Below are 54,383 nucleotides of genomic sequence, written 5' to 3' on the forward strand. Positions count from 1 at the left end.
TGGGGGACCATGACGGTGAGGGCCGGGCGCTGAACAATCTGGGGACGGCGTTGCAGCAGGTGCGGCGGTTCGACGAGGCCATCGACGCCCATCAGCAGGCGGCCGCCCGCTTCACGGAACTCGGCGACAACGAGGGTGAGGGCCGGGCGCTGAACAACCTGGGCATGGCGTTGCAGCAGGTGCGGCGGTTCGACGAGGCCATCGACGCCCATCAGCAGGCGGCCGCCCGCTTCACGGAACTCGGCGACAACGAGGGCCGGGTCCTGAACAACCTCGGCACCGCCCTGCAGTCACGGGGCCTGTGGCGGGTGCGCAAGGGCAGGGGCCAGGGCGACGCCAGGACCGATGCCAGGAGCGACGCCAGGGTGCACGGCGATCGGCTGGTGCCTCTTCTCATGGACGCTGCCGCTGCCGCTCCCCCGGCCTCCTCCGGCTCCTCGGCCCCCGCTGCCTTCTCGTCCGCGGAGCAGGCTCCGAAGGCGGAGGTGTACGCGCTCGCGCCCTCGGACGAGGCGCCGCCGGCGCCGGCCGACATCCAGGCGGAGACCAAGCGCTGGGGGCGCCGCCGGAAGGTCCTGGACCCCGTGCTCTCCGACGACCTGTAGGGAGGCGGGAGCGCGCCGTCAGCGGCCGCGGACGCCGAAGCCGTACACCGTCTCCGAGCGGTACACCTCGCCCGGCCGCAGTTCCGTACGGGGGAACTGCGGCCGGTTGGGGGAGTCCGGGAAGTGCTGGGTCTCCAGGGCGATGCCGTCGCCGGGCGCGAACGGGGCCGAGAGGTGGTCGGCCGTGTAGAGCTGGAGGCCCGGCTCGGTCGTCGCCACCGTCAGGGTCCGCCCGGACGCCGGGTCGTACAGCTCCGCCACCTCCTCCGGGTGGTCGGTGACCCCCTTGTCCAGGACGAAGTTGTGGTCGTAGCCCGAGCCGACCTTGCGGGCCTCGCGGAAGTCGAAGCGGGAACCGGACACGTGCTCCAGCACCCCGGTCGGGATCAGGTCCGCGTCGACCGGCGTGAACCGGGACGCGGCGAGCCGCAGCTCGTGCCCGCCGGCGTTGCCCGTGTCGTGGCCGGCCAGGTTGAAGTAGCTGTGGTTGGTGAGATTGATCACCGTCGGTGCGTCCGTCACCGCCTCGTACGCGATCCGCAGCGCGCCGGACGAGTCCAGCGTGTACGTCGCCGACACCTTCAGCCGGCCCGGGAAGCCCTCCTCGCCGTGCGCACTCACCCGGCTCAGCCGCACCCCGTGCTCGACCGGCTCGGCGTCCCAGACCCGCTTGTCGAAGCCGCGGTGGCCGCCGTGCAGGGAGTTGGGCCCGTTGTTCGGCTCCAGCGCGTACACCCGGTCGTCCAGCCGGAAGCGGGCGCCCGCGATCCGGTTGGCGTACCGGCCGACCAGGGCGCCGAGGTACGGCTCGGGATGCGCGAGATAACCGTCCAGTCCCGTGAACCCCAGCACCACGTCGGCCCGGCGCCCCTCGCGGTCCGGGACCTCGACCGACCGCACGATCCCGCCGTACGTCAGGATCTCCACCCGTGTCCCGGCACGCTCCAGCGTCCAGCGATGGACCCCGGTGCCGTCGGGAAGTGTGCTGAAAAGTTCGCTCATGTGGAAAACCCTAGGCGACCGGCGCTCTAGGCGACCGGACGGGGCGCGGTGATCGTCCGGTAGGCGATCGACGCGAGGCGGGCCTGGCCGTCCTTGCTCGGGTGGAACCAGTCCCAGTGGCTGAGCTGGTCGGTGCCGAAGTGGTAGTCGTAGACCGCGTTGCCGTCGAAGCGGCAGCGGCGGTCCTTGGCGCAGACCTCCTTCAGCACCGTGTTGTACTCCACCACCCGCTGCTGCACCTGGTCCCGGCGCAGGCTCGCCGCGCTGGTCAGGTCGTCCGCGTCGGCCAGCATCGACGGGCAGATCCCGAGTTTCCACACCTGCTTGCCCAGCGCGTTGGTCCGGCCCTGCGACCACAGCCGCTTGAGGTTCGGCACGCTCGCCACGTACACCTGCGTCTTGGGCAGCGACGTACGCAGCGTGCTCAGCGCCTCCTCGAAGTCCGCGCGGAAGTCGGCGACCGACGTCATCGCCGACGCCGACGCCCGGCAGGCGTCGTTCGCCCCGACCATCACCGTCACCAACTCCGGGTCGCGGGCGGCGGCCTGGGCCATCTGCTCCGGCAGGTCCGCCATCCGGGCCCCGGTCACCGCGTAGTTCCAGCTGCGCTCCGCCGCCCCGGTCACCCCGAGCAGCCGCATCGCCAGACTGTCCACCCCGGCGTCGCTGCCCGTCGCCCACGACACCTCGGGGCAGTCCGACAGCACCGTGCACGCGTCGAAGCCGCGCGTGATGGAGTCGCCGACCGCGGCGATCGAGTCCGGGCTGCGGTCCCACACCGGGGCGGGCTTCGCGGCCCGTGCCTTGGTGACCTCCGGCGCCGGGGAACCCCGGCCGACGGCGTCGCATCCGGCGAGGCCCAGCACGGCGGCCGCCATGACGGCAAGAGCCGCCCGCGTACGGCTGCTTCCCTTCCGCATCCCCTGGTGATCCCCTCGTCGTGGCTCCGGTGCTTCCTCGGGCTTCCTCGGTGCTTCCTCCCATGACAACGTGTGAGGGTTCCCGGCCGGGCCCGCCGGAACGGAGCACCCCCGTACAAGCGTCCCCCTGGGTGAATGGCGGCGGTTTCCTGGCACCGGGACCGACGGTACGTCACACTCCTTGCCCCGCCGCAGGGTAGCCTCGCCATCAACGCGGCCGTCGTGCCACTGCCGCCCAGCCAGTCCGCAAGATGTCCCGCTCTGCCCGGAGGTTCCGGTGACGACACGTGGAGTTCTGTACGTGCACTCCGCGCCGCGCGCGCTGTGCCCGCACGTCGAGTGGGCCGTCGCCGGGGTGCTCGGCACGCGCGTCAACCTCGACTGGATCCGGCAGCCCGCGGCCCCCGGCACCTGGCGCTCGGAGTTCTCCTGGCAGGGCGAGCCCGGCACGGCCTCCCAACTCGCCTCGGCGCTGCGCGGCTGGCACCTGCTGCGCTTCGAGGTCACCGCCGAACCCTGCCCGACCGCCGAGGGCGAGCGCTACAGCTGCACCCCCGAGCTCGGCATCTTCCACGCCGTCACCGGCATCCACGGCGACATCCTGATCCCCGAGGACCGCCTCCGCGCGGCGCTCCAGCGCAGCCAGCGAGGCGAGACCGACCTGGAGGCCGAGCTCTCCAAGCTCCTCGGCAAGCCGTGGGACGACGAGCTGGAACCGTTCAGATACGCGGGAGAAGGAGCACCGGTGCGCTGGCTGCACCAGGTGGTCTGAGCACAGGACATGCGGAAGGGCCCCCACCGGCTGGTGGGGGCCCTTCACTTGCGTTCTCAGACGGACCGGAACGCCAGGACCACGTTGTGACCGCCGAAGCCGAACGAGTCGTTCAGGGCGGCGATACGACCCTCGGGAAGGGTACGCGCCTCGCCCACGACCACGTCCGCGTTCACCTCCGGGTCGAGGTTGTCCACGTTGATGGTCGGCGGAGCCGTACGGTTCACCAGCGCCAGGATCGACGCCACGGTCTCGATACCGCCCGCACCACCGAGCAGGTGACCGGTCATCGACTTCGTCGCGGAGATCGCCATGTGGTCGACATCGTCGCCGAACACCTTGCGCAGCGCCTTGATCTCGGCGACGTCACCCTGCGGCGTCGACGTGGCGTGAGCGTTCACGTGCACGATCTCGGCCGGCTTGAGATCCGTGTTGTCCAGCAGGTTCTGCAGCGCGTGCGCGATGCCGTTGCCGGACGGCTCCGGCTGCGTGATGTGGTGGGCGTCCGCCGAGATGCCCTGGCCGACCGCCTCCGCGTAGATCCGCGCGCCGCGGGCCTTCGCGTGCTCCTCGGACTCCAGCACGATGACACCGGCGCCCTCACCGAGCACGAAGCCGTCACGGCCGGCGTCGTAGGGACGCGAGGCGCCCTGCGGGTCGTCGTTGTTCTTGGACATCGCCATCATGTTGCCGAACGCGGCGATGGGCAGCGGGTGGATGGCGGCCTCGGTGCCACCGGCCACGACCACGTCCGCACGCCCGGTGCGGATCATCTCGATCGCGTACCCGATGGCCTCCGCGCCCGAGGCGCAGGCCGAGACCGGGGTGTGCACACCGGCGCGGGCACCCAGCTCGATCCCGACGTTGGCCGCCGGGGAGTTGGGCATCAGCATCGGCACGGTGTGCGGGGAGACACGGCGTACGCCCTTCTCCCTGAGCACGTCGTACTGGTCCAGGAGCGTCGTCACACCGCCGATGCCGGAGGCGATCACCGCACCGAGACGGTCGGGGTTGACCGACGAGTCCTCACCGGCCTTCGCGGTGAAACCGGCGTCCTTCCAGGCCTCCTGAGCGGCGATCAGCGCGAACTGCGCGGACCGGTCCAGCTTGCGGGCCTGCGGCCGGGGGATGATCTCGCCCGGCTCGACGGCGATCTGCGCGGCGATACGGACCGGCAGCTCGGCCGCCCACTCCTGCTGCAGGAGGCTGACGCCGGACTTGCCGGCGACCAGGCCCTCCCAGGTAGAAACTGCGTCGCCACCCAGCGGTGTGGTTGCGCCGATACCGGTGACGACCACGGTGCGATTGGTCGGGCTCACGGGAATTCTTTCTCCAACGGATGCGGGATTCTACGGCGCCACCGCCGGGTGGCGGGGCCTTTCAGCCTTCAGGACCGAGGGTGGCTCAGGCCTGGTGCTTCAGGATGTAGTTGGTGGCGTCACCAACGGTCTTCAGGTTCTTGACGTCCTCGTCCGGGATCTTCACGTCGAAGCGCTCCTCGGCGGCGACGACGACCTCGACCATGGACAGCGAGTCGACGTCCAGGTCGTCGGTGAAGGACTTGTCCAGCTGGACGTCCTCGGTGGGGATCCCGGCGATCTCGTTCACGATCTCGGCGAGACCCGCGACGATCTCTTCCTGAGTGGCGGCCATGTCAGGCGCTCCTTCTTCGATATTCCAGACGGTATTACGGCGCCCGCCGCGCAAGCGGCAGGTGGTGCTGCTCCCGCACCGGATCGCATGATCCGGCACGGAGTGCCTAGGGGAGGGTAACGACCGTGGCGGCGTAGACGAGACCCGCCCCGAATCCGATGACGAGCGCGGTGTCGCCACTCTTCGCCTCCCCGGTCGCCAGAAGCCGCTCCATCGCGAGCGGGATCGAGGCGGCCGAGGTGTTGCCGGTGGTGCGGATGTCACGGGCGACCGTGACGTGCTCCGGCAGCTTCAGCGTCTTCACCATCGAGTCGATGATCCGCACGTTGGCCTGGTGCGGGATGAAGACGTCCAGGTCGTCCGGGGTGATCCCGGCCGCGTCCAGCGCCTGCTGGGCGACCTTCGCCATCTCGAACACGGCCCAGCGGAACACCGCCTGGCCCTCCTGCGTGATCGCAGGGAACTTGACGTTGCCCTGGCTGTCCAGGGGCAGCTGGGAGACGTCGCCGATGGCGAACCGGTCCCACGGGACGGTCTGCTTGATGGTCTCCGACTTGTCGCCCTCGGAGCCCCACACGGTCGGGCCGATCGCCGGCTCCTGCGCGGGGCCCACGACGACCGCGCCGGCGCCGTCGCCGAACAGGAAGGCCGTCGCCCGGTCCTCCAGGTCGGTCAGGTCGCTGAGCCGCTCCACGCCGATGACGAGCACGTACTCGGCGGAACCTTCCACCACCATGCCCTTGGCCAGGGTCAGGCCGTAGCCGAAGCCCGCGCAGCCGGCCGAGATGTCGAACGCGGCGGCCTTGTTCGTGCCCAGCTTGTCCGCGATCTCGGTGGCGACGGCCGGGGTCTGGCTGAAGTGCGAGACGGTCGAGACGACCACCGCGCCGATCTGCTCGGCGTCGATACCGGCGTCCGCGATCGCCTTGCCGGAGGCCTCGACGGCCATGGCGGCCACGGTCTCCTCGGGGCCCGCCCAGTGCCGGGTCTCGATGCCGGAGCGAGAGCGGATCCACTCGTCGGACGAGTCGATCTTCTCGAGGATCACCTCGTTGGGCACCACCCGGGTCGGCCGGTAGCCGCCGACACCGAGGATGCGCGCGTACGGGGCGCCCTTGCTGGGCCTGATCTTCGCCATGTACGGCTCCTTAGGCACCTGCGTGCTCGGAGATGAGCGCGCGGGCCGCGTCGAGATCGTCGGGGGTCTTGAGGGCCAGCGTCCGCACGCCGGGCAGCGCCCGCTTGGCCAGGCCGGTCAGGGTGCCGCCCGGGCACACCTCGACGAGCGCGGTGACACCCAGCTCCTGGAAGGTCTCCATGCACCGGTCCCAGCGCACGGGGTTGGCGACCTGGCCGACCAGCCGCTCCAGCACCTCGGCGCCGGTGGCGACGGCCTGGCCGTCCCGGTTGGAGACGTAGGGGACCTTCGGGTCGGCGGGCGTCAGCTCGACGGCGACCTTGGCCAGCGTCTCGACGGCGGGCGCCATGTGGTGGGTGTGGAAGGCGCCGGCGACCTTCAGCGGGACGACCTTGCGCACGCCCTCGGGCTTGTCCTCGTTCAGCGCGGCCAGCTGCTCCAGCGTGCCGGCGGCGACGATCTGGCCCGCGCCGTTGATGTTCGCCGGGGTCAGGCCCAGCCTCTCCAGGTGCGCGATCGACGTCTCGGGGTCGCCGCCGAGCAGTGCCGACATGCCGGTCTCGGTGATCGCGGCGGCGTCGGCCATGGCCAGACCCCGCTTGCGGACCAGGCGCAGCGCGGCGGTGTCGTCCAGCACCCCGGCGAAGGTGGCGGCGGTGATCTCACCGACGCTGTGGCCGGCGACCGCGCCCGGGGCGATCTCGGACATGTCACCCAGTGCCGCGGCGGAGAGGATTCCGGCGGCGACCAGCAGCGGCTGGGCCACCGCGGTGTCCCGGATGGCGTCGGCGTCGGCCTGGGTGCCGTAGTGGACGAGGTCCAGGCCGATGGCCTCCGACCACGCGGCGACGCGGTCCGCGGCACCGGGAAGGTCGAGCCAAGGGGTCAGGAAGCCGGGCGTCTGGGCGCCCTGGCCGGGAGCGACGAGTACGAGCACTCTCACACTCTCTCTTGGGGACGGGCACGGCCGCCCGTGGGGACAGGGACGAAGAACACGAAGGGGTTTTGTGGGCCCCCGACAAAACCCTATGCCTGGGCTTCACCATCGGCCAGACGCCCCAGGATGAGCGCGATCCGCAGTGTGAACGCGGATCGTACATCGGAGGGCGACCATCCGGTGACATCAGTCACACGTCGGAGCCGGTAGCGCACGGTGTTCGGGTGAACGAAGAGCATCCGCGCCGCGCCTTCCAGGCTGCTCGCCTGCTCCAGGTAGACACTCAGTGTTTCCAGCAGCGCCGAGCCCGCTTCCTCCAGCGGTCTGTAGATCTCCTCCACCAGCTGTTCGCGGGCGCTCGGATCGCCCGCGATCGCCCGCTCCGGCAGCAGATCGTCCGCCAGCACCGGCCGCGGCGCGTCCTGCCAGGCGGAACACGCCTTCAGCCCCGCGGCGGCGGCCTGCGCGGACCGCGTGGCGGCCAGCAGATCGGGTACGACGGGCCCCGCGACGACCGGCCCGGCGGCGTACGGCCCGATCAGCGACTTGGCCACGGCGAGCGGATTGGCGCTGCCTCCGGCGATGACCACGAGCCGGGCGCCGAGGACCCCGGTGAGCACCTGGAGCTTGGCGTGCCGGGCGGCCCGCCGGATGGCCTCGACGGTCAGCTCGCTGTCCCCGTCGGGCGCGGTCCCGAGCACCACGCACACATGCTCGGGCGAGTTCCAGCCGAGCGCGGCGGCCCGGCTGACGGCCCCCTCGTCGGCCTCCCCGCTGAGCACCGCGTTCACCACCAGCGACTCCAGCCGCGCGTCCCAGGCACCCCGTGCCTCGGCGGCCTGGGCGTAGACCTGGGCGGTGGCGAAGGCGATCTCGCGGGCGTACACGAGCAGTGCCTCGCGCAGCACGCTCTCGTCGCCGGGCGCGGCCACCTCGTCGATGGCGCTCTCCATGACCTCGATGGTGGTGCGCACCATCTCCACGGTCTGCCGCAGCGTGATGGCCCGGGTCAGCTCGCGCGGCGCGGTCCCGAAGACGTCCGTGGAGATCGCCTGCGGGGCGTCCGGGTGCCGGAACCACTCGGTGAAGGCCGCGATGCCCGCCTGGGCCACGAGCCCGATCCAGGAACGGTTCTCCGGGGGCATGGCCCGGTACCACGGCAGGGTCTCGTCCATGCGCGCGATGGCCTGCGCGGCCAGCCTCCCGGAGGACTTCTCCAGTCGCCTCAGGGTCGGGGCGTGCGGGTGGACGACGTGTGCTGCGGGATCGATGCGGTGGGATTCGGGTTCGGGCACGGGGACAAGACTGCCTTATCGGGACGCCGGGGTGCGCCGCCGGGTCGTGCTTGCCGGTACCGCGACCTCGCCGGTGCGTCGGCCGCGCGCTCGCAGTGGGCGGGCCCGTGCCGAGGTGCGGCTCCGCCGCCTGCCCACGACCGGCCGCCGTGGACCCGGTCCCACCCGGCCCGGCGGGTGGGCGCCCCCCGGCGGCTACCGTGGTGCCCGTGATGGACGTACGGCGCGCCGACGAGCGCTATCGCGGAGGGGACCCGGAGAGCGGCATCGCCTCCCGCCACGCCTTCTCCTTCGGCCCGCACTACGACCCGGACAACCTGCGCTTCGGTGCGCTGATCGCCTGCAACGAGGAGCGGCTCGCCCCCGGCGCAGGCTTCGACGAACACCCGCACAGCCACACCGAGATCGTGACCTGGGTGGTCGAGGGCGAGCTGACCCACCGGGACTCCACCGGTCACGAGACGACCGTCCGCCCCGGCGACCTCCAGCACCTCAGCGCGGCGGCCGGCGTCCGGCACGTCGAACGCAACGACGCCGGCGCCCCGCTGACCTTCGTACAGATCTGGCTGGCCCCGCTGACGCCCGGCGGCACCCCGTCCTACGCACTGGTCCCCGGCATCGCCGACTCCACGCCGTACGCCGTCCCCGCGGCCGGCGCCCTGCTGCACGTACGCCGCCTGGCACCGGGGGAGCGCGCCGCCGTGCCGGACGCCGCGTACGTCTACGCGCACGTGGTGCGCGGGGACGTACGGCTGGCCGGCGAGGACCTGCGCCCCGGTGACTCCGCGCGGATCACCGGGGCGACGGACCTTCAGGTGGAGGGGGTCACAGCGGCCGAGCTGCTGCTGTGGGAGCTGACCCGCTGACCGGTGCTGCGGCCGCTCACTCCACGGTCTCGGGCTCCTCGGCGTTCCGCCACACCGTGATGTCCACCGTCATGTAGTCGCCGAGGTCGGACTTGGGGGCGGTGCCCTGGAAGGTGACCAGGGCGATGTGGCCGGACGTGGTGTGCACGCACAGCTGGGAACCCCGGGACAGCTGGGAGAGCTTGGCCTCCTGCGCGTACCGGGTCTCGGCCCGGCACGTGTCGAGCGAGCCCTGCTGCGCGTTGTTCAGCAGGACGATCTTCTCGCCGCTGCTGCCGAGGACCTTCTCGTCGCCGAAGCCGTTGGTCTCGTAGAAGAGGTCGGCGTCGTCGACGTACCGGGCGCCGGTGTCGTCGTACAGCGGCTTGGGCGGCGAGTCCGCGAACCGCACGTAGTAGTTCATCGGGATGTCGATGCCCTTGAAGGTGATCGGCTCGGGGTCGGGCCGGGCCGAAGGGCTGCCGGAGCCGGTGTCCGAGCCGGAGCCGGAGGCCGAGCTCGAGTCGGAGCTCGCGCCGTGCGCGGCCGAGCCCTTCGCGGAGTTGCCGGTGGCCTTGTCCTTCGTGTCGTCGCCGAGCGTGCTCAGGTAGAAGGCGCCGCCCCCGCCGGCCAGGACCGCCGCCACGACGACCGCGGCGATCACCCCGACCCGGTTCTTGCGCCGCGGCCGGGGCTGGGACGGCGGCTGCGGCTGGGTCTGCGGCTGTGCCCCGGGCCAGGGAGCGGCCGGGGAAGCGGCGGCCGGCGGGTCGTACGACCGCGGCGGCGCCGGTGTGTGCGGTGCGGCCGCGGTCGGCGCGGTGTGCGGCGCGGCCGCCGTCGGCATCGCGTGCGGCGCCGGCTGGTCGACCCGGGTCACCGGCGCGGTCGGCGGCGGTGCCGGTACCGCCGCGGTGGGGTGGCCCGCGGGCGGCGTGGCCGGCGGTGCCGGTATCGCGGTGGCCGGCTGGGTCACGGGCGCGGTCGCCGGTGGCGGCGGTACCGCCCCGGCGGCGTGGGTGACGGGCGCGGTCGCCGGCGGCGCCTGGGTGGGTGGGGCGGGCTGGGCCGCCAGCGCGGCGGATGCCGAGACACGCCGGGTGATCTGCGTGCCGATCGCCTCCGGCAGCCACTCGCCGGACTGGCGCAGCCCGCCGGGCGACGCCTCCTGGCACAGCGCGATGACCTCGGCCGGGGACGGGCGGTCCGCCGGGTTCTTCGCCAGGCAGCGGGCGACGAAGCCGAGCGCGTCCGGCAGGCCGGTGAGGTCGGGTTCCTCGTGGACGATGCGGTACAGCACGGCGTGCGAGGGCCCGTCGCCGTACGCGCCGGCGCCGCGGGCCGCGAACGCGGCGACCTGGCCGAGCGCGAACACGTCCGAGGCGGGCGTGATCTCCTTGCCGGCGGCCTGTTCCGGCGACATGAAGGCGGGGGTGCCGATGGAGACGCCGGTACCGGTGAGGGCCGTGGCGTCGGTGGCCCGCGCGATGCCGAAGTCGATGACGCGGGGGCCGTCGCCGGCCAGCAGCACGTTGGACGGCTTCAGGTCGCGGTGCACGATGCCCGCGCCGTGGATGACCGACAGCGCCTCCGCCACGCCCGCGACGAGCAGCAGGAGCGTGGGCACCGGGAGCGGGCCGTGCTCGGCGACGGCCGCGGCCAGCGAGGGGCCGGGCACGTAGGCGGTGGCCAGCCAGGGCCGTTCGCCCTCGGTGTCGTAGTCGATGACCGGCGCGGTGTAGAAGCCCTGCACGCGCTGCGCGGCCTGCACCTCCTGCCGGAACCTGCGGCGGAACTCCGGGTCCTCGCTCAGCTCCGGCCGGATCGTCTTGAGGGCGATCGGATGCCCTCCGGGGGTGTACGACAGGTACACCGTGCCCATGCCGCCCGAACCGAGGCGCGCCGCGAGCCGGTAGCCCGCCACCGCCTGTGGGTCACCGCTCTCCAACGGCCGGAACTGGCCGTCGCCCTGAAGCCCGCCCATCACTCTCCCCCGATGCCTGTGCCCGAATCTCGTTGTGCACGGGGGAGGTTATCGGACAGGGCTCACCGTACGCCGCGTGACTCCCGAAGCAGCGCGTCCGTGAGGACCGGCCACGCCTCGACCGCCCAGGGCCCGAACGACCGGTCCGTGAGCGCGACCGCGGCCAGCCCGGCGTCCGGGTCGATCCACACGAACGTACCGGACTGCCCGAAGTGCCCGAAGGTGCGAGGCGACGACGAACCGCCCGTCCAGTGCGGCGACTTGGCGGCGCGGATCTCGAAACCGAGCCCCCAGTCGTTCGGGTTCTGGTGGCCGTACCCCGGCAGCACCCCCTTGGTGCCCGGGTACTGCACGGTCATCGCCTCCGCCACCGTGCGCGGGTCCAGCAGCCGCGGCGCCTGCACCTCGGCCGCGAACCGCAGCAGATCCGCCACCGTCGAGACACCGTCCTTGGCCGGCGAGCCGTCCAGCGACGTCGCGGTCATCCCCAGCGGCTCCAGCACGGCCTGCCGCAGGTACTCGGCGAAGGGGATCTCCGTCGCCTTGGCGATGTGGTCCCCGAGCTGCTCGAACCCGGCGTTGGAGTAGAGCCGGCGCTCCCCGGGCGGGGCCGTCACCCGGTGCTCGTCGAAGGCCAGCCCGGAGGTGTGCGCGAGCAGATGGCGCACCGTCGACCCGGGCGGACCGGCGGGCTCGTCCAGCTCGATCGCGCCCTCCTCGTACGCGACGAGCGCCGCGTAGGCCGCCAACGGCTTGGTGACCGAGGCGAGCGGGAAGCGGTGGTCGACGGGTCCGTGCGTCCCCAGGACGGTCCCGTCGGCTCGTACGACGCCCGCCGCGGCGGTGGGGACGGGCCAGTTCTCGATCAGCGCCAGGCTCTGCAACGACATGCCGGCGAGCCTATGCGGCTCACAGCTCCAATCGCATCGAGGGGTCGGGCTTGCGCACGAAACCCAGCGAGGCGTACAGCGGCTCGGCCGCCGCGGACGCGTTGAGGTCGACCTGCCGGGCGCCGCGCGCGCGGAACCACTCCAGCAGTCCCTCCATGCACGCGCGCGCGTAGCCGCGCCGCCGGGCGTCCGGGTCGGTCGCCACACTGAAGACGTGGCCGACGCGCCCGTGCGGGTTGCCGGTCCTGCCGATGCGGTACTCCAGTGCGCCGGCCGCCAGCGCCGCCAGCGCCCCCGGCCGGTCGGGACGGTCGACGACGAAGGCCACGAAGTCCCCGTCCTCCTCGGCGAGCCGGTCCCGGAGCGTGGGCAGGGACTCGGCGTGCCAGTCGGTCGGGCCACCCCCCGACTCGAACATCGCATCGATCATGACCTGCCGCAGCCGCAGCACTTCGGGGGCATCCGCGGGCAGGGCCCGGCGCACAAGACTCATGGGCCGCACGGTAATCACCGGCCCCGGACGGCGTCCTGCCGATTTCTTGACCGGGTCCTGCTTGCTTGGAGTGCACTCGAAGGCCATAGCGTGGAGGCATGACGGTGATGCAGACCACGCCAGCGGACACCACCACCACGACCCCCGCCGACATCTGCTCCGCCCCGCCCCGGCGCCATCCACGCCCCGACGGCCAGGACCGCTACACGATCAGCGAGGTCGTCGCGTTCACCGGCCTGACCGCACACACCCTGCGCTGGTACGAGCGGATCGGCCTGATGCCGCACGTCGACCGCTCGCACACCGGCCAGCGCCGCTACAGCAACCGCGACCTGGACTGGCTGGACTTCGTGACCAAGCTGCGGCTGACCGGCATGCCGGTGGCGGACATGGTCCGGTACGCGGAGCTGGTGAGGGAGGGCGAGACCACGTACACGGAGCGGCGGGACCTGCTGGAGTCGACCCGCAGGGACGTCCTGGCCAGGATCGCGGAACTCCATGACACCCTCGCCGTCCTCGACCGGAAGATCAGCTTCTACTCGGCGGGGGCGGTGACGTCCTAGACGGCGGACGCTACAGCTCGGCCAGCAGCTCCGCCTTCTTCGACGAGAACTCGTCATCCGTCACCAGCCCGGCCCGGTGCAGCTCGCCGAGGTGCCGGATCCGCTCGGCGATGTCGGCGGGATCACGACGGGCCGGCACCGGCACCGCCTGCGTCGGCCGGGTCCGCACCGCCGCAAGCACCGCCGCGGCGAACGGCAGCGACTCGTGCACCGGCCCGTACCCGAGCCCGAAGACCACCGATGCCGGGTCCTGGTCGGGCTGCGTCGGCCTGCTGGAGCCGGGCTCCCGCGGAAGCAACCGCAGATGGCCCTCGAAGACCTCCGGCGAGCGCCACTCCACACCGCTGAGGTCGGCGACCGGAAAGCTCTGGTCGCCGGCCTTCCACTTCGCCGAGGACGCCCCGGTCCAGGACCAGCGGAACTGCACGGACGTGCCGTCGAAGGACGCCTTGCCGTCGTACGCCTTGAACTGCCGGGGCGCCTCGGGCGCCGCGACCAGGTGCCGTTCGCAGGGGCCGGACTCGGTCAGCAGCCTCTTCACCTCGTCGGCGTAGTACTCGGCGAGGGTCTCCCGCTCGGCGGGCAGGACCAGCCGGTAGGGGTCGGAGCCCTCTTTGAGCTGACCGGCCGCCGCCTCCATCAGCGGGTCGGCGCCGGCGCGGGGCACCAGGTGCAGGGCGACGGTGCCCCGCTTGCCCGGCGTGAGCGTCACGTCCTCGATCGCGGACAGCGGGACACGCCGTTCCCCGAGCGCCTGGAAGAGCCTCGGTGTTCGAATCCCCCGTTCGTAGCGGATGAGCACGGAGTCGGACTCGAACTCCCAGACGGCATGAAAACCCGCCAGTACGTCACCCATGCGGCTCATCGTATGCGGCACGTGCTCCTCCGTCGCCACCCGCGCAGACCGCACTTCCTGCTGTTTCTACGCGCGTCCGGCCGTCGTGGTGCCGGGCAGACCGGCCCGGCACGCATCGTTCTCCCGAGCGCACGTCACCGCGTCGTACGCGCCCACCCCGACCTCGGCGAGGTTGCGCAGGCTGTCCGTACCCGGCTGGAAGTAGCCGGCGTGTCCTTGCGCGTCGCGCGCGGACAGCACCCGCGCGCCGAACGCCGAGGACACCGGATCGGCCCCGTGCCCGAGCCCGCCCAGCTCCAGGTACGGAACGTCCTGGATCCAGTCGGTGGCGTCACGCATGGCCCACACCCGGGCCGTGGTGCCCAGGTGGGACGCCTTGGTGACCCGCATGCCGGGGCTCGCGGCCACCGCTATGTCGGTCACCCGGCGCGGCACGGCGTGCGCGGCGACCCCGCAGACCACGGAGCCGTAGCTGTGGCAGACCAGCGCCACCCGGGCGCGGCCGGGCAGGGCCCGCAGCAGGCCGTTCAGCCGTACGGCGCCCTCCTCGGCGCGCAGTCCGGTGGCCGCGTCCACGCCGAGCCCGTCGGGGGAGGTGTAGTCGGCCCAGGCGATCACGGCCGCACGGGTCGTGGGGCTCGCCGCGCGCTCGGCCGCGTACAGCGCCTTCGCCATGCCGACCGGGGCGCTGTACTTGCGGGACGTCCGCTGGAAGGTGAGCAGATCGGTGTCGACACCGGGGACCACCACCGAGATCCGCTCCGCCCGGTCGAGGCTGCCGAACACCTCGGCGACCCGGCCCGAGCCCTGGGGGTCGAAGGCCAGGATGTGCCGGGCGGGGTCCAGCAGGGACGCGTAGCGGCTCATGCGCCGGCCCGCGTCCTGCTGTCCGGCCACGCTGAGCCGGCTGTCGTGCATGCGTTTCTTCTCGACCTTGCGTGCCTGCTCCAACGCGATGTGGTTGGCCTTGTAGCGCAGGGTGGCGGGGGCGCCGTTCATGTTGCCGACCGCGAGCGGGTAGCGGTGGGCGAGACGGTCGCGGTCCTTGTGGGTGAGCGAGGCGAAGAAACGGGTGAGCCGCGTCGGGTCGGACGCGGGGTCCGGCAGGGGAAGGCCGTGGAGGCGGCCGTGCTCCCACTTGGCGAGCGAGGCCTGCAGAGCTGTCGACTCCCGCTGACTGCGCAGGGCGGTCCAGCCGGTGGTCGCGAGCATCACGAACACCACGGCCAGTGCCAGCAGTGCGCGCCAGACGTTGAGTTGCGGGGAGGTGTCGAAGGAAGTCACTGGGAGGACACACTAGGAGAACGGGAGGGTCTCGAGGTAACCGAGTGACAGGGATCACGTTTTGGTGAGCGCCGAACGCTTTGCCGGCGATCCACCGGACGTCCGGTCGGCCGATCTCGGAGACGCCTTGCCAACGGCCTCAGGTGCTGCGCCAGTTCCCGGTGAGCGCGGAACCCACCTGATCGAGGTGCGACGCGGTGAGTGCGCGCATCGCCTCCAGGCTGACGTCCTCGCCCGTGCTCCACTGCCGTTCGGTGACCCTTATCACCCCGCCGAACACGGCCACGGCCAGCCGCGGCCGCGGGTCGGTGTCCACGTCGACGCCCTCCCGTTCGGCCAGCAGCCGCGCGATCGTCTCCTCGGTGGCGGCCGAGCGGCGCAGATGGGCGGCGAGCAGCGCGGGCGTCGACTCGATGGTCCGGTACATGCGCAGGTACAGCTCGACCGGGACGGCCGACTCGACGGTCTCCCGGATCGCGTCCCAGCCCTGCATCATCGCCTGCCGCAGGGCCTCCATCGGCGCCTCGTGCGGCGGGCGGGCGCGCACCGCCGCCACGAAGCGCGCCTCCGTCGTCGCCTGGACCGCGAAGGCGGCGTCCTCCTTGCCGGCGAAGTAGCGGAAGAAGGTGCGCTGCGAGACGTCGGCGGCCTCGGCTATCTCGTCGACGGTCGTGTGCTCGTACCCCTGGGTGGTGAACAGTTCGAGGGCGGCCCGCAGCAGTGCTTCCCGGGTACGCCGCTTCTTGCGCTCACGCAGCGTCTCCATGGCCTCTCTTCCGTGAACGTTCCACCAGTTCAGCCTATGTGCCGGTGTCCTGTCAGTTACCGACTTGTGAATTGGTTTGTCAATTGTCAGTGGCTGTCACTAGCCTCGACGGTATGACTAGTCAGACCGCCATCGACGCCACCGGGCCGGGGGGCAAGGCACCGGCGGCCCCCTCCGAGCCGACCCCGGCCGCGGGGCTGCGCGGCCATCCGTGGCTCACTCTGCTCACCGTCGCCGTAGGGGTCATGATGGTGGCCCTCGACGGCACCATCGTGGCGATCGCCAACCCGGCGATCGCGAAGGACCTGCACGCGAGCTTCTCCGACGTGCAGTGGATCACCAACGCCTACTTCCTCGCCCTCGCGGTCACCCTGATCACCGCGGGCAAGCTCGGTGACCGCTTCGGCCACCGGCAGACCTTCCTCGTCGGGGTGGTCGGCTTCGCCGTGGCCTCCGGCGCCATCGGCCTGTCGAACAGCATCGCCGTGGTCGTCACGTTCCGGGTCTTCCAAGGCCTGTTCGGCGCGCTGCTGATGCCGGCCGCGCTCGGCCTGCTGCGGGCCACCTTCCCGGCCGAGAAGCTCAACATGGCGATCGGCATCTGGGGCATGGTGATCGGCGCGTCCACCGCCGGCGGCCCGATCCTCGGCGGCGTCCTCGTCGAGCACGTCAACTGGCAGTCGGTGTTCTTCATCAACGTGCCGGTCGGTGTGCTCGCGCTCGTGCTCGGCCTGCTGATCCTGCTGGACCACCGCGCCGAGAACGCCCCGCGCTCCTTCGACGTGCCCGGCATCGCCCTGCTCTCCGGCGCGATGTTCTGCCTGGTGTGGGCGCTCATCAAGGCGCCGGCCTGGGGCTGGGGCGACGGCAGGACATGGCTGTTCATCGTCGGCTCCGTCGTGCTCTTCGGCCTCTTCGCCCTCTGGGAGACGAAGGTCGCGGAACCGCTGATCCCGCTGGGCCTGTTCCGCTCGGTCCCGCTGTCCGCGGGTGTCGTCCTGATGGTCCTGATGGCCATCGCCTTCCTGGGCGGCCTGTTCTTCGTGACGTTCTATCTCCAGAACGTCCACGGCATGAGCCCCATCGACGCGGGTCTGCACCTGCTGCCGCTCACCGGCATGATGATCGTCGGCTCCCCGCTCGCGGGCGCCGGGATCACCAAGCTCGGCCCCCGCGTCCCGCTGGCCGGCGGCATGGCCGTGACCGCGATCGCCATGTACGGCATGTCGACGCTCGACGCAGGCACCGGCAGCGGCGTGATGTCCGTCTGGTTCGCCCTGCTCGGCCTCGGCCTCGCACCGGTCATGGTCGGCGGCACCGAGGTCATCGTCGGCAACGCGCCGATGGAGCTGTCCGGTGTCGCCGGCGGTCTCCAGCAGGCGGCCATGCAGATCGGCGGCAGCCTCGGCACCGCGGTGCTGGGCGCCGTGATGGCCTCCAAGGTCGACAGCGACCTGCCCGGCAACTGGGCCGACGCGGGGCTGCCGAAGCTGCCCCCGGCTCAGCTGGACCAGGCTTCCGAGGCGGTCCAGGTCGGTGTGGCCCCGGTGGCCAAGGGCACGCCGGAGCCGATCGTCGCGAAGATCACCCAGGTGGCCCACGACACCTTCATCTCCGGCATGAGCCTCGCCTCCCTGGTCGCCGCGGGCGTGGCGGCGGTCGCCGTCCTCGTCGCGCTGCTCACCAAGCGGGGGGCGAACGCGGAGGCGGGCGCGGGCATGGGCCACATCTGACCCGCGGTCTCCTGCCTGCTCACGGGCGGAGTTCGCCTATCAGGGTGACTCCGCTAAAGATTCCTCGCGCTCGGCGCGCGCCGCAGGTCACAGTGGGTCAAGTCCTCCGCAGGGCATGGGAGGACGGCGGGCCGTGGCGCGCGCTGCTGGAGGGGGGCAGCGCGCGCAGGTCTGCCCCGGCGGAACCGGGGTACCCGCACACCGAAGCCGAACTGTCCATGAGTCTCGGGGAGTTGATGATGGCAGGCTTCGGGCACGGAACGCGCGGGTACCCCCGGTCACGTGGCCGGACGTGGCAACGGACCGGGCCGGACCGTGCGACGCTCGGGATCATCGGAGCCATCTGCGCGGTGGCCGGCTTCTTCGCGCTGGGCATCGTCCTCGGCCCGGTCGCTATGTTCTGCGGCTGGCAGTCCATGGGCCGCAGGTGGTCCAACGACCGCAACGTGCCGGCTCTGGTGGCCCTGATCCTGGGGGCCATCGACACGTTGCTGGCCGTCGTCGCCCTGGCGGGCGCGGCCACCTGGAGTCACGGCCTGCTGTAGCCGACGGCGCTCGCCGTCGCGCAGGGGCCCGCCCAGCGGCCGCGGACGCGCGGGGGCTGGTCGCGCAGTTCCCCGCGCCCCTTCGGGGGCCGCCCGGCCACGGCGCCGGATGTCGAGGTCAACGCCGCTGTTCCTGTCGCTGGGCCAACCGGGCCACCTCCGCCCGCAGCAGGCGAACCTCCTCGGCCAGGGAAGCGATCGCCTCCGTCTGCCGGCGCTCCTCCACGTCGTCCTTCTCGAACCGCGCGATGAACCACGCGGCGATGTTCGCGGTCACCACACCCAGCAGCGCGATCCCCGACAGCATCAGGCCGACCGCGATCATCCGCCCGAGACCGGTCGTCGGCGCGTGGTCCCCGTACCCCACGGTCGTCATCGTCGTGAACGACCACCACACCGCGTCACCCAGCGTCCGGATGTTCCCGTGGGGTGAGTCCCGCTCCACGGACAGCACCGCCAGCGACCCGAACATCAGCAGCCCCACCACGGAACCGACGACGTACGTGGTCAGCCGGATCTGCGGAGCCATCCGCGCCCGCCGCCCCACCAGCAGCAGCGTCGACACCAGCCGCAGCAGCCGCAGCGGCTGCAGGAGCGGCAGCACCACGGCGCACAGGTCGAGCCAGTGCCGCCGTACGAACTCCTTGCGCCGGGGCGCGAGGGCCAGTCGTACCACGTAGTCCACCGCGAACGCCCCCCACACCACCCACTCGACGCCCGTGCAGGCGGCCGTCAGCGAGTAGCCCGCGGATCCGTCCACGATCGGCACCGCGTACGCGACCGCGAACGCCACCGCCAGCGCGAGCAGGGGCCGTTGGGTGTGCCGCTCCCACCTCGCCTGGGCCGACAGTTGTTCCATGACCGCAATCGTAAAGAAAGCGTAAGGGCGGTGGAGGATCAACCTCCACCGCCCTGATGAGCCCCAAGGGGCGCGGGCTACGCGTCGCCGCCCGCGGCCCCCGGGTCCGCCGCCGAGACGTCCAGCAGCTGGTACCGGTCGATGGCCTGCTTCAGCACGGACCGGTCGACCTTGCCCTCGCGCGCCAGCTCGGTCAGCACCGCGACCACGATCGACTGGGCGTCGATGTGGAAGAAGCGGCGCGCCGCGCCCCGGGTGTCGGCGAAGCCGAAGCCGTCGGCGCCGAGGGACTGGTAGGTGCCGGGCACCCACCGCGCGATCTGGTCCGGGACCGATCGCATCCAGTCGGACACGGCCACGAACGGACCCTCGGACCCGCTGAGCTTCCGCGTCACGTAGGGCACCCGCTGCTCCTCCTCCGGATGCAGCAGGTTGTGCTCCTCGCACTCCACGGCCTCGCGGCGCAGCTCGTTCCAGGAGGTCGCGGACCACACGTCCGCCTTGACGTTCCACTCCTCGGCGAGGGCCTTCTGCGCCTCCAGCGCCCACGGAACCGCGACCCCGGACGCCATGATCTGCGCCGGGATCGATCCGCCGGTGCCCGCGCTGATCCTGTGGACGCCCCGGACGATGCCCTCGACGTCCACGTCCGCCGGCTCGGCCGGGTGCTGGATGGGCTCGTTGTAGACGGTCAGGTAGAAGAAGACGTCCTCGCCGTGCGGGTGCTCGGGCGAGCTGCCGTACATACGGCGCAGACCGTCCTGCACGATGTGCGCGATCTCGTAGGCGTACGCCGGGTCGTACGCCACGCACGCCGGGTTGGTCGAGGCGAGCAGCTGCGAGTGGCCGTCCGCGTGCTGCAGACCTTCACCCGTCAGGGTCGTACGACCGGCGGTCGCGCCCAGGACGAAACCGCGCGCCAGCTGGTCGGCCATCTGCCAGAACTGGTCTCCGGTGCGCTGGAAACCGAACATCGAGTAGAAGACGTACACCGGGATCAGCGGCTCGCCGTGCGTGGCGTACGCCGAGCCGGCCGCGATCAGCGAGGCCGTGCAACCCGCCTCGGAGATGCCGTCGTGCAGCATCTGGCCGGTCGGCGACTCCTTGTAGGCCAGGAGCAGATCGCGGTCCACCGCCTCGTACTGCTGGCCGAGCGGGTTGTAGATCTTCGCGCTCGGGAAGAAGGAGTCCATGCCGAACGTGCGGTACTCGTCGGGTGCGATCAGCACGAACCGCTTGCCGATCTCCTTGTCCCGCATGAGGTCCTTGAGAAGGCGCACGAACGCCATCGTCGTGGCGATGGACTGCTGGCCCGTTCCCTTCTTCACGGTCGCGTACGCCTTGTCGTCCGGCAGGGCGAGCGGCTCGGAGCGCACGACGCGGGTCGGGACGTAACCGCCGAGCCCCTTGCGCCGGTCGTGCATGTACTGGATCTCCTCCGAGTCCCGGCCCGGGTGGTAGTACGGCGGCAGGCCGGACTCCAGCTCCTTGTCGGAGATCGGCAGGTGCAGGCGGTCCCGGAAGCGCTTGAGGTCGTCGACCGTCAGCTTCTTCATCTGGTGCGTGGCGTTGCGGCCCTCGAAGTTCGGGCCCAGCGTCCAGCCCTTGACCGTCTTGGCCAGGATGACCGTCGGCTGGCCCTTGTGCTCCTTGGCCGCCTTGTACGCCGCGTAGATCTTGCGGTGGTCGTGTCCGCCACGGCCCAGCATCAGGATCTGGTGGTCGCTCATGTTCTCGACCATCGCGCGCAGCCGGTGGTCCTCGCCGAAGAAGTGCTCGCGGATGTAGGCGCCGGACTCGGTGGCGTAGGTCTGGAACTGCCCGTCCGGGGTCGTGTTCATCTTGTTGACGAGGACGCCGTCGCGGTCCTGGGCGAGCAGCGGGTCCCACGAGCGGTCCCAGATCAGCTTGATCACGTTCCAGCCGGCGCCCCGGAAGACCGACTCCAGCTCCTGGATGATCTTGCCGTTGCCTCGCACCGGTCCGTCGAGCCGCTGCAGGTTGCAGTTGACCACGAAGGTCAGGTTGTCCAGGCCCTCCCGGGCGGCCAGGGTGAGCTGGCCGAGTGATTCGGGCTCGTCCATCTCGCCGTCGCCGAGGAACGCCCACACGTGGGACTTGGAGGTGTCCGCGATGCCGCGCGCCTCCATGTAGCGGTTCATCCGCGCCTGGTAGATCGCGCCGAGCGGGCCGAGGCCCATGGAGACCGTCGGGAACTCCCAGAAGTCCGGCATCGAGCGCGGGTGCGGGTAGCTGGACAGGCCCTCGGGGTACTTCGACTTCTCCTGGCGGAAGCCGTCGAGCTGGTTCTCGGTGAGCCGGTCGAGCAGGTACGCGCGCGCGTAGATGCCGGGGGAGGCGTGGCCCTGGAAGAAGACCTGGTCGCCGCCGTCGCCCTCGTCCTTGCCGCGGAAGAAGTGGTTGAAGCCGACGTCGTACAGCGAGGCGGAGGAGGCGAACGTGGCGATGTGGCCGCCGACGCCGATGCCGGGGCGCTGGGCGCGCGAGACCATCACGGCCGCGTTCCAGCGGGTCGCGTTCAGGATCCGGCGCTCGACGTCCTCGTTGCCCGGGAAGAACGGCTCGCTCTTGGTGGGGATCGTGTTGACGTAGTCCGTGCTGCGCATCTCGGGCACGGCCACGCGCCTCTCGCGGGCCCGCTCGATCAGGCGGAGCATGAGATAGCGGGCCCGCTCCCGGCCGCGCTCGTCGACGGCGGCGTCGAGGGAGTCGAGCCACTCCTGGGTCTCTTCGGGATCGAAGTCAGGAACCTGACTCGGAAGGCCGCCAATGATGATCGGGTTGCGATCGGATCCGGAAGCCACGCTGTTCCTTACCTGTCGGAGGGCCGCTTCTTCTGGAGCTTCGTACTCGTGCCTGCACCGTTCCCCATCGTGTACCTCGGGAAGACGTACGTCATCTCTACCCCGGGGTAACCGGGGCGCAGGTCTGGTCAAAACGCAACGATACGCCCGGCGTGTGACGCGCTTGGCAAAGTTGTTCGAGATGCGCGACAGTGGATGATTCCGAACCTCGCAAACCGGGCACATCGGTGTGATGTGAGTCCCGCGGAATCGGGATACGGTGCCAGGAGTTGCGGCGACACGGCCGGGATCGTCACCGTTTCGGCGGTCCCGAGGGCCGGGTACTTGCGCGATCCGTCCCGCACGTGTGGACTACGGCCAATGCTTCGCGCACGCGCGTGGCTGAGATATTCATCAAGACATGATCAGGAGGCACCCCGTGAGCGCGACCGCGGACCACGCGGAGGAGCGGACGAACCCTGCCGCCAGGCTGGGGTTCCAGCCCGGGCAGGTGGTCCAGGAGATCGGCTACGACGACGACGTCGATCAGGAGCTCCGCGAGGCCATCGAGGAAGCTGTCCAAGGCGACCTCATGGACGAGGACTACGACGACGTGGCCGACGCCGTTGTGCTGTGGTTCCGTGACGACGACGGCGACCTGACGGATGCGCTGGTGGATGCCACCACGTACATCGAGGAGGGCGGCGCGATCCTGCTCCTGACGCCGAAGACCGGCCGTTCGGGGTACGTGGAGCCCAGCGACATCCAGGACGCCGCCACGACGGCCGGCCTCACGGCGTCGAAGAGCGTCAGTGTGGGCAAGGACTGGAGCGGCTCGCGTCTGGCGACGCCCAAGGCCGCGAAGTCCGGCAAGAGGTAAGCCGTCTCGTCCCTCAGCACCGGACGGGCCGAGATCGCTCGGCCCGTCCGGAAGGCTGCGGTGACCGCTGCGTAGGGTGGAGCCGAGCGCTTTGCTGTGCTCTGACCCGAACAGCCCACCGAAGGGATGCACGACGATGGCGATCCAGGTCGGCGAGAAGGCTCCCGACTTCGAGCTCAAGGACAACCACGGCCGCACCGTGAAGCTCTCCGACTTCCGCGGCGAGAAGAACGTGGTGCTCCTCTTCTACCCCTTCGCCTTCACCGGCGTGTGCACCGGCGAGCTGTGCGAGCTGCGGGACAACCTGCCGAAATTCGCGGACCGCGACACCCAGCTGCTCGCCGTCTCCAACGACTCCATCCACACCCTGCGCGTCTTCGCCGAGCAGGAGGGCCTGGAGTACCCGCTGCTGAGCGACTTCTGGCCGCACGGCGAGGTCTCGCGCGCGTACGGCGTCTTCGACGAGGACAAGGGCTGCGCCGTCCGCGGCACCTTCATCATCGACAAGGAGGGCGTCGTGCGGTGGACCGTGGTCAACGGCCTTCCGGACGCCCGTGACCTGAACGAGTATGTGAAGGCGCTCGACACCCTCTGAGCCGACCGTGGTCGACACCTGTTTCTCCCGCTCCAGGGTCTGCGGGACGCGGGAACCCGTCACTAGGATCGGCACGTTGATCCCATATCCGAAGCACGACGGGGCTCCCCGCCCCTGGACACCACATGGAGGACCCGTGGGAGTCAGCCTCAGCAAGGGCGGCAACGTATCGCTGACGAAGGAGGCCCCGGGCCTGACCGCCGTCATCGTCGGTCTGGGCTGGGACGTGCGCACCACCACCGGCACGGACTTCGACCTCGACGCCAGCGCGCTGCTGCTGAACAACTCCGGCAAGGTCGGGAGCGACCAGCACTTCATCTTCTTCAACAACCTCAAGAGCCCCGACGGCTCGGTCGAGCACACCGGTGACAACATCACCGGTGAGGGCGAGGGCGACGACGAGCAGATCAAGGTCGACCTGGCAGGCGTCCCGGCCGACGTCGAGAAGATCGTCTTCCCGGTGTCGATCTACGACGCCGAGAACCGCCAGCAGTCCTTCGGCCAGGTCCGCAACGCGTTCATCCGCGTCGTGAACCAGGCCGGCGGACAGGAGATCGCCCGGTACGACCTGAGTGAGGACGCCTCCACCGAGACCGCCATGGTCTTCGGCGAGCTGTACCGGCACGGCGCGGAGTGGAAGTTCCGCGCCATCGGCCAGGGCTATGCCTCCGGCCTGCGCGGCATCGCGCAGGACTTCGGCGTCAACGTCTGATCCCGGCAGGGTTCCGACGCCCCTACCGTCCGGCGCCGCACCGTTTACGGGCGGCGCCGGACGCGCAGGACAACCAGGGAAGCACCACTAGGGGAGGACCAGCATCATGGGCGTCACGCTCGCCAAGGGAGGCAACGTCTCCCTCTCCAAGGCCGCACCGAACCTCACCAACGTCCTGATCGGCCTCGGCTGGGACGCCCGGTCCACCACCGGCGCTCCCTTCGACCTGGACGCCAGCGCGCTGCTGTGCGGCAGCGGCAACCGGGTGATGGGCGACGAGTGGTTCGTGTTCTACAACCAGCTCAAGAGCCCCGACGGTTCCGTGGAGCACACCGGTGACAACCTCACCGGTGAGGGCGAGGGCGACGACGAGTCCATCCTGGTGGACCTCGCCAAGGTGCCGCCGCAGTGCGAGAAGATCATCTTCCCGGTCTCGATCCACATGGCGGACGAGCGAGGCCAGACTTTCGGCCAGGTCTCCAACGCCTTCATCCGCGTGGTCAACCAGGCCGACGGCCAGGAGCTGGCCCGCTACGACCTCAGCGAGGACGCCTCCACCGAGACCGCCATGATCTTCGGCGAGCTGTACCGCTACCAGGGCGAGTGGAAGTTCCGTGCCGTCGGGCAGGGGTACGCGTCGGGTCTGCGGGGCATCGCCCTCGACTTCGGGGTGAGCGTCTCGTAGCCGAGCCCCCCGCATGGGCCTGTGCCGTGGCTTTTCCATGAGGGTTGCCCTGGCCGGTACCGCCGGTAGGGTGCCCCTCTAGACTCGTGGTCAACATTTAGCAAAGCCGAGTACGGCGCGGGGGAGACCCTCCCTCAGACTTCGTCTGGGGGCACCCCCAACACACGATTGGGTAGCCAGTGCTTCTGAAAACCTTCGGCTGGTCGTTCGCGGTCACCGCGCTCGGTCTGGTCGCGGCGGCGTTCTACGGGGGGTGGACCGCCTTCGGCATCGTGGCGATCCTCGCCATCCTCGAGATCTCGCTGTCGTTCGACAACGCGGTGGTCAACGCCGGAATCCTGAAGAAGATGAGTGCCTTCTGGCAGAAGATCTTCCTCACGGTCGGCGTCCTCATCGCGGTCTTCGGCATGCGGCTGGTCTTCCCTGTCGTCATCGTCGCGATCAGCGCCAAGATGGGCCCCATCGAGGCCGTCGACCTCGCCCTGAACAACAAGGACCGCTACCAGGAGCTGGTCACCGACGCCCACCCGGCGATCGCCGCCTTCGGTGGCATGTTCCTGCTGATGATCTTCCTCGACTTCATCTTCGAGGACCGCGACATCAAGTGGCTCTCCTGGCTGGAGCGGCCCCTGGCCAAGCTCGGCAAGGTCGACATGCTGTCGGTCTGCATCTCCCTGATCGTCCTGCTGATCACCTCCTTCACCTTCGCCGCCCACGCCCACCAGCACGGCGGCGCCCACGCCGACAAGGCGCAGACGGTCCTGATCGCCGGCATCGCCGGCCTGATCACCTACATGATCGTCGGCGGCCTGTCCGGCTACTTCGAGGACAAGCTGGAGGAAGAGGAGGAGCGCGAGCACGAGGAGGAGGAAGAGGCCGCCCGCAGCGGCAAGCAGCGATCGGCGGTCGTCCTGGCCGGTCAGGCCGCGTTCTTCATGTTCCTCTATCTGGAGGTCCTGGACGCGTCCTTCTCCTTCGACGGCGTGATCGGCGCCTTCGCCATCACCAACGACATCGTCCTGATGGCGCTGGGCCTCGGCATCGGCGCGATGTACGTCCGTTCGCTGACGGTCTACCTGGTCCGCCAGGGCACCCTGGACGACTACGTCTACCTGGAGCACGGCGCCCACTACGCCATCGGCGCCCTGGCCGTGATCCTCATGATCACGATCCAGTACGAGATCAACGAGGTCATCACCGGTCTCGTCGGCGTCGTCCTGATCGCCTGGTCCTTCTGGTCCTCCGTCCGCCGCAACCGCGCCCTCGCGGCAGCGGGTGAGGGCACCGACGAGAAGGCCGAGGTCTCCTCGGGAGTCTGACCCGGACCCTCCCGGATCCCCTACGGGGCAGATCCGGGGCGTGACGGGGTGTGGTACCCCTTCGGGTGAGGAACGCTTCGTTCGGGGCGGCCGACGTGGTCGGCCGCCCGACGGCGTGATGAACGAGTACCTGGGGGCGGGAATGGGTTTCTTCGACGGGCTGCTGGGCGGGCGCGCTGCCGACTTCGACTCGGGCAGCGCCTCGAGCAACGCCATCGAACTCACCAGGCGGCACCAGGCGGTGTCGCTCACCAAGCAGGACGCGGCCACCGGCCATCTGCGCGTCAACCTCACCTGGCGGATGCGGACCTCCGACTTCGACGGTGCCCAGCGCACGAGCCTGCTGCGCCATCCCTTCAAGGCCCTGAAGCCGCCGGAGGTGCTCGGACACGGGCAGAGCATGGTCAACGTCGACCTCGACCTGGGCTGCCTGTACGAGCTGGCCGACGGCACCAAGGGCGTCGTCCAGCCGCTCGGCGGCTACCTCGGCGACGTCAACGCACCGCCGTACATCAAGCTCAGCGGCGACGACCGGTTCGGCTCCGCGTCCGGCGAGACCATGTACGTCAACCTCGACCACCGGGACGCCCTCAAACGGCTGCTGGTCTTCGTCTACATCTACGACCAGACGCCGGCCTTCGACCGTACCCACGCGATCGTCACGCTCTACCCGAGCAACGGACCGCGCATCGAGATAGGCCTGGACGAACGCCATCCCCAGGCCCGCTCCTGCGCGGTCGTCATGATCGAGAACATCAAGGGCGAACTGATCGTCCGCCGCGAGGTCAAGTTCGTGTACGGCTTCCAGGGCGAACTGGACCGCCTGTACGGATGGGGCCTGCAGTGGGGCCGTGGCTACAAGGCCAAGGCGGACCGCTAGACGCCCCGAGGAAAGCGCGCCGAAGGGATGCGGGGAACCGCTCGATCGACCAGGAACGACCCGCGGCCGCCGTGCCGGCCCGAGCCCCGAGCCGGTGGGCGCGCCCTACCGCCCGATGAACTGCGGTCCCTGCGGCGGCAACCGGAAATTCGGGTCCAGTGCCACCGGCACCGGTATCGGCGCGGACGGGGGATACCCGTAGGCGGGCCCCGGCTGGGGGTACCCGTACCCCGCGTGAGGAGAGGTCGCCTGCGGATAGCCGTAGGCGGGTTGCTGCGGCACCGCCGACGTCGGCTGCTCCGGAGGCAGCGGCTGGGACGCCGTCTCGGGCGCGCGCCGCTCCTCCTCCACCTCCGACTCGTCCACCGAGATGCCGAAGTCGGTGGCGAGGCCCTTCAGCCCGTTCGAGTAGCCCTCGCCCAGCGCCCGGAACTTCCAGCCCTCCCCGCGCCGGTACAGCTCGCCGCAGATCAGCGCCGTCTCCGCGCCGGTCTCCGGCTTGATGTCGAACCGGGCCAGCGGCTCCCCGTCGGCCACCGCCGCGTCGTACAGCAGGATCGTCAGGGCCGGCACCCGGTCGAAGGAGACGCCGTCCGCCGAGGCGACCAGCAGGATGCGCCCGACGCCCGGCTCGACACCGGCGAGGTCTGTCTGGATCGTGTCGGTCAGACCTTCGGCGACGCGCTTCTTGCCGAGCCGCCACACCTTTCCGGCAGGGTGCCGGGGCTGGTTGTAGAAGACGAAGTCCTCGTCGGAGCGCACACGGCCGTCGGAGCCCAGCAGCAACGCCGAGGCGTCCACGTCCGGAACCCCCTGCCCGGGCGTCCAGCGCAGAACGGCGCGTACCGTGGTGGCTTCCAGCGGGACGTTCGACCCCTTCAGCATCGCGTGCGTCATGCGGTCATCCTGCCCTCTCGGTCCTGCTCACGACAATGCGGGGTGCCGGGGCCGACATGGGCGAGTTACCGGGAATTCATGCCCGCGGGGAACCCTCGACATGGATCTCCACGTACTATTACCGGCCACCCTTTACCGAATCCACAGGCTCGGCTCGCACCCCTGAGGGAGTCCTATGCGTCATTTCGGGCACATCGTCCCCGAGGTGCGGCAGCGCCTCTTCCACCAGGAGCCGTGCGCGTTCACCGCCGACTCCCCGGCCCGGCTGCTGTCCGCGGCCCTGGGTGCCACGCTGTACAGCCCGGCCACCCGGCCCCGGCTCGCCGACGACATCGTCAAGCAGGCCGCACACGGCGTGGTCTCGATGGTGCTGTGCCTGGAGGACTCGATCGACGACGCGGACGTCGTGGCGGGTGAGGAGAACCTCGTCCGGCAGTTCGCCGACCTCGACGCCCGGCCCGACGCGGAACCGCCCCTGCTGTTCATCCGGGTCCGCACCCCCGAGCAGATCCCCGACCTCGTACGACGCCTCGGCCCGACCGTGCGGCTGCTGTCCGGATTCGTGCTGCCCAAGTTCACCGAGGAACGCGGCATCCCCTTCCTCGAGGCCCTGACCACCGCCGAGACCGCGAGCGGCCGGCGGCTCTTCGCCATGCCGGTCCTCGAATCCCCGGAGCTGCTGTACCGCGAGAGCCGCGTGGACACCCTGGAGGGCATCTCCCGCGCGGTCGGCAAGTACCGCGACCGGGTCCTCGCGCTCCGCCTCGGCGTCACCGACTTCTGCTCCTCCTACGGCCTGCGCCGCGCCCCCGACATGACCGCCTACGACGTCCAGGTCGTCGCCTCCGTGATCGCCGACGTCGTGAACATGCTCGGCCGGGCCGACGGCACCGGGTTCACCGTCACCGGGCCCGTGTGGGAGTACTTCCGCGTCCCCGAACGCATGTTCAAGCCACAGCTGAGGCAGAGCCCCTTCCTTGAGGTGCAGGCCGTCGAGCTGCGCGAGAAGCTCATCGAGCACGCCATGGACGGACTGCTGAGGGAGATCTCCCTCGACCAGGCCAACGGCCTGCTCGGCAAGACCTGCATCCATCCCTCCCACGTCCTGCCCGTGCACGCGCTGTCCGTGGTCAGCCACGAGGAGTTCAGCGACGCCCAGGACATCCTGCGGCCGGAACGCGGCGGCGGGGGTGTACTCCGGTCGGCCTATACGAACAAGATGAACGAGGTGAAACCGCACCGCGCCTGGGCCGAGCGGACCCTGCTGCGCGCCGAGGCCTTCGGCGTCGCCAACGAGGACGTCGGCTTCGTGGAGCTGCTCGCCGCCGGAATACCCGGCTGACCCTTCCCAATCCAAGGAACGCATGAAGAACGCAGTGAACGACGGGGTCTGGTCCGGCAGCTGGGTCGCCGAGCGACTCGGGGTCGAACTCGTGGGCGACGACGGGCTGCCTGCCCTGCTCGGGCTCGCGCTGCGGCGCAACCCCAAGCGGGCCCACCTGCTGGTCTCGAACGTGCTCGGCAAGCACGTCCCCCAGTCACCCTCCGTGGTCTACGGCCACGGCTTCCGCCTGGGCCGCCGGGTCGCCGCGCTGCTCGGCGAGGCGGAGACGGCCACTGCCGTCGTCCTCGGCTATGCGGAGACCGCGACAGGGCTCGGCCACGCCGTCGCCGACGGCCTCGGCACGGCACCGTATCTGCACTCCACGCGCCGGCCGGTCCCCGGCGTCGCCCGTGCGGGCGGCTTCGAGGAGTCCCACTCCCACGCCACGTCGCATCTGCTGCTGCCGGAAGACCCCGGCCTGCTGGCCGGGGACGGGCCGCTGGTCCTGGTCGACGACGAGTTCTCCACCGGTAACACGGTGCTCAACACCATCCGTGACCTGCACGAACGGTATCCGCGCCGACGGTATGTGGTGGTCGCCCTGATCGACATGCGCTCGCCCGAGGACACGGAGCGCCTCCGGCGGTTCGCCGAGGACATCGGCGCGCGGGTGGACGTGGTCGCCACGGCGTCGGGCACGGTGCGGTTGCCGGAAGGCGTCCTGGAGAAGGGGCAGGAGCTGGTGGCGCGGTACGCGTCCGCCGACGGGGCGCCGTCGTCCGGCTGCGGGTGCGATGTGGCCGTTCGCGCGGTTCCCCACGCCCCTGAAGCGGCGCACCCTCACCACAGCGGGGACATCGCCCGCGTCGACCTCCACTGGCCCCCCGGCCTCCCCGACGGCGGCCGGCACGGGTTCACGCCCGCCCACCGGGCCCGCCTGGAAGCCGAGCTGCCCGGCCTGGCCGCCCGAACGGCCCAGGCCCTGCCCGCCGGCACCGGCCGCGTCCTCGTCCTCGGCTTCGAGGAGCTGATGTACGTCCCGCTGCGCCTGGCCCACGAGCTGGAGCGGGTCACGGACGCCGAGGTGCGCTTCTCCACCACCACCCGGTCACCCGTCCTCTCCCTCGACGACCCCGGCTACGCGATACGCACCCGCCTGGTCTTCCCCGCCCACGACGACCCGGCCGACGGCCCCGGAGAGCGCTACGCCTACAACGTCGCGGGCGCCGGCTTCGACACGGTGGTCGCCGTCGTGGACTCCCTCGCCGACACGCCCGCGCTGCACGCGCCCGACGGCCTGCTGGCCCGTCTCGCGGCGCACGTCCCGCACGTCCTGCTCGCGGTCGTCCCGTCCTACGTCCCCGCGCCCCCGCACGCTCCCGAAAGGCCGGCCATGCTGCCCGAGCCCCTCCGCGGCCCCGCATTCTCCTCGTACGCGCCCGAGGAGGTCGGCTGGCTGCTGCAGGACCTCTCCGACGTCACCCTGGAGGCGCCGACCGAGGAGCGCGAGGAGGCCATCCAGAGCGGCGGCGCCCACTACGCCGAGTCGCTGCCGGTGGAGTACCAGCCCAGCGAGCGGTACCAGGAGCTGTTCCACGCGGCCCTCGACACCTCGGCCGCGCGGATCGCCCGGGCGGCCGGCGTGGTCACCGAGACCGTGATCACCGAGCGGTCGCCGCGCCCGGTGCTGGTCTCCCTCGCCCGCGCCGGTACCCCGGTCGGCATCCTCATGCGCCGCTGGGCCCAGTTCCGGCACGGTCTCGACCTCCCGCACTACGCCGTCTCGATCGTCCGCGGCCGGGGCATCGACGCCAACGCGCTGCGCTGGCTCGCCGCCCACCACGATCCCCGGGACGTCGTCTTCGTCGACGGCTGGACCGGCAAGGGCGCCATCACCCGCGAACTCGCCCAGGCCATCGAGGAGTTCGAGGCTCAGGAGGGCGTCACCGGCTTCGACCCGGAGATCGCCGTCCTCGCCGACCCGGGCTCCTGCGTACGCACCTACGGCACCCGCGAGGACTTCCTCATCCCCTCCGCCTGCCTCAACTCGACCGTCTCCGGCCTGATCTCCCGTACGGTGCTGCGCGCCGACCTCGTCGGCCCGGACGACTTCCACGGCGCCAAGTTCTACCGCGAACTCGCCGGCGCCGACGTCTCCGTGGCCTTCCTCGACGCCGTCTCCGCCCGCTTCCCGGAGGTCGCCGACACCGTCGACTCGGCGTTCAAGGAGCTGATGGCCGAGGACCGCACCCCGACCTGGGCGGGCTGGCGGGCCGTCGAGCGGATCAGCGAGGAGTACGGCATCCACGACGTGAACCTCGTCAAGCCCGGCGTCGGCGAGACCACCCGGGTACTGCTGCGCCGGGTGCCGTGGAAGATCCTCGCCCGCGAAGGGGCCGGCGCCGACCTGGACCACGTGCGGCTGCTCGCCGAGCAGCGCGGGGTGCCGGTCGAGGAGGTCGGCGAACTGCCGTACACCTGCGTCGGGTTGATCCACCCCAAGTACACGCGGGGCGCCACGGGCGCCGACGGCAAGGCGGTGAACGTCTGATGCCGGTGCTGGTGGCGAGCGACCTCGACCGTACGCTGATCTACTCCTCGGCGGCCCTCGCGCTGACCATGCCCGACGCGCGGGCACCCCGGCTGCTGTGCGTGGAGGTGCACGAGGCCAAGCCGCTCTCCTACATGACGGAGACCGCGGCCCAGCTGCTCACCGACCTCGGCGACACGGCCGTCTTCGTGCCCACGACGACCCGGACGCGCAAGCAGTACCAGCGCATCAACCTGCCCGGCCCGCCCCCGAAGTACGCGATCTGCGCCAACGGCGGCCACCTGCTGGTCGACGGCGTCACCGACACCGACTGGCACGCGGCCGTGCAGGCGAGGCTCGCCGACGAGTGCGCGCCGCTGGACGAGGTCCGCGAGCATCTGCTCCGGTCCGCCGATCCGGTCTGGGTACGCAAGCACCGGGTGGCCGAGGACCTGTTCGCCTACCTCGTCGTCGAGCGCGAGCTGCTGCCCGAGGAATGGGTCAAGGAGCTGGCGGTGTGGGCGGAGAACCGGGGCTGGACGGTCTCCCTGCAGGGGCGCAAGATCTACGCCGTCCCGAAGCCGCTCACCAAGAGCGCCGCCGTGCGCGAGGTCGCCCGCCGTAGCGGTGCGGAGCTGACGCTGGCCGCCGGTGACTCCCTCCTCGACGCCGACCTGCTCCTCGCCGCCGACCGCGGCTGGCGCCCCGGCCACGGCGAACTGGCCGACACCGACTGGACCGCCCCGCAGATCAGCGCGCTGCCGGAGCGGGGGGTACTGGCCGGGGAACGGATCGTCCGCGAGTTCTTGAGAGCGACGCGGGGGGCGCCGGAGACGGGTCGACGGGGGTAGGCCGACGCGTGTCGGCCGACGCCTGTTGGTCAGCGGGCGTACGCAACACCCGTCGGCCAACGCCCGTCGGCCGCTGTCCGAAGGTCAGCCGCAGCAGCCGCCGCCGCAGCAGCCGCCTCCCCCTCCGCTCGTCTGCGGGGCGGGGGCGGCGCTCGACTTGCCGCCCACGGCCACCGTCGACAGCAGCTTCACCGTGTCGTCGTGGCCCGCCGGGCAGTCGGCGGGGGCGGAGGACTCCGCCATGGGACGGCTCAGTTCGAACGTGTCGCCGCAGGTCCGGCAGCGGTACTCGTAGCGAGGCATGGGCACAGACTAACCGGCCGCGGCTCCTGTCCCCAGGGCCCACGGCCGGTTGCGCCGTCACTCCAGGTCCGGCCGGTGCGCGTCCCGCGAGCCGCGCAGTGCCCGGTCGGCCGGCGGCGTGCCCGCTTCGTGCTCACTCTGCTGGTGCTCCACGGCGTCCGGGTGACGAGCCCGCCAGTACGGGTTGTCGTGCGGCAGGGACGAGCCGACCCGGCCGTACATGCCGAAGGTCATCAGCAGCAGACCCACGATGAAGCTGAAGAACACGTTCTGGATCTTGAACGCCAGGAAGTTGCTGTCGGTGTCCAGCAGGCCGAGGAACAGGAAGCCGTTCAGCAGGAACAGCACGCCGAGGACCATGTTCAGGGTCGACGCGAAGTTTCCGCCGATCACCATGCCGACCAGTAGCAGCAGCCCGATGCAGATCGACAGCACACTGAGCGAGCCGTTGGTGTTCAGCCCGACGACCGTGTCACCGCCGGTGTTGAAGTAGCCGATCTGATCGATCAGGCCCAGGATGCCGAAGGCGAGCAGGAACGCGCCGATCAGGCCGGCGCCGATCCGATAGACCTTGTTCAGCCGGTGGTCGGCGGGCAGATGGTCGTCCAGCCGCATCCGCGACCGTTCCTCGGCGTCCCTCGTGTGCGCTGCGTGTGTGGCCATATCCGCCTCCCTGGGGCGCTAGCGGAGGCCATGCGTCCATCTCAATATCCGCCTGTCCGGCCCCACCCGGCAACACGCACGGCTCGCACCCGGCGACCGGCACCCCGTGCTCCCCACTGCGGTAGGGCCTTAATGCCCGGCGCCGCGCTCCTCGCGGATCTGCGCCACCACCTGCGTGACCGTCTGCCGTACCGCGTCCGTCTCGGCCAGGAAGTGCCAGTAGTCGGGGTGCCGGCCCTCCAGCGTGCCGATCGCCCGCTCCAGCCGGGCCACCGCGTCGTCCAGCGGCCGGGCGTGCCGCGGATCCGGGGTCGTACGCCCCGTCATGGCCAGCCGCTGGGCGTCCCGGATCGCGAACCGGGTGCGCTCGATCTCCGCGTGCGGATCCTTCTGCACCGCGTTCAGCCGCCGCAGCCGCTCCCCGGCGGCCGAGACGGCCTCGTCCGTGGTGTTCAGCAGGGCCCGTGCGGTCGACAGCAGCGCGGTCGCGTCCGGCCAGCGCTGGGCGTCCCGCGCCACCTGGGCCTCGCGCAGCTTCCGCTCGGCCTGCCGTACGTTCTCCGCGGCCTGGTCAGGCACGTGCTGCAGATCCTGCCAGCAGGCGGCCACGAACCGGCGGCGCAGCTCGCTCAGCACCGGCTCCACCTGCCCGGCGCGGGTGGTCAGCGCCTGCGCCCTGGTCCGCAGGGACACCAACCGGTGGTCGATCTCGGCCGCCTTCTGCGGCAACCGGTCGGCCTCGGCCCGGATCGCCCCGGCCTCCCGCTGCACCCTCTCGGCCCGCTCCAGCGTCGGTGCGACCCCGTGCTGCCCGGCACCCTGGTTCAGCTTGGTCAGCTCCGGGGAGAGGGCGGCCAGCCGGGCCGCGAGATCGTCGGCCCTGAGGCCCTGCTCCCGCACGGCGTCCAGGGCGTTGCTCGCGGCCAGCAGCGACTGCCGGGCCCGCTCCACGGCGGGCGCCAGCCGGGCGAGCTGGGTCTCGGCCGTGCCGAGCAGCGGCCCGAGCGAGCTGCCGAACCGGTCCAGCTCCTGCTTGACCCGGACCAACTCGTCCTTGGCGGCGGTCAGCTCCGAACGCGCCCGGGCGGCCGTCGCGGCCTCCAGATCGTCCCGGTCGAGATCATGGGCGTCGACGGCCTGGATGTACTGCTGACTGACCTCGTCGATGCGCCGGCCGAGCGCCTCGAAGTCGGAGACGGCGCGCCGGGCGGCGGGGGAGTCGTCCACGGCCGTGATGGTCTCGATGGAGATCCGCATGTCCCGCTGGGCGGTGTCCAGTTCGTAGAACGCGGCCGCCGCGGCGTCCTTCGCGGTCTGCGCCTCCGCCCGCTGGCTCTCCGCCCGTCCTCCGAACCAGCGCCGGGTACCTCCGCCGGCGAACGCGGCCGACAGTCCGAGCGCGGCCAGCGCGGGCAGCGTCATCAGGGTCAGGGCGTCCCGCAGGGCCGTGGACCCGGAGCGGGCCCGTGCGGCGGACGGCGGCGAGTACGGCCGCGTCGATGGCGTGCCCGGTGTCGCCGTCACATCCCTCTCCCGTGCTGTGCTTCGCCCTGGGTGGAGCCATTCTCCCACTTGAAGACGAACACACGGGCCGGTCAGTTCGCGGTACGCACCGTGACTTTGCCGTCCGCGGACCGGGCGGACACCTTGTGCGGGCTCCGTCGTCCCGCGGTACGCCGACCGGGCATCGGCTCGCTGTCCGGCCCGCATCGGCTCGTTGTCCTACCGGGAGCGGGCGGGTGGCGGGCGCCCGCACCTGATGGCCGGCCCCGCGCGGGGCCGGTGGGTGTGGTCGTCGGCGGTTTGCGGTGCACCGGCCACGGCAAGGTAGTCTGTCGATTCGACCTGGGTTCGCGGCCCGGGTGTTCAGGGTGCGTAGCTCAGGGGTAGAGCGCCTGCCTTACAAGCAGGATGTCGGCGGTTCGAAACCGTCCGCGCCCACCGGTCGGCCCCTCGGAGACGTCTCCGGGGGGCCGTTCTCGTGCCCCTGCTCCGGCGCTACTCTTCCGCCGCCCCCTCGTGGGCGTGCTTGAGTCGCGAGCGGGCCTCCATGCGGTCCGCCGCCGCGATCTCGGCCCAGAAGCGGTGCGTGGTGACGAACACCGCGAGTTCGTGCTCGCGGCGCCGCAGTTTCTCCACCTCGGCCTGCTCGTCCGCCGTCCAGCCGGGGGACGCGGGCCGCTCCACCTTGCGCCAGCCGGTGTCGTCGCTGAAACCGTCCATCGGCTCGACCGACCAGGGCAGCCGCTTGAGCAGGGCCGACAACTCGGCCCGGACCTGATGCAGCTCCTCCTGACCGGCGAGGAGGTCACTGGGGAATTCATAGGTCGTAGCCACGCGGCAATGCTACGCCTGTTCGATTTTGAGTGGCGAGTTCGTTCGTGAGGTCCGGGGGACGTTCAGCCGAACGAGTGGTGCGCCGCGCTGTTCGCCGCGAAGCCGCCCGGAGACGACCGCCCTGACCCCCGGGCTCTTGCCCGCGATCACTGATCGGCGAGGTCAGGGCGGTGGTGGTGTCGGCGAGTGGTCAGTGCCCGGCGTCCCGCAGCTCTCGTACGAGCCGTGCCGTCACCGGTACGGGCACGCGGTGCCGCTCGGCCGCGCGGAGCAACGCTCCGCCGATGGCGTCGAGTTCGAGCGGCCGGCCCGCTTCCGCGTCACGCTGCATGGAGGACTTGGCGCCGGGCGGGAAGGCGTCGTAGCGGGTCAGGGCCTGGGCGGGGTCGGCCGGGGCGCCGCAGGCGCGGCTGACGGCGGTGGTCTCGGCGACCAGCGCCCGCAGTTCGTCCCTGTGGTGGGTGCGGGTCTCGTCGAGCGGCAGGCCGTACCGGGTGGTGAGCAGGGCGAACGGGGCGAGGAACGCCATCTTGGCCCACAGGGCGGCCGTCTCGTCGCCGACCACGCGGGCCGTCGTGCCGGCGGTGGTGAGGACGGCGGCGAGCGCGTCGAGCCGGGCGTGGGGGACGCCGTCCCCGGCGAGGTCGATCTCCGTGAACGGGCTGCCGTGTTCGATCACGCCCGGTGCGAGGCGGGTGGACTCCACGCGGATCACGGCCGGGGCGACCCGGTCGGGGCGGTAGCGGGCGCGGAGGGTGGCGGGGTGCTCGACGCCGTTCAGGAGCGGTACGAGGAGGGCGTCGCCCAGGGCGGCGGGCGGGATCCGGGTGAGCGCGGCGCCGAGGGCGGTGTGCTTGACGGTGATCAGGCAGGTGTCCACCGGTTCGCGTAGTTCGGTGTCCGCCTCGACGGGGGCGGTGAAGTCGCCGAACTGCGCGCTGCGGACCGTGATCCCGGTACGGCGCAGGGTGTCCGCCGTGCCCTCCTGGGCCAGGCAGACGACGCGGTGGCCGGAGCGGGACAGGAGGGCGGCGAGGAGGCCGCCCGTGCCGCCGGGGCCGAGGACGGCCACGGTGTGCCGGTTCGCCATGAGGCTGTTCCTTTCGATGGTCGGCCCCGGGACTCGGTGGCCGCCTTCGACGGGATCATCGCAGGGACGGGTGGAGTGCGTGAGACTGGGGGCATGTGCCGGAGTATCAAGACGCTGCGACCGCCCGTGCTGCCCGATGAGGCCACGGACGAGGACATCCACGCCGCCGCGCTGCAGTACGTACGGAAGGTCTCGGGCTTCCGGGCCCCCGCCGCCCACAACCGCGAGGTGTTCGACCGCGCGGTGGACGCCGTGGCCCGGGCCACGGCGGAACTGCTCGGGGGGCTGGAGGTACGGGGCCACTCGGCACGGAGCGCCGGGTAACGGCCATACGCGCGGGGGACCGGGTGAGGACCACGGGCGCGGGGACCGGGTGAGGACCACGCGCGCGGCACCGGGTAAAGACCCCTCCGCGCGGGGCACCGGGCAGGCAGGGACGCGGGCAGCGACAACGGCGTTACCCGCACGGCAAGGGCAACCGCCTCGCCCCTACGGCAACGACAGCGGTCTGACCTGCACGGCAGCCCGCAGCGGTCCGTCCGAGCACCGGGACTCCCGCGAGCCCCCGCGCAACCAACTGTCACACCCCCGGCGTACGCTGTATGGCTGTCAACGGGGGAGCAGTGGGGAGTCGTCGTGTTCGAGAGCGTGGGGTCGCTTGCGGCCGGACCGTGGATCTATGCCGTGGTGGCCCTGTCGGTGCTCCTCGACGTGTTCGTGCCGGTGCTGCCGAGCGGCGTGCTCGTCATCACGGCCGGCACGGCCGCGGCGGCGGGTTCGGGCGCGGCGGCGGGCCAGGTCCCGCACGAGGTGCCGGACATCCTGGCCCTGATCCTCTCCGCGGCGACCGCCTCGGTCCTCGGTGACCTGGTGGCCTACCGGCTGGCCTGGCGGGGCGGGGAGCGCCTGGACCGGGCGATAGCCCGCTCCCGACGGCTGACCACCGCGCAGGAACGTCTCGGCGGCGCGCTCGCCCGGGGCGGCGGCGCGCTGGTCGTGCTGGCCCGGTTCGCCCCGGCCGGCCGCTCGGTCGTCTCCTTCTGCGCGGGCGCCGCCCACCGCCGCGCCCGCGACTTCCTGCCCTGGTCCGCGCTGGCCGGGCTGTCCTGGGCCGCCTACAGCGTCGCCCTCGGCTACTTCGGCGCCCAGTGGCTGGGCGCGACCTGGCTGGCCACGGCCGTCTCGGTGGCCGCGCTGTGCGCGGCGGGGACGGCGGCGGGCTTCCTGATGCGCCGGCGGCCGGCCTCCTGACGAAAGTTTCGGTGCGCCACGGGCGCCGGCCGCCGCGGCCACCCAGGGGCGCGGGGCGGTGTGCGTCGCACGGCTCCGCCGCGTGGGCGGGACCAGCCGCGACGGGCCTGCGGACGAGGTGCGGCCGCAGGCCCCGCGGTGCTCACCGGCGGGGCCGAAACGCTCAGCAGCTCGCCAGGTAGTTCGTCAGGGCGCTCTTCTCGGCGGAGTCGACGGAGAGGTCGTAGTAGTACTTCACCTGCACCCAGGCGCGGACGTACGTGCAGAGGTACGCCGAGCGGGACGGGATCCAGGTGGCCGGGTCCTGGTCGCCCTTGGCCTGGTTGACGTTGTCCGTGACGGCGATGAGCTGGGGCCGGGTGAGGTCGTTGGCGAAGGCCTGGCGCTGGGCCGTGGTCCACTTGCTCGCCCCGGAGTCCCAGGCCTCGGCCAGCGGGACCAGGTGGTCGATGTCGAGGTCGGCGGCGGCCGTCCAGGTGGCGCCGTCGTAGGGGGAGTACCAGCTGCCGCTGGTGGCGGCGCAGGAGGAGTCGGTGACGACGTTCGTGCCGTCCCGCTTCAGGACCGTCTCGCGCGTGTTGCAGGCGCCGCTGATGGTGATCCAGTGCGGGAAGAGGTCGCGGCTGTAGCCGGTGCGGTTCTCGGTGGCCACGGTGAGCTGGGAGAGGTAGCTGCGGGCGGTGGCGGCGCTGACCGGTGTGGGCAGGGCGGCGGAGGCGTTCGGGGAGTTGAACAGGGCGGCGGAGGCTATCAGGCCGGTGAGGGTCGCGAGTATGCTCAGCCGTCGACGCGCGTAGAGTTTCGGCATGGGAACTCCCTTGTGGGGTGGGGGTGTTGGGCGCGAGCGAGGGAATGCTCGCGGGGCCGTGTTGCCGTCGGGTGAGCGCTCGGTAAGAAGCTAGTGACGTGCTCATGACACGACAAGGTTCGCGGCCGAACTTTCACATCCCGTACGATGGGGCGCGCAGAAGGGGAGTAGCTCTTCGCCGGACCGTCGACATACTGCTCAGCCAGCCTGAGCCGGCGCCCGGAGGCGGACCCGGTTTCATCGAGGTCCGCCAGCGAGACCTTCGGCAAGCAGTGCACGCCCGTGCCCCCGGCACGGGCGCCCCGTGCGCTGCCGTGCCGAGGTGTCATCGCGTGACGTACCGCACTCTCGGTGGGGCAGCCCGACCGATTGAGGAACCTTGATCAGCATCACCGTGACGGCGCTCGTCTTCGGCGTCATCTTCCTGGCCGAGCTGCCGGACAAGACCGCGCTCGCCGGTCTCGTACTCGGCACCCGCTACCGCGCCGGTTACGTCTTCGCGGGTGTCGCCGCAGCCTTCCTGCTGCACGTCGTGCTCGCCGTCGCCGCGGGCAGCGTGCTCACCCTGCTGCCGCAGCAGATCGTGCACGCCCTCACCGGCGTCCTCTTCCTCGGCGGGGCCGCGATGCTGCTGCTGAAGAAGGGCGAGGACGAGGAGGAGATCAAGAAGCCCGCCGACCAGTCCTTCTGGAAGGTCGCGGGTACGGGCTTCATGCTCATCCTTGTCGCCGAGTTCGGCGATCTCACCCAGATCATGACCGCCAACCTCGCCGCCCGCTACGACGACCCGATCTCCGTCGGCCTCGGCGCGGTGCTGGGGCTGTGGGCGGTCGCCGGGCTCGGCATCGTGGGCGGAAAGGCCCTGATGAAGCGGGTGCCGCTGCGACTGATCACGCAGATCGCGGCGCTGCTGATGCTGGGCCTCGGTGTGTGGAGCCTGTACGAGGCCGTGGCGGGCTGAGCCCGGCCGGGGCGAACAGTGGGTGAACCCTGCCGGGAGGTGCTGGCGGAATCCGCTCCCGATTTTGTACCGTGGAGGAACAAAGTGGCTCCCGCTCGTTTTCCCTGACCGGCGAGCGGGGCCGCCTTTTCCCTTTTTCTTCCCTCCTGGAGCTGCCGATGCCGGCCACCGTCCTCACCGCCCGCGCCCTCCTGCTCGACATGGACGGCACCCTCGTCAACTCGGACGCCGTGGTCGAGCGCATCTGGCGGGGCTGGGCCGAGCGGCACGGGCTGGACGGCGACGAGGTGATGAAGGTCGTGCACGGCCGGCAGGGGCACGCCTCCATGGCCGTCCTGCTGCCCGGCCGGCCCGTGGAGCAGAACCTCGCCGACAACGCCCGCATGCTCGCCGCGGAGACCGCCGACACCGACGGCGTGGTCGAGATCCCCGGCGCGCGTGCCTTCCTCGCCTCCCTGCGCGATCTCCCGCACGCCCTGGTGACCTCCGCCGACGTCCCTCTGTCCACCGCTCGCATGAACGCCGCCGGGCTGCCCCTGCCCGAGATCCGCGTCACCGCCGAGTCGGTGGGTGCGAGCAAGCCCGATCCCGAGGGCTTCCTCAAGGGCGCGGCCGAGCTGGGTGTCGACCCGGCCGACTGCGTCGTCTTCGAGGACTCCGGTGCGGGTATCGCGGCGGGGCGGGCCGCGGGGATGCGGGTCGTCGGCGTCGGGCCGCGCGCCGGCGCCCACGGCCCCGACGCCGTCGTGGAGGACCTGACGCGGGTGACCGTCGAGGCCTTGGCCGACGGGACGATCCGGCTGCACGTCGGCTGACGGGGCGATCCGGGCGGGTTCACCGGGTGCGGGTCCGACGGGATGGGGTGCGGGTGCGGGTGCGTGGTGGGTTGCCCGCGCAGTTCCCCGCGCCCCTGAGGCCGGCCCGGTGCAGCCACTCGAAGGCCGCCGGGGGGCCGCGCGACGGCCGGGAACGAGCCGTATCCGGCAGGCTCTCCGGCCGCACGTCGTCCGGCGGGGCGGAGCCCCTACGGGTCCGGCGTCTCCGCCTCCAGGCTCTTGCGTGTCGCCGGGCCGTACACCCCCAGGTCGTCGCCCCGGACGCCCCGGGCCAGCTGGTAGTTGCGTACGGCGTCCTCGACCGGGCGGGTGAACACGCCGTTGATCCGGTCGCCGTAGAGGTTCAGCCGGCGCAGCCGCCGCTGGAGGTCGGCGACCTCCGGGCCGAAGTCGCCCCGCCGCAGCACCGGTGCGACGGCGGGCGTGGTTGTCGGGGTCGGGGTCGGCGGGACCGTCACGGGTGACGGGGTGGCGGAGGTGGAAGGGGACGGGCTGGGGGACGCCGAGGGGCTCGGTGAGGACGACGGCGAGGACGACGGGCTCGGGGCGGCCGACGTGGCGGGGGACTGCACGGGCGACCGGGACGGGGCCGGCGCCCCCGGTGCCGACGGCGACGCCGGGCCGGGTGTGGTCACGTCCGGGACGCTCTGCCTGACCTCTTCGGCCGCCCGGTCACGGGACGGCGTGTGGTACGAGAACAGCCCGCCGGCGAAACCGGCCGCCGCCGCGACCGCCACGCCCGCTCCCGCGACGGTCAGCAGCACCGTGCGCCGCGACCGGCGGCGGCGCCCGCCGACCGCGGACTCCACCGTGCCGGGCTCGACCGCCGTCCCGGGTTCGACTGCCGTCCCCGGCTCGGCCGCCGTACCGGGCGTGTCCGTCCCGTGGGCGCCGAACATCCGCAGGTCGGCCGTGTCCGGCCCGGTCGCCGCGCGCAGCGGCAGGGTGACTTCGACGGCCGGCACCGGGCGGGTCTGCGCGTCGGGCGGCGCCTCGGGTGCGGGGGGTGCCGTACCGGGCTCGACGTCCACGTAGGGCCGTATCCGCAGGGGATCGAAGTCATCCGCCGCTGCCGCCTCGGCCGTGCGCGCCGCGCGCAGGGCCTGCGCCGCTCGCTCGGTGCAGTCGCACGTCGGGGTGTGGTCCGGTCCCCGCGGCGCTGCGCACTCCGGGCAGGTGCGGCCCTCGGATTCACTCACGTGTTCGTGCCCTCCCCTCACGAACTTCAGAGACTATGCGGATTTCCTCCACATCCGCAGGACTCGACAGGCCATAACGGGTGACACCGATCACGATGGAAGAGGTGCACTCGAGCCCCGGGAGGACTCCATGGCCCTGGACACGCACGGCACGGCGAAGGGCGTGAGCGGCGGCGAACACGTTCCGGGCAGCGTGTTCGTCCCGATCGGCGCCCTGCTGCTCGGGCTGCTGCTCGCGGCGCTCGACCAGACCATCGTGTCGACCGCGCTGCCCACCATCGTCAGCGACCTCGGCGGCCTCGAGCACCTGTCCTGGGTGGTCACCGCCTATCTGCTGGCCTCGACCGCCGCGACCCCGCTGTGGGGAAAACTCGGCGACCAGTACGGCCGCAAGCGGCTGTTCCAGACGGCCATCGTGATCTTCCTGATCGGCTCGGCGCTGTGCGGCACGGCGCAGGACATGCCCCAGCTCATCGCCTTCCGGGCGCTGCAGGGACTGGGCGGCGGCGGACTGCTGGTGCTGTCCATGGCGATCGTCGGCGACCTCGTGCCGCCGCGCGAACGCGGCCGCTACCAGGGCCTGTTCGGCGCGGTCTTCGGCACTACCAGCGTGCTCGGGCCGCTGCTCGGCGGGCTGTTCACCGAGCATCTGAGCTGGCGCTGGGTGTTCTACATCAACCTGCCGGTGGGTGTCGTGGCCCTCGCCGTGATCGCCGCCGCCCTGCACATCCCGCGCCGCACCTCCCGCCATGTCATCGACTACCTCGGCACCTTCCTGATCGCCGCGGTCGCCACCTGCCTGGTCCTCGTCGCCTCGCTCGGCGGCACGACCTGGGCGTGGGACTCGGCACAGATCATCGGGCTCGCCGTGCTGGGCGTCCTGCTCGCCGTGGCGTTCGCCGCCGTGGAGCGCCGGGCCGCCGAACCGGTCCTGCCGCTCAAGCTGTTCGGCATTCGCACCTTCACGCTCGCCGCCGTCATCAGCTTCATCGTCGGCTTCGCCATGTTCGGCGCGCTGACCTACCTGCCGACCTTCCTCCAGGTGGTGCACGGCATCTCCCCGACCCTGTCCGGCGTGCACATGCTGCCGATGGTGCTCGGCCTGCTGCTGTCCTCCACCGTCTCCGGGCAGATCGTCAGCCGCACCGGCCGCTGGAAGGTCTTCCCGCTGACCGGAACGGCCGTCACCACCATCGGACTGCTCCTGCTGCACCGGCTGGACGAGCACAGCTCCACCGCACAGATGAGCGCCTGCTTCTTCGTCTTCGGCCTCGGACTGGGCCTGGTGATGCAGGTCCTGGTGCTGATCGTGCAGAACGCGGTCTCCTACGAGGACCTGGGCGTCGCCACCTCCGGCGCGACCTTCTTCCGCTCCATCGGCGCCTCCTTCGGCGTCGCCATCTTCGGCACGGTCTTCGCGAGCCGCCTCGGTGAGAAGCTCGCCGACGCCTTCCGCGGGGTCGGCCTGCCGCCCGGCGTGAGCGCCGACACGCTCGAGTCCGACCCGCGGGGCATCGCCGCGCTGCCGCCCGCGCTGCGCCCGGCCGCGCTGCACGCCTACGCGTCCGCCATCACCGACGTCTTCCTGTACGCCGTCCCGGTCGCCCTGCTCGGCTTCCTGCTGGCCTGGTTCCTGAAGGAGGACCGGCTGCGCGGCTCGGTCACCGCGCCCGACGCCTCCGAGACCATCCCGCCCAACCCGGTGGAACGCTCCTCCTACGACGAGGTGTGCCGCGCACTGTCCGTGCTCGGTACCCGGGAGGGCCGCCGCGAGATCTATCGGACGATCACCGAACGGGCCGGCTACGACCTGCTGCCCGCGGCCAGCTGGCTGCTGCTGCGCATCCGCAGGTACGGCTCCGTCGAGCCGGCCGTGCTCTCCGAGCGCACCCCTGTCCCGCTCCAGGCGGTCATGGCCGCCGCCCGCCAGGTCGAGGAACGGCGCCTCGCCCAGCGAGAGGGCCTGGACCTGGTGCTGACCGACTCCGGCCGCCAGGTCGCCGAACGGCTCGCCAACGCCCGGGAGGAGTCCCTGGCCGAGCTGCTCGGCGACTGGTGGCAGCCGGGCCGCGCCACCGACCTGACGCAACTGGTCAGGGAACTCACCGGCGAACTGTGCGGCGCCGAACGCGAACGGCCGCACAACGGTACGGTCACGAAGGCGGGTTGAGGGACTTGGTCGCCGGCAGCTCCTTGCGGAACCAGTGTTCGGCGTAGACGTCGTCGTTGTGCGGGCCCGTCTCGGTGTAGCCGAGGCGGGCGTACAGGGCGCGGGCCTCGACCAGGTCGGAGCGGGTGTCCAGGATGATCCGCCGGGCGCCGAGGGCGCGGGCGGCCTCCTCCTCGGCGGCGGCCACGAGGAGCGCGGCGCCGCCCTTGCCGCGCATACCCTCCACCACGAACACCCGGGTGAGTTCGGCCGTGTCCGGGTCCAGCAGCCGTACGCCCGCCGAGCCGGCCGGCTCCCCGTCGTACCGCCCGACGAGCAACTGCCCGGTGGGCGGTGCGAGTTCGTCCCCCGGCCGGGCCGCGATCTCCCGCTCCAGCTCGTCGGGCTCGGTGCGGCGCCCCTCGTGCAGCAGGTACCAGCGGTCGCTGACCTCCGTGTAGTACGCCCGCCACAGCGCGGCGGCGACCGGGGAGCCGTACGGTTCCGGGGCGATGGTCCACGTCATGCCGGCCATTCTCGAGCGCCGTCGCCCACCGTTCGCAACCGGATATCCGTGATCCCGCCCCCGGCCGAACGGGGCCGGGAGGAATACCGGAGGCCGACGTCCGACCTCGGCGAGGACGTGACCGGACCGCGCGGGTTCGCGCACTGACCGTACGCCTTCGGATCCGGCCGCCGTTTGTCGCCTGTGTTCCGGGTCACCCGGAGGAGGAACCGGCCAGCGGGGCCGGTCCGATCGGAAGGCAACAATGTCCACAGGCCTGATCATTCTGTTGATCGTGATCGCGGCGGTCGTGGTCGTCGGCGCCGCCGCCTTGACGTTCGGCCGCGCACGGCGCGGCGGGCCCAGCCTCAAGCGACGCTTCGGACCCGAGTACGAGCGGACCGTCGCCCTGCACGACGGGGACACCAAGGCCGCCGAGCGGGAGCTGGCCGAGCGCGTCGAACACCACGGTGACCTACGGGAACGGCCGCTGGACCGCGACGAGCGGGAGCGGTACGAGGCCCGCTGGACGGCCGTCCAGGAACGCTTCGTCGACTCACCCCGGGAGGCGGTGGCCGAGGCCGACCGGCTGCTCGCGGAGCTGGCCGCCGTCCGCGGCTACCCCGACGGCAGGGAGTACGAGGAGCAGCTCGCCGCGCTGTCCGTGCACCACGCCGACCACGTCGACGGCTACCGGCAGGTGCACCGGATGGCCCGCGCCGGGGCGGGCGGTGGCGTGAGCGAGAACGGCGCCGGGACCGAGGAGATGCGGACCGCCCTGGTCGGGGCCCGCGCCCTCTTCGACGACCTGACCAGCCCCGGCACGGACACCGGCCGGCACCGCGCGGCCTCCGGCACGGCCGGGCCCCCGGCCGCCTCCGGTACCCGTTCCCGCGAGCGCTCCCATGCGCCGTGGGCCACGCACAGGAGCCGACCGAAGGAGAGTTGAGCGTCATGACGGACCAGACGACCGGCTCCGGCGACGAGCGGTACCCCACCGGGCGCTTCCCGCGCACGCCGGACGACGAGTGGGTACCGGGAGACCCGGCACCGGGCCACCGGGCACCGAGGGAGGCCCGCCCCGAGGAGCGGCTGCCCGGCGAACCGACACGGGGCGGGAACAGGCTGGACGAGAACACGGGACGGACTCCGGGCGAGGGCTCGGGCGGCCGGATTCCGGGGGCGACCGGGGCCGCCGCGGGATCGCGTTCCGGAGGACACCACCTGCCGCACGGCTCCGAGGGCCTGGCGCCCGGCACGGAGGACCTGGGCGCGGAGACGCCCGGCACACGCGGTACGGGCGATGAGGCGCAGGTGTCCGAGAGGCGCCGGATGCCGGACGACGGGCTGGGCGCCGCCTCCACGGGTGACGTCGCCGGACGTGAGGCCGGTACGACCGAGTCCCGGGCGGCGGACACCTGGCCGACGGCACCGGGCAGCCCCGCCGCATCCGGCGGCACGACGGCCCCCGGCGGCGCACCCGGAGCCGGCGGCGAGACGGCTGCCCCCGCCTACTCCGGCACTGGCGGCGCGACGGCTGCCCCCGCCCCCTCCGGTACCGGCGGCGAGGCAGCGCCCGGATCCTCCTCCGGGGCCGCCGCCCCCCTCCTCGCGCACGACGAGACGGATCGTTGGGAGGAGCGGATGCGGCAGGTGGTGGCCGGGTTCGTGGACGAGCCCCTGGGTGCGGTCGAGGAGGCCGATCGGACGCTGGAGGAGATCGCCGCGCGGTTCAGCGAGGCCGTGACCCGGCGGCGCCGCACCCTGCGCAGGTCGTGGGAGGGCACCGAGGAACGCGGGCCCGGCTCGGACACCGACACCGAGCAACTTCGGCTCGCCCTGCGCGACTACCGGGAACTGGCCGGTCGCCTGCTACACAGCTGACCCCGGCCCGTCCCCCGTGGCGGCAGCCCTGCGCTGCCGCCACGCCCGCACGACCTCCTCGACGTCGTACGGCTTCTTCCCCAGCGGGGGACCGGGCGGCGGCTTGAACATCATGTCGCGGATCTTGACGTTGACGTTCTCGATGATCTTCCGGGCGATCCGCTCCGAGGGCGCCGCGTACGCCGCCTCGAGCGCGTCCTCGGCCTCCTTGCGCAGGGCCAGCGCGGGCGGCAGCACGGCCAGCCCCTCGCGGGCCATCTTCCGCCTGACCCACCACAGTTCGTCGTAGCCGGAGTCCAGCTCCGCGGGCAGCGGCTCGCCCGCCCCCGGCAGCCGCTCGAACTCACCGCGCGCCTGCGCGTCGCGGATCTGCTTGTCGACCCAGGACTCGAACGGGACACCCGGTGGCTTTCGCTCGGTCATGAACCCATTGTGCCGGACGCGACCCCGCCGGGCGTTTTATCATGCGGCGGCGGTACGGCGATCCGGCCACCGCTCAGGAACTCTCGGACGCTGCAGCCGCTTCACTGCTTCAGGGGGAACACGCGTGCTCGAACTCACCATGGCCACCGTCTCGGGCGCCGACGCGGGCGCCACGGCCGGCATGACGATGGCCGACGCACCCAGCGAACCCGGCGCCGTGCTGCGGGTCGGCCGCGACGCCTCCGTGTGCCGGCTGGTCACCCCCGAGGACTGGCTCTTCGTCTCCCGCGTCCACCTGGAGTTCCTGTGCGGCCCCGACGGCGGCTGGCAACTGACCTGGCTGCGCGGTTCCCAGGCCGACCCGGCGTCCGAAGTGCGGCTGACCATCGGCGAGTACGCGCAGCCGATCGGCTACGGCGCGACCGTCCCGCTCCCGCACGGCGGCTCCGGCGAGATCGTCGTCCAGGACCGCACGGCGCCGCACAGCGTCAACGTGGGCTTCTACCACGAAGTGTGAGCGCGGCCCGCGGACGGGCTCAGCCCAGCACGCGGGCCACCGCGAAGCCGTCGTAGCCCTTCTGGCCGACCGTCTGGATGGCGGTACCGCTCAACCTGGGGTGATCGGCGATCAGTTCGATCGCGGCACGGGTGCCGACCACGTCCGGCGCGGCGCTGCTCGCGTCGGCGATCCGGCCGTCGCGCACCACGTTGTCCACGACGATCAGGCTGCCCGCGCGGGTGAGCCGCAGCGCCCACTCCACGTAGTGCCCGTTGTTGGCCTTGTCGGCGTCGATGAACACCAGGTCGAAGGGGGCGGGGTTCTCGTCGGCGAGCTTGGGCAGCGACTCCAGGGCCGGGCCCACCCGCACCTCGGCGATCCGCTCCAGGCCCGCGCGGGCGATGTTCCGGACGGCCACCTCGGCGTGCTTGGCGCTGTACTCCAGCGAGATCAGCCTGCCGTCCTCGGGCAGGGCACGGGCCAGCCAGATGGTGCTGTACCCGGCGAGCGTGCCGATCTCCAGGATGGTGCGCGCGCCCTGCACCTGGGCGAGCAGTTGCAGGAACTTGCCCTGCGCGGCCGTGACGCCGATGGGCGGCAGCCCGGCGGCCTCACTCTCCCGCAGCGCCGCCCGGAGCGCCTCGTCGTCCGGAGAGAGGTGGCTGATGAAGTAGTCGTCGACGTCGTCCCAGAGCTGCGACCCGCTCATGCGCCTGCTGCCTTTCCCGAGTGTCGTCCCGAGGCTCCTCGGCCCTGCCCACCTCGGTACCTCGATCATCTCAGCCGAGCGGCGCGGACGGGGAGAGCGGCGGCGGGGGCTGCATCGGCGGCGGGGGAATGACCGGCCGCCGGATCGCCCCGAGCGGTACGACTGCCCGCGGCCGCGGGCAGTACGGCGGGCGGCACCTCCCGGGGCGCGGGGAGCGCGCGATCAGTCCCCGCGCGCCCGCACCCGGCACACGGCCTCAGGCCCCCCGGCGCTCACCGCTGCTCCACGGCCGGGGCGGAACCCGGCAGCGGCCGGCCCGCGGACTCGGCCATCCGCCACACCGCGAACCCGCCCACGACGGCCGCGGCCATCATGTAGTACGCGGGCATCATCATGTTCCCGGTCGCCCCGATCAGCGCGGTCACGACCAGCGGAGTCGTACCGCCGAACAGGGACACGGACACGTTGAAGCCGATGGACAGGGAGCCGTAGCGCACCCGGGTCGGGAACAGGGCGGGCAGCGCGGCGGGCATGGCCGCCGTGAAGCAGACCAGGAGCAGACCCAGCGCACCCATGCCCAGCGCGACAGCGACCAGGCTGCCCTGGCGGATCAGCAGCAGCGCGGGGATGGACAGGAGCAGGAAGCCCGCGCAGCCCGCCGCGATCACCGGGCGGCGGCCGACCCGGTCGGTCAGCGCGCCCGCGAACGGCTGGACGATCATCATCAGGGCCATCACACCGAGGACGACCAGCAGCCCGTGCGTCTCGTCGTACTTCAGCTCGCTGGTGAGGTAGCTCGGCATGTACGACAGCAGCATGTAGTCGGTGACGTTGAAGACCAGGACCAGGCCCATGCAGATCAGCAGGGACTTCCACTGGCCCGTCACCATCTCGCGCAGCGGCACCTTCGGCCGGGCCGCCTCCGCCTTCTCGACCTCCGCCGCGAACGCCGGGGTCTCCTCGAGGCGCATCCGCAGGTACAGACCGATGATGCCCATCGGGCCCGCGATCAGGAACGGGATGCGCCAGCCCCAGGCGAGCAGGTCGTCCGAGGAGAGCAGGGCGGTCATCACGGTGACCAGGCCCGCGCCGCCGATGTAGCCGGCGAGCGTGCCGAACTCCAGCCAGCTGCCGAAGAAGCCGCGCTTCTTGTCCGGCGCGTACTCGGCGATGAAGGTGGAGGCGCCGGCGTATTCACCGCCGGTCGAGAAGCCCTGCACCAGGCGGGCGGCCAGCAGGAGCAGCGGCGCGCCCACGCCGATCGTGGCGTACGACGGGATCAGGCCGATCGCGAACGTTCCCACCGCCATCATGATCATCGTGAGGGCGAGGACCTTCTGCCGGCCCACGCGGTCGCCCAGCGGGCCGAAGACCATGCCGCCGAGAGGGCGGACCAGGAAGGCCGCGGCGAAGGCGCCGAACGTCGACAGCAGCTGCGCGGTCGGGTTGCCGGACGGGAAGAAGACCTTGCCCAGGGTGACAGCGATGTAGCTGTAGACACCGAAGTCGAACCACTCCATCGCGTTGCCGAGCGCCGCCGCCTTCACGGCGCGCTTGACCAGCGCGGGGTCGGTGACGGTGACGTCGCGGGCCTTGCTGGCCCTGCGGGTCTTCAGATGCGGGGTGACGGCTGTGGCGGTCGCCAAAACGAGGCTCGCCTACCTTTCGACGGGAGCAGGTACGCGGCCCGGGCGGCGGCGCTGCCGGGATACGGGCCGAAAAGCGACCATAGGGGGAGTTCGGTCCCTTACGTCCCGTAGGCGAGTCGATGCATAGGGCAGCCAAAGGGTGTCTGTGCAGGTACGTCTGCCCGCTCACGCAGTGCCATTCCTGCTGCTCACTGTGATCCTTCTCGCCCCCCGGGCACGCAACCGGACCCGGTGCGCACTATCGTCTTTCGGACAAAGGTGGACGGATGTCAGGCAAAGCGGGGGGTGTCTGCGTCCTCTTCCGAGGGGTCTGCGAGCCTGAAAAACGGGGATCGCGGAGGGAACCCGGCGCGCGGCGCGCCCGGGACGAACGGGGCGGGAGGCCGGCGAGGCGTGGCGAACGTGGAGCACAGCGGGCGACCGACGGAGGCCTTCGGGGCGCGGCTGCGGGCGGCCTGGCTCGCCCTGTGGGCGGTGGCGGCGATCCTCGCCGTACGGCAGGTGGCCGCCGTCCTCACCACCCCGAGCGGGGAGCGGCTCACCGACCTGGAGACCTGGGTCGGCGACGAGGGCGTCCTGCACGTGAAGGGCTCGCTCTACGACTCGACGCAGTTCACCGGCACCCCCTTCGCCGGCCTGGTGCTCAAACCGCTGACCCGTGCCGCCGAGGCGGCCCTCGGCTGGGGCTGGACCTTCGGCACCCTGCTGCTGGTCGGCGCCCTCGGCCTGGTCGCCGCCCGCGCGCTGCCCCAGCCGGTCAGCCGCCGTACCTCCCTGCTGGCCGCCCCGGTCGCCGTCAGCCTGCTCATGCTGTCCCTGCCGGTCCGCAACACCCTGTGGCTCGGCCAGACCAGCGTCATCCCGGTGCTGCTCGTCCTGCTCGGCTGCTTCGTCGTGCGCGGGGAACGCGCGAGCGGCCTGTGCATGGGCCTGGCCGCCGCCCTCCAGCCGACGGTGCTGCTGTTCGCCCCGCTGCTGTGGTTCACCGGCCGCCGCAAGGCCGCCCTCACCACGGCCGGCACCTTCGCCGCCTGCACCGTCCTCGCCTGGGCGGCGATGCCGCACGACTCCCACACCTACTGGGTGCACCACATGGCCGGCGCGGGCCTCGGCGGCGAGGCCGACGACCTCGCCAACCAGTCCCTGCACGGCGCCCTGCTCCGCCTGGACCTCACCGGCCCGCTGGAGGTCGTCCTCTTCCTGCTGCTGGGCGCCACCGTCACCGTCCTCGCCCTGCGCCGGGCCGTCCGCTACGCCCACGACGGCCAGCTCCTGCTCGCCGTCGCCCTCACCGGCTGTGCCGCGGTCGCCGTCTCTCCCACCACCTGGCAGCACCAGCTGCTGTGGGTGCTGCTCGCCGTCGTCGGCCGGGTCGGCAAGCGGGCCTCCGACCGTTACGTCTGGCCGGTGGCCGTCGTCCTGGTGACCACGCTCCCGGCGCAGATGATGCTGCCGCACATGCCGGTGATGTACCCGCTGCGGGACAACCTCGTCCTGCTCGCGGCCCTGGCCGCCGCCACGGCCGTCCCGTTCCTGTCCCGCACCTCGCCGCACTACCAGATCCCGGTCCCGGCGGAGCACGCCCCGCAGCTCCCGGCCCGCTTCCGCAACATTCCGCTCCTGCCCTTCCTCCGCCGGGTCCTCACCCGCCCCAACCTGCTCCTCGAACTGCTCCTGCTCCGCGTCACGTACGCGGCCTACCAGCAGGTGCGCCTCGCCGCGACCGGCGGCAGCAACTCCGCGGGCCGGGCGACCGCCGAGCACCACGGCCATCTGGTCCTGGACGTCGAACGCTTCCTGCACATAGACATCGAGCACGCCGTCAACCACACGGTCGTGCGGATCGGCTGGCTGCGGGACTTCTTCGACTTCTACTACGAGTCCTTCCACTTCGTGGTCCCCCTGACCGTCCTCGGCGTCCTCTACTGGCGCCGCCCGGTGGACTACCGCTGGGCCCGCGCCTCCCTCGGCTTCGCCACCCTGCTCGCCCTGGTCGGCTTCTGGCTCTTCCCGCTGGCCCCGCCGCGCCTGATGCCGACCCTCGGCGTCATCGACACCGTCCACGGCGTCCAGGACTTCTCCCAGCCGGACTACGGCACCCTGACCGCCCTGACCAACCAGTACGCGGCGATGCCGTCCCTGCACTTCGGCTGGTCCCTGTGGTGCGGGGTGGTCATCGCGGTCATCGCCCCGAAGTGGTGGATGAAGGCCCTCGGCCTCCTGCACCCCTTCTTCACCGTCTCGGCCATCGTCGCCACCGGCAACCACTGGGTCCTGGACGCGGTCGGCGGCGCGGCGGTGGTCGGCGCGGGCTTCGGGCTGTCGTACCTGTTCCAGGGGCCGCGGGCCCGCGTGGTGGCCCGGGCGGCGGCCCAGGACAGCCGGGAGGCGGTCAAGGAGGCGGCCGCCGGCTGAGATCACGGATCCAGTCCATGACTGCTCCCCCCACTCGCATGCGGGGCCTGCCCGCATTCGAACCACACCGTCTTGCCGCCGTCGATCCCCCTGGACACGCCCCATTTGCCGACCACGGCGTCCACCAGACCAAGTCCGCGGCCGCTCTCCGCATCCAGGGAGGTGCCTTCGGTCACGAGCGGGAGCTGGGTGAAGCCATCGGTCACCTCGACCCGTACGCCCGCCGTCAGCCGTGCCAGCAGGAGTGTGCAGCGGCGGTCCGGGACGTGCCGGACGACATTGGTCACCAGCTCGCTGACGCCCAGCTCCACGGCGAACGTCAGCTCCGGCAGCTGCCATTCGTCCAGCAGCGAGCGGACGATCCGGCGGATGTGACGTACCGAGTGCTCCCCGACGGTGAGGTGCATGCGGTACTGGGGGGTTCGCGGAATGTTCAGGTTCACGCTACGAGGCTGACCTCGTATCACTACGCTGGGCTACAGGACGGACACAACGGGTCCGGATGTGGGCTCTGTTGCGTGAGAGGGGACCAACCGTGGCCAACATCAACACCCTCGACCCGGGTGCCTCGCCGCTCGACTACTACGGCTTCGAGTTGCGGCGCTGCCGAGAAGCGGCCGGCCTGACCCAGCGGCAACTGGGGGACATCGTCAACTACACGGGGTCGCTCGTCGGCCAGGTGGAGACGGCCAGGAAGGTACCGACACCGGAGTTCAGCGAGCGGGTGGATGCGGCGTTGGGGACGGGTGGGTTGCTTTCACGGCTCGTCGAGCTGGTGCTGCGAAGCCAACTTCCGGCGTGGTTCAGGGAAGTGGCCGAGCTGGAAGCGCGGGCGACGAAGATCTGCACCTTCCAGATGGGCATGATTCACGGTCTGCTTCAGACACCCACGTACGCGCGCGCCACGCTCGGCACGATCGATGAGACCGGCATCGAGGACCGCACCGCCGCGCGGCTGGTGCGGCAACGCATCTTCCAGAAGAGCACGCCGCCTTCTTTCTGGGGGGTCTTCAGCGAGGCCGCCTTGTACCAGGAGATCGGCCGCGGCGGGACCATGCGGGAGCAACTGGCCCACCTGTTGTCGTACGAGCGCGATCCCCGGATCAACATCCAGATCCTGCCGTTCTCGGCTGGAGAGCACGCGGGGCTGACAGGCTCATTCACCCTCTTCAACTTCGCGAGCGATCCCACCATCGTCTATACGGAGGGCTACGGCAGCGCGCATCCCACGGCCAACCCGGAGACCGTCGCGGACTGCTCGCTCCGTTACGATCATCTTCAAGCCGCCGCACTCTCCATCAGGGACTCGGCGGACCTGATCCGGGGTGTCATGGAGGACCGCTATGGAGAGCAACTGGCGTAAGTCCAGCTACAGCAGCGACCAGGGCGGTGAATGCGTAGAGGTCGCCGAAACCCCCACCGCCACCATCGCCATCCGCGACTCCAAGAACCCGGAGGGACCGATCCTCACGGTCGACCCCGCCGCGTTCACCACCTTCCTGTCCTGGACGTCCACAGCCGCTGAGTGATCGTCCCGGTCGCCGTCGCACGCCCACGCACATGCGACGGGGGTTGACCTTTTGTCACTCCCGTCCCGAGGCCACCACCGCCAGTGCCCCCGACGCCAGGGCCGCGAGCAGCAGCGGGATGCCGAGGCCGTGGTGGAGGACCAGCCAGGCGCCCAGGCAGGCGCCGCCGAGCATGGCGATCACCGAGGCCGTGCGGCGTGGGGAGCGGTGGCCGGTGGCGTCGCCGAGGCGGGATTCGGACGCCAGGCCGGTCAGGGTCATCGTCAGGACCGTCGTCGTCAGGTCGGGGACGCCCAGTTTGCGGACCGTCGCGTTGCGCAGACCCATCGCGAAGGCCGTGAGCGCGATGAGGGCGTAGACCGTGCCGGTGGCGTCCGGCCAGGCGAAGGCCACCGCCGCCGACACCCCCACCAGCACCGCCTCCGCCGCCAGTGTGAGGCGGGCCCAGCGGCGCCGGGAGCCGCCTCCGAAGCGCGCCGCCACCCGGCCGCCCACCACCGCGCCCAGCAGGAAGCAGGCCAGCGAGGTGGCCGTGTGCGGGACGGAGAAGCCCGGG

Annotated in this window: 56 protein-coding genes and 1 tRNA gene (1 of these 57 cut by a window edge); 27 read left to right on the plus strand and 30 right to left on the minus strand. The window is 71.6% G+C overall.

What is annotated here, in order from left to right; translation table 11 throughout:
- The coding region (locus ACGFRF_RS29360) for a tetratricopeptide repeat protein (RefSeq protein WP_393744986.1) at positions 1-605 on the plus strand (605 nt) is incomplete at its 5' end.
- An 18-nt stretch (positions 606-623) separates the two neighbouring features.
- On the opposite strand, the gene ACGFRF_RS29365 is transcribed toward ACGFRF_RS29360, so the two are convergent.
- Positions 624-1,607 (minus strand): aldose epimerase family protein, encoded by a 984-nt coding sequence (locus ACGFRF_RS29365; protein ID WP_393744988.1) that lies wholly within the window; start codon positions 1,605-1,607, stop codon positions 624-626.
- Between the two features lie 26 nt (positions 1,608-1,633).
- Positions 1,634-2,527, minus strand: coding sequence for an SGNH/GDSL hydrolase family protein (locus tag ACGFRF_RS29370; RefSeq protein WP_393744990.1), 894 nt, complete (start codon positions 2,525-2,527; stop codon positions 1,634-1,636).
- A 277-nt stretch (positions 2,528-2,804) separates the two neighbouring features.
- On the opposite strand from ACGFRF_RS29370, the gene ACGFRF_RS29375 reads away from it, so the two are divergent.
- Positions 2,805-3,299 carry a DUF3145 domain-containing protein gene (locus ACGFRF_RS29375; protein WP_393744992.1) on the plus strand — a complete coding sequence of 165 codons (495 nt, stop codon included), beginning with the start codon at positions 2,805-2,807 and terminating at the stop codon, positions 3,297-3,299.
- Positions 3,300-3,355: 56 nt separating this feature from the next.
- Here ACGFRF_RS29375 and fabF read toward each other — a convergent pair whose 3' ends face one another.
- The 5 genes from fabF to ACGFRF_RS29400 all read right to left on the minus strand — a co-directional run bounded on the left by fabF (position 3,356) and on the right by ACGFRF_RS29400 (position 8,322).
- Complete coding sequence (gene fabF, locus ACGFRF_RS29380; protein ID WP_393744994.1) at positions 3,356-4,618, minus strand: beta-ketoacyl-ACP synthase II; 1,263 nt, start codon at positions 4,616-4,618, stop codon at positions 3,356-3,358.
- Between the two features lie 85 nt (positions 4,619-4,703).
- Positions 4,704-4,952: an acyl carrier protein gene (locus ACGFRF_RS29385; RefSeq protein ID WP_133921367.1), complete on the minus strand. Its 249-nt coding sequence runs from the start codon at positions 4,950-4,952 to the stop codon at positions 4,704-4,706.
- A gap of 106 nt (positions 4,953-5,058) precedes the next feature.
- Positions 5,059-6,090, minus strand: a complete 1,032-nt coding sequence (locus ACGFRF_RS29390) for a ketoacyl-ACP synthase III (protein WP_393744996.1) — start codon at positions 6,088-6,090, stop codon at positions 5,059-5,061.
- 10 nt (positions 6,091-6,100) lie between these two features.
- Positions 6,101-7,027 carry an ACP S-malonyltransferase gene (locus ACGFRF_RS29395; RefSeq protein WP_393744998.1) on the minus strand — a complete coding sequence of 309 codons (927 nt, stop codon included), beginning with the start codon at positions 7,025-7,027 and terminating at the stop codon, positions 6,101-6,103.
- An 89-nt stretch (positions 7,028-7,116) separates the two neighbouring features.
- Positions 7,117-8,322, minus strand: coding sequence for a PucR family transcriptional regulator (locus ACGFRF_RS29400; RefSeq protein WP_393744999.1), 1,206 nt, complete (start codon positions 8,320-8,322; stop codon positions 7,117-7,119).
- A 212-nt stretch (positions 8,323-8,534) separates the two neighbouring features.
- Here ACGFRF_RS29400 and ACGFRF_RS29405 point away from each other — a divergent pair, with 212 nt between their 5' ends.
- Positions 8,535-9,188: a pirin family protein gene (locus ACGFRF_RS29405; RefSeq protein WP_393745132.1), complete on the plus strand. Its 654-nt coding sequence runs from the start codon at positions 8,535-8,537 to the stop codon at positions 9,186-9,188.
- Between the two features lie 16 nt (positions 9,189-9,204).
- On the opposite strand, the gene ACGFRF_RS29410 is transcribed toward ACGFRF_RS29405, so the two are convergent.
- The 3 genes from ACGFRF_RS29410 to ACGFRF_RS29420 all read right to left on the minus strand — a co-directional run bounded on the left by ACGFRF_RS29410 (position 9,205) and on the right by ACGFRF_RS29420 (position 12,534).
- The gene (locus ACGFRF_RS29410) at positions 9,205-11,151 is read right to left on the minus strand and encodes a serine/threonine-protein kinase (protein WP_393745001.1); all 1,947 of its coding nucleotides are present in this window, start codon (positions 11,149-11,151) and stop codon (positions 9,205-9,207) included.
- Positions 11,152-11,213: 62 nt separating this feature from the next.
- A complete protein-coding gene (locus tag ACGFRF_RS29415) occupies positions 11,214-12,041 on the minus strand; it encodes a serine hydrolase domain-containing protein (protein WP_393745003.1) in 828 nt (275 codons plus the stop codon).
- Positions 12,042-12,060: 19 nt separating this feature from the next.
- Positions 12,061-12,534: a GNAT family N-acetyltransferase gene (locus ACGFRF_RS29420; protein WP_393745005.1), complete on the minus strand. Its 474-nt coding sequence runs from the start codon at positions 12,532-12,534 to the stop codon at positions 12,061-12,063.
- Between the two features lie 98 nt (positions 12,535-12,632).
- Here ACGFRF_RS29420 and ACGFRF_RS29425 point away from each other — a divergent pair, with 98 nt between their 5' ends.
- Entirely contained in the window at positions 12,633-13,097 is a 465-nt protein-coding gene (locus ACGFRF_RS29425) for a MerR family transcriptional regulator (protein WP_393745007.1), read from the plus strand.
- Between the two features lie 10 nt (positions 13,098-13,107).
- On the opposite strand, the gene ACGFRF_RS29430 is transcribed toward ACGFRF_RS29425, so the two are convergent.
- The 3 genes from ACGFRF_RS29430 to ACGFRF_RS29440 all read right to left on the minus strand — a co-directional run bounded on the left by ACGFRF_RS29430 (position 13,108) and on the right by ACGFRF_RS29440 (position 16,003).
- Entirely contained in the window at positions 13,108-13,953 is an 846-nt protein-coding gene (locus tag ACGFRF_RS29430) for a DUF4429 domain-containing protein (protein ID WP_393745009.1), read from the minus strand.
- Between the two features lie 66 nt (positions 13,954-14,019).
- Complete coding sequence (locus tag ACGFRF_RS29435; protein WP_393745011.1) at positions 14,020-15,237, minus strand: alpha/beta hydrolase; 1,218 nt, start codon at positions 15,235-15,237, stop codon at positions 14,020-14,022.
- Between the two features lie 139 nt (positions 15,238-15,376).
- Positions 15,377-16,003, minus strand: a complete 627-nt coding sequence (locus ACGFRF_RS29440; RefSeq protein ID WP_393745013.1) for a TetR family transcriptional regulator — start codon at positions 16,001-16,003, stop codon at positions 15,377-15,379.
- Between the two features lie 113 nt (positions 16,004-16,116).
- Here ACGFRF_RS29440 and ACGFRF_RS29445 point away from each other — a divergent pair, with 113 nt between their 5' ends.
- Both ACGFRF_RS29445 and ACGFRF_RS29450 read left to right on the plus strand, forming a co-directional pair.
- On the plus strand, positions 16,117-17,736 hold the full coding sequence (locus ACGFRF_RS29445; protein WP_393745015.1) for an MFS transporter: 1,620 nt from the start codon (positions 16,117-16,119) through the stop codon (positions 17,734-17,736).
- 239 nt (positions 17,737-17,975) lie between these two features.
- Positions 17,976-18,281 (plus strand): small hydrophobic protein, encoded by a 306-nt coding sequence (locus ACGFRF_RS29450; RefSeq protein WP_393745017.1) that lies wholly within the window; start codon positions 17,976-17,978, stop codon positions 18,279-18,281.
- On the opposite strand, the gene ACGFRF_RS29455 is transcribed toward ACGFRF_RS29450, so the two are convergent.
- From ACGFRF_RS29455 to aceE, 3 genes are all read right to left on the minus strand, one after another.
- Positions 18,266-18,403, minus strand: coding sequence for a hypothetical protein (locus tag ACGFRF_RS29455; RefSeq protein ID WP_393745019.1), 138 nt, complete (start codon positions 18,401-18,403; stop codon positions 18,266-18,268). The two genes, ACGFRF_RS29450 and ACGFRF_RS29455, sit on opposite strands and share 16 nt — an antisense overlap.
- A complete protein-coding gene (locus tag ACGFRF_RS29460; RefSeq protein WP_393745021.1) occupies positions 18,400-19,140 on the minus strand; it encodes a potassium channel family protein in 741 nt (246 codons plus the stop codon). Before ACGFRF_RS29460 ends, ACGFRF_RS29455 begins: the two co-directional genes overlap by 4 nt.
- 77 nt (positions 19,141-19,217) lie before the next feature.
- Positions 19,218-21,965, minus strand: coding sequence for a pyruvate dehydrogenase (acetyl-transferring), homodimeric type (aceE, locus tag ACGFRF_RS29465; protein WP_393745023.1), 2,748 nt, complete (start codon positions 21,963-21,965; stop codon positions 19,218-19,220).
- 418 nt (positions 21,966-22,383) lie between these two features.
- On the opposite strand from aceE, the gene ACGFRF_RS29470 reads away from it, so the two are divergent.
- The 6 genes from ACGFRF_RS29470 to ACGFRF_RS29495 all read left to right on the plus strand — a co-directional run bounded on the left by ACGFRF_RS29470 (position 22,384) and on the right by ACGFRF_RS29495 (position 27,015).
- Positions 22,384-22,824, plus strand: coding sequence for a DUF3052 domain-containing protein (locus ACGFRF_RS29470; protein WP_356937851.1), 441 nt, complete (start codon positions 22,384-22,386; stop codon positions 22,822-22,824).
- Positions 22,825-22,960: 136 nt separating this feature from the next.
- Entirely contained in the window at positions 22,961-23,419 is a 459-nt protein-coding gene (locus tag ACGFRF_RS29475) for a peroxiredoxin (RefSeq protein ID WP_393745025.1), read from the plus strand.
- A gap of 136 nt (positions 23,420-23,555) precedes the next feature.
- The gene (locus ACGFRF_RS29480; protein WP_393745027.1) at positions 23,556-24,131 is read left to right on the plus strand and encodes a calcium homeostasis/redox stress adaptation protein; all 576 of its coding nucleotides are present in this window, start codon (positions 23,556-23,558) and stop codon (positions 24,129-24,131) included.
- 106 nt (positions 24,132-24,237) lie between these two features.
- The gene (locus ACGFRF_RS29485; protein WP_393745029.1) at positions 24,238-24,816 is read left to right on the plus strand and encodes a TerD family protein; all 579 of its coding nucleotides are present in this window, start codon (positions 24,238-24,240) and stop codon (positions 24,814-24,816) included.
- Positions 24,817-24,995: 179 nt separating this feature from the next.
- Positions 24,996-26,135, plus strand: a complete 1,140-nt coding sequence (locus ACGFRF_RS29490; protein ID WP_393745031.1) for a DUF475 domain-containing protein — start codon at positions 24,996-24,998, stop codon at positions 26,133-26,135.
- A 142-nt stretch (positions 26,136-26,277) separates the two neighbouring features.
- Complete coding sequence (locus ACGFRF_RS29495; RefSeq protein ID WP_393745134.1) at positions 26,278-27,015, plus strand: Tellurium resistance; 738 nt, start codon at positions 26,278-26,280, stop codon at positions 27,013-27,015.
- A 105-nt stretch (positions 27,016-27,120) separates the two neighbouring features.
- Here ACGFRF_RS29495 and ACGFRF_RS29500 read toward each other — a convergent pair whose 3' ends face one another.
- Positions 27,121-27,912 (minus strand): TerD family protein, encoded by a 792-nt coding sequence (locus ACGFRF_RS29500; protein ID WP_393745033.1) that lies wholly within the window; start codon positions 27,910-27,912, stop codon positions 27,121-27,123.
- Positions 27,913-28,087: 175 nt separating this feature from the next.
- Here ACGFRF_RS29500 and ACGFRF_RS29505 point away from each other — a divergent pair, with 175 nt between their 5' ends.
- Genes ACGFRF_RS29505 through ACGFRF_RS29515 form a run of 3 tightly spaced genes read left to right on the plus strand, consistent with a single transcriptional unit; the run spans position 28,088 to position 32,617 of the window.
- Positions 28,088-29,254: an HpcH/HpaI aldolase/citrate lyase family protein gene (locus tag ACGFRF_RS29505; protein ID WP_393745035.1), complete on the plus strand. Its 1,167-nt coding sequence runs from the start codon at positions 28,088-28,090 to the stop codon at positions 29,252-29,254.
- Between the two features lie 22 nt (positions 29,255-29,276).
- The gene (locus ACGFRF_RS29510) at positions 29,277-31,787 is read left to right on the plus strand and encodes a phosphoribosyltransferase (RefSeq protein ID WP_393745037.1); all 2,511 of its coding nucleotides are present in this window, start codon (positions 29,277-29,279) and stop codon (positions 31,785-31,787) included.
- Positions 31,787-32,617, plus strand: coding sequence for an HAD family hydrolase (locus tag ACGFRF_RS29515; RefSeq protein WP_393745039.1), 831 nt, complete (start codon positions 31,787-31,789; stop codon positions 32,615-32,617). Before ACGFRF_RS29510 ends, ACGFRF_RS29515 begins: the two co-directional genes overlap by 1 nt.
- Before the next feature lie 84 nt (positions 32,618-32,701).
- Here ACGFRF_RS29515 and ACGFRF_RS29520 read toward each other — a convergent pair whose 3' ends face one another.
- The 3 genes from ACGFRF_RS29520 to ACGFRF_RS29530 all read right to left on the minus strand — a co-directional run bounded on the left by ACGFRF_RS29520 (position 32,702) and on the right by ACGFRF_RS29530 (position 35,107).
- Positions 32,702-32,920 (minus strand): zinc ribbon domain-containing protein, encoded by a 219-nt coding sequence (locus ACGFRF_RS29520; RefSeq protein WP_393745041.1) that lies wholly within the window; start codon positions 32,918-32,920, stop codon positions 32,702-32,704.
- A gap of 57 nt (positions 32,921-32,977) precedes the next feature.
- Positions 32,978-33,583, minus strand: a complete 606-nt coding sequence (locus ACGFRF_RS29525; RefSeq protein WP_393745043.1) for a DUF4383 domain-containing protein — start codon at positions 33,581-33,583, stop codon at positions 32,978-32,980.
- Positions 33,584-33,712: 129 nt separating this feature from the next.
- Positions 33,713-35,107 carry a hypothetical protein gene (locus ACGFRF_RS29530; RefSeq protein WP_393745045.1) on the minus strand — a complete coding sequence of 465 codons (1,395 nt, stop codon included), beginning with the start codon at positions 35,105-35,107 and terminating at the stop codon, positions 33,713-33,715.
- Positions 35,108-35,452: 345 nt separating this feature from the next.
- On the opposite strand from ACGFRF_RS29530, the gene ACGFRF_RS29535 reads away from it, so the two are divergent.
- A tRNA-Val gene (locus tag ACGFRF_RS29535) sits at positions 35,453-35,524 on the plus strand.
- A gap of 57 nt (positions 35,525-35,581) precedes the next feature.
- Here the strand turns inward: ACGFRF_RS29535 and ACGFRF_RS29540 are convergent.
- Together ACGFRF_RS29540 and ACGFRF_RS29545 are read right to left on the minus strand one after the other, a co-directional pair.
- The gene (locus ACGFRF_RS29540) at positions 35,582-35,920 is read right to left on the minus strand and encodes a hypothetical protein (RefSeq protein WP_393745047.1); all 339 of its coding nucleotides are present in this window, start codon (positions 35,918-35,920) and stop codon (positions 35,582-35,584) included.
- A 190-nt stretch (positions 35,921-36,110) separates the two neighbouring features.
- Positions 36,111-37,010 carry a ketopantoate reductase family protein gene (locus ACGFRF_RS29545; protein ID WP_393745049.1) on the minus strand — a complete coding sequence of 300 codons (900 nt, stop codon included), beginning with the start codon at positions 37,008-37,010 and terminating at the stop codon, positions 36,111-36,113.
- A gap of 93 nt (positions 37,011-37,103) precedes the next feature.
- Between ACGFRF_RS29545 and ACGFRF_RS29550 the strand changes: the two genes are divergently transcribed.
- Positions 37,104-37,334, plus strand: a complete 231-nt coding sequence (locus tag ACGFRF_RS29550) for a DUF2277 domain-containing protein (RefSeq protein ID WP_393745051.1) — start codon at positions 37,104-37,106, stop codon at positions 37,332-37,334.
- Between the two features lie 312 nt (positions 37,335-37,646).
- Positions 37,647-38,261: a DedA family protein gene (locus ACGFRF_RS29555; protein WP_393745053.1), complete on the plus strand. Its 615-nt coding sequence runs from the start codon at positions 37,647-37,649 to the stop codon at positions 38,259-38,261.
- Between the two features lie 163 nt (positions 38,262-38,424).
- Here ACGFRF_RS29555 and ACGFRF_RS29560 read toward each other — a convergent pair whose 3' ends face one another.
- On the minus strand, positions 38,425-39,069 hold the full coding sequence (locus ACGFRF_RS29560) for an HNH endonuclease family protein (RefSeq protein WP_393745055.1): 645 nt from the start codon (positions 39,067-39,069) through the stop codon (positions 38,425-38,427).
- 379 nt (positions 39,070-39,448) lie between these two features.
- Between ACGFRF_RS29560 and ACGFRF_RS29565 the strand changes: the two genes are divergently transcribed.
- Both ACGFRF_RS29565 and ACGFRF_RS29570 read left to right on the plus strand, forming a co-directional pair.
- Positions 39,449-40,030, plus strand: coding sequence for a TMEM165/GDT1 family protein (locus tag ACGFRF_RS29565; protein ID WP_393745057.1), 582 nt, complete (start codon positions 39,449-39,451; stop codon positions 40,028-40,030).
- Positions 40,031-40,188: 158 nt separating this feature from the next.
- Entirely contained in the window at positions 40,189-40,845 is a 657-nt protein-coding gene (locus tag ACGFRF_RS29570; protein ID WP_393745059.1) for an HAD-IA family hydrolase, read from the plus strand.
- A 209-nt stretch (positions 40,846-41,054) separates the two neighbouring features.
- Here ACGFRF_RS29570 and ACGFRF_RS29575 read toward each other — a convergent pair whose 3' ends face one another.
- The gene (locus ACGFRF_RS29575) at positions 41,055-42,065 is read right to left on the minus strand and encodes a peptidoglycan-binding protein (protein WP_393745061.1); all 1,011 of its coding nucleotides are present in this window, start codon (positions 42,063-42,065) and stop codon (positions 41,055-41,057) included.
- 130 nt (positions 42,066-42,195) lie between these two features.
- On the opposite strand from ACGFRF_RS29575, the gene ACGFRF_RS29580 reads away from it, so the two are divergent.
- The gene (locus ACGFRF_RS29580) at positions 42,196-44,235 is read left to right on the plus strand and encodes a DHA2 family efflux MFS transporter permease subunit (protein ID WP_393745063.1); all 2,040 of its coding nucleotides are present in this window, start codon (positions 42,196-42,198) and stop codon (positions 44,233-44,235) included.
- Here ACGFRF_RS29580 and ACGFRF_RS29585 read toward each other — a convergent pair.
- Entirely contained in the window at positions 44,219-44,740 is a 522-nt protein-coding gene (locus tag ACGFRF_RS29585; RefSeq protein ID WP_393745065.1) for a GNAT family N-acetyltransferase, read from the minus strand. The two genes, ACGFRF_RS29580 and ACGFRF_RS29585, sit on opposite strands and share 17 nt — an antisense overlap.
- Before the next feature lie 244 nt (positions 44,741-44,984).
- Here ACGFRF_RS29585 and ACGFRF_RS29590 point away from each other — a divergent pair, with 244 nt between their 5' ends.
- Both ACGFRF_RS29590 and ACGFRF_RS29595 read left to right on the plus strand, forming a co-directional pair.
- A complete protein-coding gene (locus tag ACGFRF_RS29590; protein WP_393745067.1) occupies positions 44,985-45,668 on the plus strand; it encodes a hypothetical protein in 684 nt (227 codons plus the stop codon).
- A gap of 5 nt (positions 45,669-45,673) precedes the next feature.
- Entirely contained in the window at positions 45,674-46,603 is a 930-nt protein-coding gene (locus ACGFRF_RS29595) for a hypothetical protein (protein WP_393745069.1), read from the plus strand.
- On the opposite strand, the gene ACGFRF_RS29600 is transcribed toward ACGFRF_RS29595, so the two are convergent.
- On the minus strand, positions 46,592-47,026 hold the full coding sequence (locus ACGFRF_RS29600) for a DUF1992 domain-containing protein (protein WP_393745071.1): 435 nt from the start codon (positions 47,024-47,026) through the stop codon (positions 46,592-46,594). The two genes, ACGFRF_RS29595 and ACGFRF_RS29600, sit on opposite strands and share 12 nt — an antisense overlap.
- 124 nt (positions 47,027-47,150) lie before the next feature.
- On the opposite strand from ACGFRF_RS29600, the gene ACGFRF_RS29605 reads away from it, so the two are divergent.
- Positions 47,151-47,543, plus strand: a complete 393-nt coding sequence (locus ACGFRF_RS29605) for a hypothetical protein (protein ID WP_393745073.1) — start codon at positions 47,151-47,153, stop codon at positions 47,541-47,543.
- A gap of 19 nt (positions 47,544-47,562) precedes the next feature.
- Here the strand turns inward: ACGFRF_RS29605 and ACGFRF_RS29610 are convergent, their stop codons facing one another.
- The gene (locus ACGFRF_RS29610; protein ID WP_393745075.1) at positions 47,563-48,234 is read right to left on the minus strand and encodes an O-methyltransferase; all 672 of its coding nucleotides are present in this window, start codon (positions 48,232-48,234) and stop codon (positions 47,563-47,565) included.
- A 272-nt stretch (positions 48,235-48,506) separates the two neighbouring features.
- Entirely contained in the window at positions 48,507-49,880 is a 1,374-nt protein-coding gene (gene proP / locus ACGFRF_RS29615) for a glycine betaine/L-proline transporter ProP (protein WP_393745077.1), read from the minus strand.
- A gap of 396 nt (positions 49,881-50,276) precedes the next feature.
- On the opposite strand from proP, the gene ACGFRF_RS29620 reads away from it, so the two are divergent.
- Positions 50,277-52,298 (plus strand): bifunctional glycosyltransferase 87/phosphatase PAP2 family protein, encoded by a 2,022-nt coding sequence (locus tag ACGFRF_RS29620; RefSeq protein WP_393745079.1) that lies wholly within the window; start codon positions 50,277-50,279, stop codon positions 52,296-52,298.
- Between the two features lie 2 nt (positions 52,299-52,300).
- On the opposite strand, the gene ACGFRF_RS29625 is transcribed toward ACGFRF_RS29620, so the two are convergent.
- A complete protein-coding gene (locus ACGFRF_RS29625) occupies positions 52,301-52,705 on the minus strand; it encodes an ATP-binding protein (RefSeq protein ID WP_393745136.1) in 405 nt (134 codons plus the stop codon).
- 128 nt (positions 52,706-52,833) lie between these two features.
- Here ACGFRF_RS29625 and ACGFRF_RS29630 point away from each other — a divergent pair, with 128 nt between their 5' ends.
- On the plus strand, positions 52,834-53,661 hold the full coding sequence (locus ACGFRF_RS29630; protein ID WP_393745081.1) for a helix-turn-helix domain-containing protein: 828 nt from the start codon (positions 52,834-52,836) through the stop codon (positions 53,659-53,661).
- Positions 53,642-53,827 (plus strand): DUF397 domain-containing protein, encoded by a 186-nt coding sequence (locus ACGFRF_RS29635; RefSeq protein WP_393745083.1) that lies wholly within the window; start codon positions 53,642-53,644, stop codon positions 53,825-53,827. Before ACGFRF_RS29630 ends, ACGFRF_RS29635 begins: the two co-directional genes overlap by 20 nt.
- Before the next feature lie 54 nt (positions 53,828-53,881).
- On the opposite strand, the gene ACGFRF_RS29640 is transcribed toward ACGFRF_RS29635, so the two are convergent.
- Positions 53,882-54,383 carry the 3' portion of a YoaK family protein gene (locus ACGFRF_RS29640; protein WP_393745085.1) on the minus strand. Its footprint extends 179 nt past the window's final position, so the window shows 502 of its 681 coding nt (coding positions 180-681); the start codon falls outside the window, past its right edge — the gene reads right to left on this strand; the stop codon is at positions 53,882-53,884.

It is taken from the genome of Streptomyces sp. NPDC048521 (genome assembly GCF_043199855.1).
Taxonomy (GTDB): domain Bacteria; phylum Actinomycetota; class Actinomycetes; order Streptomycetales; family Streptomycetaceae; genus Streptomyces.

Excerpts from the sequence above, each read along its gene's own strand:
- ACGFRF_RS29365 (WP_393744988.1), bottom strand. The coding sequence starts at position 1,607 with ATGAGCGAACTTTTCAGCACACTTCCCGACGGCACCGGGGTCCATCGC.
- ACGFRF_RS29370 (WP_393744990.1), bottom strand. The coding sequence starts at position 2,527 with ATGCGGAAGGGAAGCAGCCGTACGCGGGCGGCTCTTGCCGTCATGGCG.
- ACGFRF_RS29385 (WP_133921367.1), bottom strand. The coding sequence starts at position 4,952 with ATGGCCGCCACTCAGGAAGAGATCGTCGCGGGTCTCGCCGAGATCGTG.
- ACGFRF_RS29390 (WP_393744996.1), bottom strand. The coding sequence starts at position 6,090 with ATGGCGAAGATCAGGCCCAGCAAGGGCGCCCCGTACGCGCGCATCCTC.
- ACGFRF_RS29405 (WP_393745132.1), top strand. The coding sequence starts at position 8,535 with ATGGACGTACGGCGCGCCGACGAGCGCTATCGCGGAGGGGACCCGGAG.
- ACGFRF_RS29410 (WP_393745001.1), bottom strand. The coding sequence starts at position 11,151 with ATGGGCGGGCTTCAGGGCGACGGCCAGTTCCGGCCGTTGGAGAGCGGT.
- ACGFRF_RS29415 (WP_393745003.1), bottom strand. The coding sequence starts at position 12,041 with ATGTCGTTGCAGAGCCTGGCGCTGATCGAGAACTGGCCCGTCCCCACC.
- ACGFRF_RS29420 (WP_393745005.1), bottom strand. The coding sequence starts at position 12,534 with ATGAGTCTTGTGCGCCGGGCCCTGCCCGCGGATGCCCCCGAAGTGCTG.
- ACGFRF_RS29425 (WP_393745007.1), top strand. The coding sequence starts at position 12,633 with ATGACGGTGATGCAGACCACGCCAGCGGACACCACCACCACGACCCCC.
- ACGFRF_RS29430 (WP_393745009.1), bottom strand. The coding sequence starts at position 13,953 with ATGGGTGACGTACTGGCGGGTTTTCATGCCGTCTGGGAGTTCGAGTCC.
- ACGFRF_RS29440 (WP_393745013.1), bottom strand. The coding sequence starts at position 16,003 with ATGGAGACGCTGCGTGAGCGCAAGAAGCGGCGTACCCGGGAAGCACTG.
- ACGFRF_RS29445 (WP_393745015.1), top strand. The coding sequence starts at position 16,117 with ATGACTAGTCAGACCGCCATCGACGCCACCGGGCCGGGGGGCAAGGCA.
- ACGFRF_RS29450 (WP_393745017.1), top strand. The coding sequence starts at position 17,976 with ATGGCAGGCTTCGGGCACGGAACGCGCGGGTACCCCCGGTCACGTGGC.
- ACGFRF_RS29460 (WP_393745021.1), bottom strand. The coding sequence starts at position 19,140 with ATGGAACAACTGTCGGCCCAGGCGAGGTGGGAGCGGCACACCCAACGG.
- ACGFRF_RS29475 (WP_393745025.1), top strand. The coding sequence starts at position 22,961 with ATGGCGATCCAGGTCGGCGAGAAGGCTCCCGACTTCGAGCTCAAGGAC.
- ACGFRF_RS29485 (WP_393745029.1), top strand. The coding sequence starts at position 24,238 with ATGGGCGTCACGCTCGCCAAGGGAGGCAACGTCTCCCTCTCCAAGGCC.
- ACGFRF_RS29495 (WP_393745134.1), top strand. The coding sequence starts at position 26,278 with ATGGGTTTCTTCGACGGGCTGCTGGGCGGGCGCGCTGCCGACTTCGAC.
- ACGFRF_RS29500 (WP_393745033.1), bottom strand. The coding sequence starts at position 27,912 with ATGACGCACGCGATGCTGAAGGGGTCGAACGTCCCGCTGGAAGCCACC.
- ACGFRF_RS29505 (WP_393745035.1), top strand. The coding sequence starts at position 28,088 with ATGCGTCATTTCGGGCACATCGTCCCCGAGGTGCGGCAGCGCCTCTTC.
- ACGFRF_RS29510 (WP_393745037.1), top strand. The coding sequence starts at position 29,277 with ATGAAGAACGCAGTGAACGACGGGGTCTGGTCCGGCAGCTGGGTCGCC.
- ACGFRF_RS29515 (WP_393745039.1), top strand. The coding sequence starts at position 31,787 with ATGCCGGTGCTGGTGGCGAGCGACCTCGACCGTACGCTGATCTACTCC.
- ACGFRF_RS29520 (WP_393745041.1), bottom strand. The coding sequence starts at position 32,920 with ATGCCTCGCTACGAGTACCGCTGCCGGACCTGCGGCGACACGTTCGAA.
- ACGFRF_RS29525 (WP_393745043.1), bottom strand. The coding sequence starts at position 33,583 with ATGGCCACACACGCAGCGCACACGAGGGACGCCGAGGAACGGTCGCGG.
- ACGFRF_RS29545 (WP_393745049.1), bottom strand. The coding sequence starts at position 37,010 with ATGGCGAACCGGCACACCGTGGCCGTCCTCGGCCCCGGCGGCACGGGC.
- ACGFRF_RS29550 (WP_393745051.1), top strand. The coding sequence starts at position 37,104 with ATGTGCCGGAGTATCAAGACGCTGCGACCGCCCGTGCTGCCCGATGAG.
- ACGFRF_RS29560 (WP_393745055.1), bottom strand. The coding sequence starts at position 39,069 with ATGCCGAAACTCTACGCGCGTCGACGGCTGAGCATACTCGCGACCCTC.
- ACGFRF_RS29570 (WP_393745059.1), top strand. The coding sequence starts at position 40,189 with ATGCCGGCCACCGTCCTCACCGCCCGCGCCCTCCTGCTCGACATGGAC.
- ACGFRF_RS29580 (WP_393745063.1), top strand. The coding sequence starts at position 42,196 with ATGGCCCTGGACACGCACGGCACGGCGAAGGGCGTGAGCGGCGGCGAA.
- ACGFRF_RS29585 (WP_393745065.1), bottom strand. The coding sequence starts at position 44,740 with ATGACGTGGACCATCGCCCCGGAACCGTACGGCTCCCCGGTCGCCGCC.
- ACGFRF_RS29590 (WP_393745067.1), top strand. The coding sequence starts at position 44,985 with ATGTCCACAGGCCTGATCATTCTGTTGATCGTGATCGCGGCGGTCGTG.
- ACGFRF_RS29595 (WP_393745069.1), top strand. The coding sequence starts at position 45,674 with ATGACGGACCAGACGACCGGCTCCGGCGACGAGCGGTACCCCACCGGG.
- ACGFRF_RS29600 (WP_393745071.1), bottom strand. The coding sequence starts at position 47,026 with ATGACCGAGCGAAAGCCACCGGGTGTCCCGTTCGAGTCCTGGGTCGAC.
- ACGFRF_RS29610 (WP_393745075.1), bottom strand. The coding sequence starts at position 48,234 with ATGAGCGGGTCGCAGCTCTGGGACGACGTCGACGACTACTTCATCAGC.
- ACGFRF_RS29625 (WP_393745136.1), bottom strand. The coding sequence starts at position 52,705 with ATGCACCTCACCGTCGGGGAGCACTCGGTACGTCACATCCGCCGGATC.
- ACGFRF_RS29635 (WP_393745083.1), top strand. The coding sequence starts at position 53,642 with ATGGAGAGCAACTGGCGTAAGTCCAGCTACAGCAGCGACCAGGGCGGT.